Raw genomic sequence first — 57,537 nt, 5'->3', positions numbered from 1 at the left:
GGCCGAACGGGACGACCCGCGTTCGCTGCTGGCCTGGTACCGCATGCTGATCGGCTGGCGCCGCGCGCTGCCGGTGCTGCGCGACGGCGCGCTGCAGGTGCCGGCCCTGGCCAATCCACGCCTGGCAGCCTGGCAGTTGCGCGACGCCCACCACGACGCACTGGTCGTGCACAACCTGTCGGGCACGCTGCAGACGCTCGAGCTCGGCAGGAGCCGCCTGGGACGCTTCCAGCGCGTGCGCCTGAAGAGCCTGCCGGGGGCCCGGTTGGCCGACGGGCGGTTGCAGTTGCCCGCGTACGCCTCGGTGGTCCTCGAGTGAAAAACCCGGCGAAGCACCTACGGTCGAGTCCGCCTGTCCCTCCGGCCACGGGTGCCAACGGGCCGCTCCGCCATCGTGCACCGCACCATCGGAAAACCGCGCCATGACGCACATGAATACGTATGCAAACGGGTGTCGCCGCATGCCTCGCGGGCCCTACCATGGGCCCCGCCGTGGCCGGCTGCACGCCTTCTTCACGAAACTCAAGGGCGCGTCGACGAAGCCGATCACGTGGTTCGTCTTCGGAGTATCCCTGGTGTCCCCCTCTTCCGCCGCTTCCCTCTCCCAGGCCCGGGCGCACCTCGCGCCGGCCAGGCCCGCCGCGCTCGTTCCGGCCGGCCCCGGTTTCGACATCCCGCTCGGCGCCGACATGGTGCGCGTCGAGCTCAGCGCCGCCGATACCTTGCACGTGCAGTTCCGCCGCGCCGGCCACGCGCCGACGCCGACCCTGGTGGTCGACCCCGCGCCGCAACCGGCGCCGCGCGCGCAGGCCGAGCTGGTCGAGCAGGACGGTCTCGTGCGCCTGCATGGACCGCAACTGGAAGCCGTGTGGGACAAGCGGCAAGGCGTGCTGAGCATCGGCCGTCCCGGCCAGGCGCCGCTGCTGCGCCAGTTCGCGCTGCCCTCGCTGGCGCAGGGCCGGCTCAGCCTGATCCACGCCAAGGGCGAGCCGATGTACGGCATCGGCGGCTACGACGCCACCGAACCGGCCACCGCCGGCCTGCTGCGCGACGGCTACCGCCCGGTCACCGCCGGCGAGCAGGGCCACGCGGGGGCGCCGTTCGTGTGGACCACCGCCGGCTACGGCGTGCTGATCGACGGCGTCGGCGGGCAGATCGCGCTGGGCGACAGCCGCATCGACGCGCGCATGTTCGACGGCGGCCTGGACTACTACGTGTTCCTCGGCGATCCGCACGCGATCTTCGGCGCGCTGGCGCGCGTCAGCGGGCGCACGCCGCTGTTCCCGAAATGGGCGATGGGATTCACCAACAGCCAGTGGGGCATCGACCAGAAGGAACTGCTCGACATCGTGCACGGCTACCGCGAGCGGCACATCCCGCTGGACAACTTCACCCTCGATTTCGACTGGAAGGCCTGGGGCCAGGACGACTACGGCGAGTTCCGCTGGAACCCGGAGAAGTTCCCGGACGGCTCCGACGGCAAGCTGAAGGCCCGGCTCGATGCACTCGGCGTGCACCTGACCGGCATCATGAAGCCGCGCATCCACGTCGACACCATCGAGGGGCGCGAGGCGACCGAGCACGACTACTGGCTGGCGCAGAGCGATCCGGCGCCGGACTACTTTTCCGGCAAGACCGTGCGCGAGCTGGACTTCTCCAAGCCGCAGACGCGCGCCTGGTTCTTCAACGCGGCGCTGAAGCACTCGTTCGAGACCGGCATCGTCGGCTGGTGGAACGACGAGGCCGACGACGTGGCGGTCGACCTGCAGCACATGGACATGCAGCGGGCGCTCTACGACGGCCAGCGTGCGATCTCCGACCTGCGCGTGTGGTCGCTCAACCGCAACTTCTACCTGGGTGCGCAGCGCTACGCCTACGGCCTGTGGTCGGGCGACATCCCCACCGGTTTCGCCTCGATGGCGGGCCAGCGCCAGCGCATGCTGAGCGCGATCAACGTGGGCGCGATGCAGTGGGGCATGGACGGCGGCGGCTTCAAGGGCGGCACGCCGAGCCCGGAGAACTATGCACGCTGGATCCAGTTCGGTGCGTTCACACCGGTGTTCCGCGTGCACGGCGAGTTCAACCAGAAGCGCCAGCCCTGGGTATACGGCCCGGTGGCCGAGAAGGCCGCCGCCGCCGCGATCCGCCTGCGCCAGTCGTTGATCCCCTACATCTACAGCTACGAACACCAGCGCCGGGCCACCGGCGTCGGCCTGGTCCGCCCGCTGCTGTTCGACTGGCCGAACGACCCCAACGTGCGCAACGACGTCGACGCCTGGCTGTTCGGCGACAGCCTGCTGGTGTCGCCCGTGGTCGAGCAGGGGCAGACCCGCAAGTCGATCTACCTGCCGCAGGGCGAGTGGATCGACTGGTTCAGCGGCCGACGCCACGCCGGCGGGCGCACCGTCGAGCACGTCTGCGACGCCCAGGGCTGGACCGATATTCCGCTGTTCGTGCGCGAAGGTGCCATCATCCCGGTCCAGCCGCCGGAGGACTACGTGGGCCAGCACCCGCTGACCACGCTGGAGGTGGAACTGTTCCCCGCCGCGAGCGCCAGCCGCTTCGACTACTACGACGACGACGGCCGCACCTATGCCTACGAGCAGGGCCAGTATTTCCTGCAGGCGCTGTCCATGCAGGCGCACGGCGAGCGCGTGGAATTCGCGCTCGGCGCCCCGCAGGGCGGCTATCACCCGGCACTGCGTACCTGGCTGCTGAAGTTCCACGGCGCGCCCGCGCGCGCCGTGCGCAGCGGCGGCCGCGAGCTGGAGGCCTTCGGCAGCGAGGAGGCGCTGCGCACGGCCGACGGCGATGGCTGGGCCACCGGCCAGGATCGCTTCGGCCCGGTGACCTACGTGCGCGTCAGCGCAGGCCTGGCACAGAACATCACGCTGGAGCGGTAGGAAAACGGCAGCGGCGAGCCTGCTCGCGATCTTTTCCGCCCGGGCTGCCGGAGCAGGAGCATCGCGAGCGGGCGCGTTCCGCCCGAGGGGTTGCCGCCCGGCGCAGGTCTTCATGGGAGAGGGAGGTCTTATGCGCAAGCTCGAGCACGCGATGCACGGTGGCAGGATCGCCCGCGCGGTCCTGGCGGCACTGGCGTTCTGCGCCCTGCCCCTGGCCGCACAGGCGGCCAGCAACGACAACAACGTGGAGTGGAACGGCCTGTTCCACGACCAGGGCCCGCTGTTCGACAACCATGTCGAACCCACCGCGGCGCAGGCGGTGACGCTGACCCTGCGCACCTTCAAGGGCGACATCACCAGCGCCAACATCAAGTACTACGACAGCGCCGACGGCCAGTTCCACTGGATCGCGATGAGCTGGTCGGCCAACGACGCCACCGGCGCCTTCGACTACTGGAAGGGCACGGTGCCGGCCAGCGCCTCGGAGAAGTACTACCGCTTCCAGATCAATGACGGCAGCGCCACCGCCTGGCTGAACGCCGCCGGCATCAGCACGTCCGAGCCCTCCTCCGGCGATTTCTTCATCGTTCCCGGCTTCACCACGCCGGCGTGGATGAAGAACGGGGTGATCTACCAGGTCTTCCCCGACCGCTTCTACAACGGCGATCCGTCCAACGACGTCACCAACGGCCAGTACACGTACGCCGGCTGCGCCACCGAGAAGCACGCCTGGGGCGCGAGCGTGGTGTCCAACGTGGGCGGCTGCAACAGCGCCGTGTTCTTCGGCGGCGACCTGGCCGGCATCGACCAGAAGCTGGGCTACATCAAGAACACCGTCGGCGCGAACATCCTTTATCTGAATCCGATCTTCCTCTCGCCGACCAACCACAAGTACGACACCGAGGACTACATGCAGGTCGACCCGGCCTTCGGCAGCAACGCCTTGCTGCAGACGCTGATCGCCGACGTGCACGGCACCGCCAACGGCCCGCACGGCTACGTGATCCTCGACGGCGTGTTCAACCACACCGGCGACACCGCGGCCTGGTTCGACCGCTACCACTGGTCCAGCGTGACCGGGGCCTACGAGTCGCAGTCCAGCCCGTACTACAGCTGGTACACCTTCCAGTCGTGGCCGGACAGCTATTCGGGCTTCTTCGGCATCGCCAGCATGCCCAAGCTCAACTACGGCGCCAGCGGCTCGGCCGTGCGCAACACCATCTACGGCAGTTCCACCTCGGTGGTGAAGACCTACCTCAAGGCGCCGTATGCGATCGATGGCTGGCGCCTGGACGCGGCGCAGTACCTCGACGCCAACGGCGGCGACGGCTCCGATGCCACCAACCACCAGATCATGGCCGAACTGCGCTCGGCGGTGAAATCGGTCAACCCCAACGCCGAAATCCTGGGCGAATACTGGGGCAACGCCGGCCCCTGGACGGACAACGGCACGGAATGGGACGGCGCCATGAACTACGACGGCTTCATGCAGCCGGTGTCGGAGTGGATCACCGGGCGTGACTACGGCAACAACGCCGCGTCGATCTCCGTCAGCCAGTTCGACAGCTGGCTGCACGGCACCCGTGCGAACTACCCCACCAACGTCCAGCAGACCATGAGCAACGCGCTGGGCAGCCACGACACCACGCGCTTCGGCACCCGCGCCGGCGGCGACATCTGGAAGACCTACCTCGGGCTGTTCTTCCAGATGACCTACGTGGGCACGCCGACCATCTACTATGGCGACGAGTACGGCATGCAGGGCGGCGCCGATCCGGACAACCGCCGCACCTTCGACTGGACGGTGGGCAGCGCGACCAACAGCGCGGTGGCGCTGACGCAGAAGCTGATCGCCATCCGCAACGCCTACCCCGCGCTGCGCACCGGCTCGTTCATGACGCTGCTCACCGACGACACGGCCAGGCTCTACGCGTTCGGCCGCTTCGACGCCTCCAACCGCATCGCGGTGGTGCTCAACAACGATTCGGTGACGCATTCGGTGACCGTCCCGGTGTGGCAGCTCAGCGTGACCAACGGCAGCCGGCTGACCGACCAGATCACCGGTACCGCCTACACGGTGCAGAACGGCCAGGTCACCCTCAGCGTCAACGGCCACTACGGCGCCATCCTGGCGCAGTAGCGGCAGCCCGTACCCGCCGGAGCGAGCTCGTGCTCGCGGTGCTTTCGGCCCGCATGGCCTCCCATGGACGAGCATCGCGAGCAAGCTCGCTGCTACGCCGGCCGGCAACCGGCGAGGCAGGCTGATAACCTGCCCGGCGGCGCGCGCCGGCCTCATGAATACGTATGCAGGCGCTGGTTGCTGCACCGCGACGCTTCCTACCATCCGGTGATTCGTGCCAGCGCGACAGGAGAACGACCGATGACCTTCCCCACCCAGACGGTAGCCCCATGCTGAGCCTCCTGCTGAGCGCGGCGATGGCCGGCGGCGCGGCCGCTCCGGTGTGGCGCGACGGCCTGGACTGGCACGGCATGCACGCCAGCATGAGCCGCGACGCGCACGGCGCCTGGACCCTGGCGTGGCCATTCGGCCAGCGGGTGATCCAGCCCCAGCCGCTGCGGGTGGAGACCGCCAGCCCGCTGTTCGACGGCCTGTTCGCGATGGCGCAGGACGACCTGGCGCAGGATTCGGTCAGCGCCATCCGCGACGGCGCCTTCGACCACGGCCAGCCGATCCCCTGCCACTGCTTCGAGACCGGGTTGAAGTGGCCCTACGTGTGGACGCGCGACCTCGCCTACGCGGTGGACCTGGGGCTGTGGCGGTTCGATGCGGCGCGCTCGCGCAACGGCCTGAAGTTCAAGCTCTCCGACGTGCGCGTGCCGACCGCGCCGCAGGGGCTGTACGTGATGCAGGACACCGGCTCGGGCGGCAGCTGGCCGATCAGCACCGACCGCGTGGTGTGGTTCCTCGGCGCGAAGCACCTGCTGGACGATCCCGCCTTCGCCGGCGACGTCTACCGCGCGCTGGCCGACACCCTGGCGCAGGACCGGCAGTACGCCTACGACAGCCGCTTCGGCCTGTACCGCGGCGAGACCTCGTTCCTCGACTGGCGCGAGCAGACCTACCCGGCCTGGACCGCCAACGAGGTGGTGTCCATCGCGCAGTCCTACGCGCTGTCCACCAACGTGCTGCACTACCAGGCGCTGCAGCTGGCGGCCACCCTCGCCGAGCGGCACCACGACGCCGCGGCGGCCGGCCGCTGGCAGGGCCAGGCGCAGGCCCTGAAGCAGGCCATCAACGCCCACTTCTGGCGTGCCGACCGCGGGCTCTACATGAGCTACATCGGCGGCGACGGCGCGCCGTACGACACCTACGACCTGCTCGGCATCGCGCTGGCCGTCACCAGCGGCGTGGCCGAGGGCGACCGCGCGCGCCAGGCGCTGGCGAACTACCCCGCCTGGCCGTCCGGCAGCCCGGTGATTTGGCCCGAGCGCACCGACCAGGCGGTCTACCACAACCAGGCGATCTGGCCGTTCGTCAGCGCCTACGCGCTGCGCGCCGCCCGCCTCGCCGGTCAGCCCTCGCGCATCGCCCACGAGATCGCCTCGGTGATGCGCGGCGCCGCGCTGGCCGGCTCCAACATGGAGAACTACGAGCTGCTGACGCAGGGCATCCACCTCGATGCCGGCGACCTGAGCGGCCCGGTGGTCAACTCGCCGCGCCAGCTCTGGTCGGTGGCGGCGTACCTGGCCATGGTGACCGAGGGCGTGTTCGGACTGGAAGCCGACGGCAGGATCGAGCCCAAGCTGCCCGTGTCGCTGGTGCCCATGCTGTTCGGCGACCGCGACGCGATCACGCTCGACCTGCGCGACCGGCACGTCACCCTGCGCCTGCCGCGCCAGCGCCGCGGCAACCTGCTGGTCGCCGACCACGTGGAAACCCGCGGCGACACCACCACGGTGCAGCTCGAGGCCGTGCAGGTGGACGATGCGCCGCTGCGCCTCGACGCCCCGCTGCACGCCCCCGCCGCGCCCCCCGCACCGGTGCTGCAGGCCGACGGCGACGGCTGGCGGGTGCGGACCGAGGGCAAGGTGCAGCTGTACGTGAACGGCCGCCGCGCCGAGGCGATCGACGGCAGCGGCCGGCTCGCGCACGCGCCGAAGTACGTCTGCGTGAGCGCCACGCGGATCGATGCGACGGGACTGGAATCGCTGCACAGTCCGACCGCCTGCGCCGGCGAGCAGGCCCGCGTCGGCGGCGGCTGGCCGCGCGAATGGCAGGTGCCCGCCACCGGCCGCTACCGGGTGGCGCTCGACTACGCCAACCCGCACGGTCCGATCAACACCGGCATCACCGCCGCGGTGAAGATGCTCTCGATCGCGTGTGGCGACGGCACGGTGCAGCGCGTGCCGGTGGTGATGCCGCACAGCATGGGGCGCCAGCGGTCCACCTACGCCGAGTTCCAGGCGCGCGAGGGCCAGCGCTGCCGCTTCGCGCTCGAAGACGGCTTCAACATGAGCTATCTGCGTCACAACGCGCACTACACCGGCGGTACCGGCGGCAGCCGCGGTCCGCTCAACGAGGCGGACGTGGGCGACCTGCTGATCGCGCCGTGGTGACCCACCCTCCCTTGAACAACGCGCCCCTGGGACCGCCAACGGCGGTCGCGAGGGGTGCGTTCCCGCGCCGCCTCCGCAGGACCGCCCGATGACCCGCAAACCCACCCTGTCGTTCTGGCAGATCTGGAACATGTGCTTCGGCTTCCTGGGCATCCAGTTCGGCTTCGCCCTGCAGAACGCCAACGTCAGCCGCATCTTCCAGACACTCGGCGCCAACGTGGACCAGATCCCCGTGCTGTGGATCGCCGCCCCGTTCACCGGGCTGATCGTGCAGCCGATCGTCGGCTACCTGTCCGATCGCACCTGGAACCGGCTCGGACGGCGCCGGCCCTATTTCCTGGTCGGCGCCGTCCTCTCCACGCTCGCGCTGCTGTGGATGCCGAACGCGCCGGCGCTGTGGATGGCGGCCGGCCTGCTTTGGGTCCTGGACGCCTCGATCAACGTGTCGATGGAACCGTTCCGCGCCTTCGTCGGCGACCAGTGCCCGACCGGACAGCGGCCGCTGGGCTACGCCATGCAGAGCTTCTTCATCGGTGTCGGCGCGGTGGTGGCCTCCGCCCTGCCCTGGCTGCTGAGCCGGATGGGCGTGCCCAACGTGGCGCCCGCCGGCCACATCCCCGCCACCGTGACCTGGGCGTTCTACCTCGGCGGCGCGGTGCTGCTGGGAGCCGTGCTGTGGACGGTGGCGACCACGCGCGAGTACCCACCACTCGCGCTCGAGAGCTTCGACGATGCGCAGGCGCAACTGCCGCCGACCGACGCCTCGCGCGCCTGGCGCCCCGGTCTGCTGCTGCTTGCCGCCGGCACCCTGGTGCTGTTCGCCGTGCGCCACTATGCGCTGGAGAAGGAGCTCTACCTGCTTGCCGGCGGCCTGATCGTGTTCGGCGCCCTGTTCGCCTGGCTCAGCGTGGCTCGCGGCCAGGGCATGCTGCGCCAGGTGATGGGCGACCTGTACGGCATGCCCGGCCCGATGCGTCGGCTCGCCTGGGTGCAGTTCTTCTCGTGGTTCGCGCTGTTCGCAATGTGGATCTACACCACGCCGGGCGTGACCCAGAGTCTCTTCGGCAGCACCGACCCGTCGTCGGCGGCCTACAACGAAGGCGCGAACTGGGTGGGCGTGCTGTTCGCCGCCTACAACGGCTTTGCCGCGCTGGCCGCGATCGCCATCCCGCGCATGGTGCGCTGGTGGGGGCTGCGCGTGAGCCACCTGGTGAACCTGTGCCTGGGCGGTGCGGGCCTGCTGTCCTTCCTGGTCGTGCGCAATCCGGACTGGCTGCTCGCCTCGATGGTCGGCGTCGGCTTCGCCTGGGCCTCGATCCTGTCGCTGCCCTACGCCCTGCTGTCGGACAACCTGCCGGCGGCCAAGATGGGCGTGTACATGGGCATCTTCAACTTCTTCATCGTGATCCCGCAGCTGCTGGCCGCCAGCGTGCTGGGCCTGCTACTGAAGACCTTCTTCGGCAACCAGCCGATCTGGGCGCTGGCGCTGGGCGGCGCCAGCCTGGTCGTCGCCGGCCTGTGCACGCTGCGCGTGCACGAACCCGAAGCGGACCCCCTGCCGCAACCCCTGTAGGCCCCGATCGCAGCCATCGCCAAGGTGCCCATGAAACGCACGCTCGCCTTTGCCAGCCTCGCCCTCTCCGTCGGCCTCGCCCGCGCGGCCGCGACGCCACCCGCGTTCTACGGCACCGACGCCCCGTTCGCCTCCGACGCGATCTACTTCGTGCTGACCGATCGCTTCGTCAACGGCGATCCGTCCAACGATCATCGCGACCAGGGCGGCGCGCACCGCACCTTCGACGTGCCGGTGCCCGGCGCGCCCAAGGGCGAGAGCGCCAACATCGGCTACCTCGGCGGCGACTTCAAGGGCGTGCTCGACAACGCCGCCTACATCCGCCGCATGGGCTTCGGCGCGGTCTGGATCACGCCCATCGTGGACAACCCGGACCAGGCCTTCAGCGGCGGAGATCCGGTGCAATGGGGCTCCAAATTCACCGACCGCGGCAAGACCGGCTTCCACGGCTACTGGGGCGTGAACTTCTACAAGGTGGACGAACACCTGCCCAGCCGCGACCTGGATTTCGCGCAGTTCACCGCCGGCATGCACGCGGCCGGCCTGAAGGTGGTGCAGGACATCGTCCTCAACCACGGCTCGCCGGCGTTCACCATGCCCGTGCGCCAGCCGCAGTTCGGGCAGATCGTCGACGAGCAGGGTCGGCTCGTGGCCGACCAGCAGAACCTGCCGCCGTGGCGGCTCGATCCGCGCCACAACCCGCTGCACCGCTTCTACCATGCCTACGAGGACCTGGCACAGCTGTCCAACAACGACGACCAGAACCCCGCGGTGCTGGACTACTTCGTGGGTGCCTACCTGAAGTGGATCGGCCAGGGCGCGGACGCGTTCCGCATCGACACGCTCAACCACATGTCCACCGCGTTCTGGAGGCAGTTCGCCACGCGCATCCGCGCCCGGCATCCGGGCTTCTTCATGTACGGCGAGGCGTTCGACTACAGCCCCGACGACATCGGCCGGTACACCTGGCCGCGCAACGGCGGCATCAGCCTGCTGGACTTCCCGCAGCAGCGGGCGATCAAGGCGGTGTTCGAGCACCCGGGCAGCGACTACGGCCTGCTGCGGTCGAAGCTGTACCTGACCAACGGACCCTACGCCAATCCGTACGAGCTGGTCACCTTCTACGACAACCACGACATGGCGCGCCTGGACGCCAGCGACGCGGGGTTCATCGACGCCAACAACTGGCTGTTCACCGCACGCGGCATCCCGGCGCTCTACTACGGCTCGGAGACCGGCTTCGAGCGCGGCCGCGCCGAACACGAAGGCAACCGCAACTACTACGGCCAGGCGCGGATCGACGCGGCGGGAAAGAGCCCGATCTACCGCCACCTGAAACGCATCGCCACGCTGCGCGCCGGGACGCCTGCGCTGCAGCGCGGGCTGATGCTGGTCGAACGCATGGCCGGCGACCAGGCTGCGTTCTACCGCGTCTACCAGCAGGGCGAGACGCACCAGATCGCGCTGGTGCTGCTCAACAAGGGCGATGCACCGGCGCGCTTCCGCGTGACGCAATGGCTGCAGCCCGGGCACTGGCGCGCCGCGCTGGGCGGCGAGGCGGTCGAGGTCGCCGCCGGTGGCGCGCTGGAGGCCACCGTGGCCGCGCACGACGTGCAGGTCTACCTGCTCGATGCTCCCGCCACGCGCCCGGACCTGGTGTCCGAACTGACCCGGCTCATGCAGGACAAGAGCCACCCGGATGACTGAGCATCATCGTCCGCAACCGGGACCGGCAGGGCAGGCGTCCGCCCCGTCGCCGGACGGCTGCCGGCGATCCCGATCGCACCGCTGGGCGCCTCGGCTGGCGCAGCTGCTCGCAGCCTGCACCCTGCTCCCGTGGGCCGCCGCTCACGCGCAGGCACCCGTGCGGACATTCCACCTCGCCGCGCCGGCCTTCGCACCGGAGCGGCTCGAGGTCACCGTGTACCTGCCCCCCGGGTACGACCGGGACGACCATCGCCGCTACCCGGTGCTGTACGCCAACGACGGCCAGGACATGGCAGCCGTCGGCCTGCCATCGACCCTGGCCGGGCTCTACCGGGAGCACGCGATCGTCCCGCTGATCGTGGTCGCCATCGACATGCCACGCGACCGTGCCGGCGCCTACGGACTGTCCGACCGCCGCCGCGGCGCGAGCGTGGTGGGCGGCTCGGTGATCGGGCCGATCGGCCTGGAGGCCGCGGCGTACTCGGCCTGGGTGGCGACGGCGCTGGTGCCCTGGGTCGATGCGCACTACCGCACCCGGCGGCAGCCGGATGCGCGGGCCGTCATGGGCTGGTCGCTCGGCGCGCTCAACGCGTTCAACCTCGGCTGGCAGTACCCGGACGTGTTCGGTACGGTCGGCGCGATGTCACCCTCGTTCTGGCTGGCCGCCGACCGCAGCGACGCCACCGCCGTGCAGCGCAGCCGGCTGGCGCAGGCGATGGTCGACCGCGGTCCGCGACGGCCGGGCCTGCGCTTCTGGTTCGCCGCCGGCACGGCCGAGGAGACCAACGACCGCGACCACGACGGCATCATCGACGTGGTCGACGACCTGCGCGACCTGGTCGAGGGCTACCGGGGCTTCGGCGTACGACGCCGCGGCCTGCGCCAGCTGGGCTACACCATCGCCCCGGGCACCACCGGCGCCGCAGCCGGCGACGTCAGCGTATTCCTGCTCGAGGGCGGCCACCACCAGCAGGCCTCGTGGGCCAGGATGCTGCCGCGCTTCCTGCGCTGGGCATTCCCCACCGGGAACGCCCCGGGACCGGGGTAGGAGCGGGCGTGCCCGCAATGCTTTCGCTCTGGTGCCCGACCGGTGCAGGCCGGCCGGAGGCGCTCAGGCCAGGCGCTGGCTCGACTGGCGCAGCATCAGCTGCACCGGCAGCATGGTGCTCCGCACCGGTTCGCCGCGGATCATCCGCAGCAGGCTGTCCACCAGCACCTCGCCGGCGCGGCGGGTGTCCTGCAGCACGGTAGTGAGTGGCGGATGGGCGAAGCGCGCCATCGGGATGTCGTCGAAGCCGGCGACCGGGACATCGGCCGGCACCCTGTAGCCGCGCTCGGCCAGTGCGCGCATGGCGCCGATCGCGATCAGGTCGCTGGCGGCGAACACCGCGTCGAACGGAACGCCGCGCGCGATCAGCTCGGACATGGCCTGGTGCCCGCACAGCTGGGTGCTCTCGGCATCCACCTGCAGCGCCTCGTCGGCGGCCAGCCCGGCCTGCGCCAGCGCATCCACGTAGCCGCGGTAGCGCTCGAAGAACTCGGGGTAGTGGCTGGAGGCGTCGCCCAGGAAGGCGATGCGGCGGCAGCCCTGTTCGATGAAGTGCCGCGCGATGGCCTGCCCACCGCTGAAGTTGTCGCAGCCGACGGACACGCCCGGCTGGTCCTCCTGCACGGCGCCCCAGCGCACGAAGCGGGTGCCGATCGCGACCAGCTTCTCCAGCCGCGCGCGATAGGCGAGGTAGTCCCCGTAGCCCAGCAGGATGATGCCGTCGGCCTTCTTGCTGTCGGCGTAGTCCGCGTGCCAGTCGTTGGAGAACTGCTGGAAGGAGACCAGCAGGTCGTAGCCCTGCTGCGCGCAGGCGCGGGTGATCGACCCCAGCATCGAGAGGAAGAACGGGTTGATGTTCGAGCCGTCGGCGGTCGGATCCTCGAACAGCAGCAGCGCCAGCGTGCCCGAGTGCTGCAGGCGCAGGTTGGAGGCGTTCTTGTCCACCTTGTAGCGCAGCTGCTCGGCGGCGGCGAGGATGCGCTCGCGGGTTTCCTCGCTGACCAGCGGGCTGCCGCGCAACGCGCGCGATACCGTGGCCTGGGACACTCCCGCCAGGTGGGCGATGTCGATCGACGTCGCTTTGGCCTTGCTCACTTGTTGCGGACCTCTGGTACTGCCGGCATCCACAACATTACCATCGGCCGACCGCGGTTGGCCCATGCGGGATGCATACGTATTCACAGGGACGCCACCTGCGCCGTCGGCGAGACTCGTACACCTGTCCATAGGCTTCGGGGGAAGAGCGGATGAGCACGCGGGAAATGCCAGTCGACCTGGCGCTGGAACAACGGGCGACCGCCCGCATCGTGCTGATCGCGGCGGCGGCCGCGCTCGGCGGATTCCTGTTCGGCTTTGACACGGCGGTCATCAACGGCGCGGTGGAAGCCATCCGTGGCGGCTTCGGCCTGAACGCGGCGCGGATCGGCATCGCGGTTTCCTGCGCCCTGCTCGGTTCGGCGCTGGGCGCCTGGTACGCGGGGCCGCTGGCCGACCGCCTGGGCCGCGTGCGCACCATGCAGGTGGCCGCGCTGCTGCTGGCGATCAGCGCGCTGGGTTCGGGACTGGTCTCGGGCATGTGGGACCTGATCCTGTGGCGCGTGGTCGGCGGCACCGGCGTGGGCATGGCCTCCGTGATCGCACCGACCTACATCGCCGAGGTATCGCCGGCGCAGGTGCGCGGGCGGCTCGGTTCGCTGCAGCAGCTGGCGATCGTGCTGGGCATCTTCGCCGCACTGCTGAGCGATGCCTGGCTGGCGAGCACCGCGGGCGGCGCCTCGGCGCCGCTGTGGCTGGGCCTGGAGGCCTGGCGCTGGATGTTCCTGGTGGCGGTCGTGCCGGCGCTGATCTACGGCGCGCTGGTGCTGGGCGTACCCGAATCGCCACGCCACCTGGTCGCCAAGGCGCGGCTGGTGGAGGCGCGCGAGGTGCTGCGCGAGGTATTGGCGATGCGCAGCGACGCCGCGCTGGACTACAAGCTGGGCGAGATCGAGCGCAGCCTGAAGATGGAATACCGCCCCACCCTGCGCGACCTGCGCGGCCCGCGCCTGGGCCTGCTGCCGGTGGTCTGGGTCGGCATCCTGCTGTCGGTGTTCCAGCAGTTCGTCGGCATCAACGTGATCTTCTACTACTCCTCGGCGCTGTGGCACTCGGTGGGTTTCAGCGAGGCCGATTCGTTCTCGATCACCGTCGCCACCTCGGTGGTCAACGTGCTGGTGACCCTGGTCGCGATCGGCCTGGTCGACAAGGTCGGCCGCAAGCCGCTGCTGGTGGTCGGCTCGGCCGGCATGGCGATCACCCTGGCACTGATGGCCTGGTGCTTCAGCGAGGCGGTCGGCAGCGGCGCCAGCCTGACCCTGCCCGCCCCCTGGAACATCACTGCGCTGGTCGCGGCCAACGCCTACGTGGTGTTCTTCGGCATCAGCTGGGGACCGATGGTGTGGGTGCTGCTGGGCGAGATGTTCCCCAACCGCATCCGCGCGGTGGCGATGGCGGTGGCGGCGGCGGCGCAGTGGCTGGCGAACTTCGTCATCACCTCGAGTTTCCCTGCGCTGGCCGAGGTCGGGCTCAGTTTCGCCTACGGGCTGTATGCCGGGTTCGCCCTGCTGTCGCTGCTGTTCGTGGTGCTGGCGGTGCGCGAGACCAAGGGCATGGAGCTCGAGGACATGCCCGGCTGAGGCCGCCGGGCGGCGACGCAAGAAAAAGGCCGGCGACGTCGCCGGCCTTCTTGCATTGGTGCCCCCGAGACGATTCGAACGTCCGACCTGCCCCTTAGGAGGGGGCCGCTCTATCCAGCTGAGCTACGGGGGCAACCCGCGAATTCTGGCACGGATGGCCGGTCCGCGCGACGGCCGCACGAGGTTGCGCCCCGTCCGCGAAGCGGACGCTGCCGCTGCGCGACCGCAGGCTCGCGCCTGCCGGCCACGGCGCGGCGATCCCGTCCGCGTCCGCCCGGGTCCCTCCGGGCCGCCTGCTAGACTATGCGTTTCGCATAGCCCGGCGCCGCGCGCGCCGCACCCAAGGAGTCCGCATGTCCCACGAAATCCTCACGGCGCTCGGCCTGGGCGAGTCGCAGTCCGGCACCTACCTCGGCAACGGCGAGTGGTCCACGACCACCGACGCCGGCACGCTGCGCCCGGTCAACCCGGCCACGGGCGAGGTGATCGCCAGCGTGCACGCCTCGAGCAAGGCGGACTACGAGACCATCGTCGAGCGCGCGCAGGCGGCCTTCAAGATCTGGCGCACCACCCCGGCGCCCAGGCGCGGCGAGGCCATCCGCCTGTGCGGCGAGGCGCTGCGCAGGCACAAGGACGCGCTGGGCAGCCTGGTCGCGCTGGAGATGGGCAAGATCAAGCCCGAGGGCGACGGCGAAGTGCAGGAGATGATCGACATCGCCGACTTCGCGGTGGGTCAGAGCCGCATGCTCTACGGCTACACCATGCATTCCGAACGCCCCGGCCATCGCATGTACGAGCAGTGGCACCCGCTGGGCCTGGTGGGCATCATCAGCGCGTTCAACTTCCCGGTCGCGGTGTGGAGCTGGAACGCGTTCCTGGCCGCCGTGTGCGGCGACATCTGTATCTGGAAGCCCTCGCCCAAGACCCCCCTTTCCGCCGTGGCGACCATGCGCATCTGCAACGAGGCGCTGCGCGCGGGCGGCTTCCCCGACATCTTCTTCCTGTTCAACGACGCCGGCACCGAGCTCTCGCAGGCCTTCGTCGACGATACGCGCATTCCGCTGATCAGCTTCACCGGCTCGACCCGTGTCGGCCGTCTGGTCGGCGAGCGCGTGGCGCGCCGCATGGGCCGCTCGCTGCTGGAGCTCGGCGGCAACAACGCGATCATCGTCGACCAGTCGGCCGACCTGAAGCTCGCCATTCCGGCGATCGTGTTCGGCGCGGTCGGCACCGCCGGCCAGCGCTGCACCACCACGCGCCGCCTCATCGTGCACGAGTCGATCATCGACGAGGTGACCGACAGGCTGGTCGCCGCCTACAAGCAGGTGGAGACCAAGATCGGCGACCCCACCCTGCCGACCACGCTGATGGGCCCGCTCAACAGCCCCGAGGCGGTGCAGGGCTACCTGCAGGCGATCGAGAAGGCCAAGGCCGCCGGCGGCACCGTGCGCACCGGCGGCGCGGCGCTCACCGACCGCAAGGGCAACTTCGTGCTGCCGACCATCATCACCGGCTTGGAAAACTCCGATGAGGTCGTGCAGACCGAGACCTTCGCGCCGATCCTCTACGTGATGCCGTTCAAGACGCTGGACGAGGCGATCGAGCTGCAGAACGGCGTGCCGCAGGGCCTGTCCTCGGCGATCTTCACGCAGAACCTGAAGGCGGCCGAACAGTACCTGTCGGCGGCGGGGTCCGATTGCGGCATCGCCAACGTCAACATCGGCACCTCGGGTGCGGAAATCGGCGGCGCCTTCGGCGGCGAGAAGGAAACCGGTGGCGGCCGCGAATCCGGCTCGGATGCCTGGAAGGCCTACATGCGCCGCCAGACCAACACCATCAACTACTCCGATGCGCTGCCGCTGGCGCAGGGGATCAAGTTCACGGTGTAAAAAGGGCGCGACAACCCGCTCCCTCGCCCCCGCCATGCCGGGGGCGGGGACTCGAAGAAGGACGACGCCATGAACGCACCGCCTCCCGTCCGCCCCACCACCAGCGCCATGGCCGTGGCCAGCCTGGTCTCGGGCATCGCCGCCTGGTGCATGCTGCCGGTGCTGGGCGCCATCGTGGCCGTGGCCTGCGGCCACCTGGCGCGCAGCGAGATCCGCCGCGCGCAGGGCCGGCTGGAAGGCGACGGCCTCGCGGTCGCCGGCCTGGTGCTGGGCTACGTCCAGCTCGCCTTCGGCGTGGCCCTGTTGCTGCTGGTCATCGCCGCGCTCGTGCTGGGCCTGTCGATCGGCTTCGGCGCCTCGCTGTTCCACTGACATGCTCGGCGCCTTCGACTTCAGCGGCTATCGGGTGGTCGTCGCCGGCGGCAGCAAGGGTATCGGGCGCGCCATCGCCCGGGCCTTCGCCGAGACCGGCGCGGCGGTGTCGATCTGCGCGCGCGGCGCGGAGGCGCTGGAGGCGGCCCGCAAGGAGCTGCTCGCCTGCGGTCCGGCCGCGCACGCGGCGGTCTGCGACCTCGCCGACGCGGACGCGATCGCCCGCTACGTCGACGAAGCGGCGCACGCGCTCGACGGCATCGACGTGCTGGTGAACAACGCCAGCGGCTACGGCTTCAGCGACGACGATGCCGGCTGGCAGGCCGGCTTCGAGGTGGACCTGATGGCCGCCGTGCGCGCCTCGCGCGCGGCGCAGCCCCACCTCGCCGCCTCGCCGCACGCGAGCATCCTGCACACCAGCTCGATCGCCGCCTTCCACCCGCGCCGCCACGGCGCACCCTACGCGGCGGTGAAGGCGGCCCTGAGCCAGTACACCACCTCGCAGGCGCTGGCGCTGGCCGAGCAACGCATCCGCGTCAACGCGATCGCACCCGGTTCGATCGAGTTTCCCGACGGCCTGTGGGGCCGCCGCCGGCGCGAGGAGCCGTCGCTCTACCAGGCGACCCTCGCGAAGATCCCGTTCGGCCGTTACGGCACACCGGAGGACGTGGCGCACGCCGCGCTGTTCCTCGCCTCGCCCTACGCCGGCTGGGTCACCGGCCAGACCCTGTGCGTCGACGGTGGCCAGGGCCTGCTGGGCTGAGCGATGGCCGCCTCCGATCCCACCGCCCGTTTCAGCGACCGCGTCGGCGACTACGTGCGCCACCGGCCGGACTACCCGCCGGCGCTGCTGGACTGGCTGCAGCGCGAGCTCGGCATCACGCCGGACTGGGCCGTGGCCGACGTCGGCGCAGGCACCGGCATCTCCTCGAAGCTGTTCCTGGACGCCGGCTACCGCGTGACCGCGGTGGAGCCGAACGCGGTCATGCGTGCGGCCGCCGTCGAGTGGCTCGGGGACAATCCCCGCTTCCGGGCCGTCGACGGACGCGCCGACGCCACCGACCTACCCGACGCGGCGGTGGACCTGGTCGTGGTGGCCCAGGCCTTCCACTGGTTCGATCCGGACGCCGCGCGCCGCGAATTCCGCCGCATCCTGCGCGCCGGGGGTCTGGCTGCGATCTTCTGGAATTCCCGCAAGCCCGGCGGCAAGCCATTCCTGGACGGCTACGAGGCCCTGCTGCAACGCTACGGCACCGACTACGCCATGGTCGCCGAGCGCCATGCCAGCGACGAGGCCATGCGCGCCTGGTTCGGGCCGGGCCTGCGCGGCGAGGCGCACTTTTCCCACCGCCAGCGGCTGGACTTCGACGGCCTGCTCGGCCGGCTGCTGTCCTCCTCCTACGCGCCGCGCCCGGGACATCCGGACTACCTGCCGATGAAGCAGGCGCTGCGGACGCTGTTCGATACCTGGGCCGAGGACGGCCGGGTCAACCTGGACTACGACACCCGCGTCTTCGCGGGCGAGGTGCCCTGATGTACGACCTGTTGCGTCCGCTGCTGTTCGCGCTCGACGCCGAGACCGCCCACCGGCTCACCCTGTACGCGTTGGGCGTGGCCCACCGCAGCAACCTGGGGCGCTTCGTCGCCACGCCTCCCGACGAGCTGCCGGTGACCGCCTTCGGCATCCGCTTTCCCAACCCGGTGGGCCTGGCCGCCGGCCTGGACAAGAACGCCGCGCACCTGGACGAACTGGGCGCGCTGGGCTTCGGCTTCATCGAGGTGGGTACGGTCACGCCGCGCCCGCAGCCGGGCAACCCGAGACCGCGCATGTTCCGGCTGCCCGGGCACGAGGCGATCATCAACCGGCTCGGCTTCAACAACGAGGGCGTGGACGCGCTGGTGCGCAACGTGGAGGCCTCCAGCTACCGCGGGGTGCTGGGCATCAACATCGGCAGGAACAAGGACACGCCCAACGAGCGCGCGGTGGACGACTACCTGTTCTGCCTGGAGCGCGTGTACCGCCACGCCCACTACGTCACCGTCAACATCTCCTCGCCCAACACCCAGGGCCTGCGCGACCTGCAGGAAGAGGCCACGCTGCGCCGCTTCGTGGAGACCCTGCGCGAGGCGCAGGAGCGCCTCGGTTCGCAGGCGGGCGCGCGCAAGCCGATGCTGCTGAAGATCGCGCCCGACCTGTCGGAGGCCGAGCTGGACGGCATCGCCGAGGTGCTGCGCGCCTGCGGCATCGACGGCGTGATCTGCACCAACACCACCGTCGGGCGCGACGCGGTGGCCGGCGATCCGCACGCCAGGGAGGCGGGCGGTCTCTCCGGCCGGCCGCTGTTCGCCCGCTCGACCGCGGTGCTGCGCGGCATGCGCGCGCGGCTGGGCGCGGACGTGCCGATCGTCGGCGTCGGCGGGATCCTCGACGGCAGCGACGCCGCCGAGAAGCTCGAGGCCGGCGCGAACCTGGTGCAGCTCTATTCGGGCCTGATCTACCGCGGCCCGCGCCTGGTCACCGAGTGCGTCGACGAGATCCGCCGCCAGCGCGGAGCCGCGCATGGCGGTTGAGCGCGTCGACATGGGCGGCTACACGCTGATCGAGAACGCGCCGCTGGTCGCGCGCAACACGCTGCGCGTGGCCGCCCGCGCCCGGCTGCTGGCCGAGGTGCGCGACGCCGCCAAGCTGCCGGAGCTGCTGGACTTTCCCGCCGTGCGCCGCGGCCGGTTGCTGGTGCTGGGCGAAGGCAGCAACCTGCTGCTCACCGGCGATGTGGAAGGCACCGTGATCGCCATGGCCACCCGCGGCGTGCAGGTGGAGCACGAGGGCGACGTCACCCGCATCGCGGTGGCCGCCGGCGAGCGCTGGGACGACTTCGTGCGCTGGACGCTGGGCCAGGGCTTCGCCGGGCTGGAGAATTTGATCCTGATCCCGGGCACGGTCGGCGCCGCGCCGATCCAGAACATCGGCGCCTACGGAACCGAAGTGGCCGAGTTCATCGAGAGCGTGGAAGCCTGGGACCTCGCCGGGCACCGCGTGGTCTCGCTGGACAACGCCGCCTGCGCCTTCGCCTACCGCCATTCCCTCTTCAAGCGCGAGCCGGACCGCTACATCGTCACCGCGGTGCGCTTCGCCCTGCCCCGCACCCACGCGCTGCGCCTGGACTACGCCGGCATCCGCGAGGAGCTGGCGCGCATGGGCGTGGACAGGCCCGCGCCCTTCCACGTCGCCGAGGCGGTGGTGCACCTGCGCACGCGCAAGCTGCCCGACCCGGCGGTGATCGGCAACGCCGGCAGCTTCTTCAAGAACCCGATCGTCGAGGCGGCCACGGGCGAGTCGCTCAGGCGCGAGCATCCCGGACTCGTCGCCTGGCCCGGCAGCGACGGCCGCTGGAAGCTCTCGGCCGCCTGGCTGATCGAGGCCGCCGGCTTCAAGGGCCGGCGCGAGGGCGATGCCGGCATCTCCAACCGTCACGCCCTGGTGCTGGTCAACCACGGCCACGCCAGCGGCGCCGAGCTGTGGGCGCTGGCGCAGCAGGTGATCGCCGGCGTGGAGGCCCGGTTCGGCGTGCGCCTGGAACCGGAGCCGGTGGTGGTCTGACCCGTGCCGGCCCCGGCGCGCTAACGGCGCGCCTTCGACAGCAGCCGCAGGATTTCCATGTACAGCCACACCAGCGTCACCATCAGCGCGAACGCCCCATACCACTCCATGTACTTCGGTGCGCCGGCCCGGCTACCGCGCTCGATCAGGTCGAAATCCAGGGTCAGGTTGAGCGCCGCCAGCCCCACCATCAGCAGGCTGAAGCCGATGCCCAGCGCGCCGGACTCGTGGATGAAGGGGATCTGGATGCCGGTGAACGCGCGCAGGCCGAGGTCCACCAGGTACAGCAGCGCGACGGCACCGGTGGCGGCGACGACGCCGATCCGGAAACGGTTGGTAACCTCGATGGCGCGCGTGCGGTAGAGCACGAGCATCACCGCCAGCACCCCGGCGGTCAGCATCACCGCCTGCAGCACGATGCCGTGGTAGCGCAGCTCCATCACGGCCGAGACGCCGCCCAGCGCGAAGCCTTCGGCGATCGCGTACAGCGGTGCGGTGATGCCCGACCATTGGCGCAACAAGGCGCTGGCCAGAGCGAGCACCAGGCCGGCGAGCAGGCCGCCCCACATGAACGGTGCCGTGGCGGCGAAGGCGCCGGCCACGTCGCCGGCGGCGGCCAGCATGTCGAAGCGGTGCCAGGTCCAGCCGCCGGTGACCACCGCCAGCAGGAGCAGCAGGCCGGTCTTGCCCAGCGTACCGTTCAGCGTCATGCGATCGCCTTCGGCGAACAGGCCCTGGAAGGTGCTTTCGCGCAGTACCGGGTTGCTCGAGCGCATGGATCCTCTCCCTTGGATTCCGCGCGGGGCGCGCGGGCGCACCATGCTACCGCGCCCGGCTCGACCGCGCGCTCAGGTCCGGCGCGGCCGGTCCAGCTCCGGCAGGAACACGGTGGTCAGCCCCATCAGCGGCAGGAACGCGCACAGCCGGTAGACGTACTCGATGCCGTGCGCGTCGGCGATCTGCCCCAGCACCGCGGCGCCGATGCCGCCCATGCCGAAGGCGAAGCCGAAGAACAGCCCCGAGACCATGCCCACGCGCCCGGGCAGCAGCTCCTGCGCGTAGACCAGGATGGCGGAGAAGGCCGAGGAGAGGATCAGGCCGATCGCCACGCTCAGCACGCCGGTCCAGGCCAGGTTCGCGTGCGGCAGCAGCAGCGAGAACGGCGCCACCCCGAGGATCGAGATCCAGATGACCGACTTGCGCCCGATGCGGTCGCCCACCGGCCCGCCGATCAGCGAACCGGCCGCCACCGCGAACAGGAACACGAACAGGTGCGTCTGTGCGCTCTGCACCGACACGCCGAAGTGGTGGATCAGGTAGAAGGTGTAGTAGCTGGACAGGCTCGCCAGGTAGAAGTACTTGGAGAAGATCAGCAGCCCCAGCACCAGCAGCGAGCCGACGATGCGCCCGCGCGAGAGGGTCACCGCCGCATGGCGCCGCCGCGCGGCGCCGCGGACGGCGTGGTGGTCGCGGTACCAGCGGCCGACCTGCAGCAGCACCACGATCGCCAGCAGCGCCGCGAGCGAGAACCAGGCCACGCTGCCGCGCCCGTGCGGCACGATGATCCAGGCCGCCAGCAGCGGCCCCAGCGAGGCACCGGTGTTGCCGCCCACCTGGAACAGCGACTGCGCCAGGCCGTGCCGCCCGCCGGAGGCCATCCGCGCCACGCGCGAGGATTCCGGATGGAACACCGACGAGCCGGTGCCGACCAGCGCCGCCGCCAGCAGCAGCACCGGAAAGTTCGGCGCGGTGGCGAGCAGCAGCAGGCCGCACAGGCTGAAACCCATGCCCACCGGCAGCGAGTACGGCATCGGCCGCTTGTCCGTCGCCACGCCGACCAGCGGCTGCAGCAGCGAGGCGGTGAGCTGGTAGGTCAGCGTGATCAGGCCGACCTGGCCGAAGCTCAGCGCGAAGCCGCTCTTGAGGATCGGATAGATCGCCACGATCAGCGACTGGATCATGTCGTTGAGCAGATGCGAGAAGCTGATCGCGCCGAGTACGGCAAACGCGGTGCGCGGCGCCTGCCCGGAGGCGGCGGCTACGGCAACGGCCGGAGGAACACGGGTATCCATGGGGGCTCGGGGACGCGCGGCCTTGCCGGCCGCGGGGCGCCACTCTAGAGTGCCCGGCGGCGGCCCGCGTGCACCATCGGGTCATCTTCCGTCGAATTCGGGCCAGAACGGAGGCCCGCCATGCGCAACACCCGCGTCACCCATTACGAAGACACCCCGCGCGACGTCGTCGCCACCGGCAACGACTACCCGCCGCACTACGTGCTGCCCAGCCATGCGCACAAGCGCGGCCAGCTGCTGTACGCGGCCACCGGCGTGGTCACGGTCGTCACCGGCGCGGGCAGCTGGGTGGTGCCGCCGCGACGTGCGCTGTGGATTCCCCCCGGCGTGGCGCACGAGGTGCACATGAGCGGCGCCGTCTCCACCCGCAGCGCCTACGTGCGGCCGGAGGCCGCCACCGCCGCAGGCCTTCCCGGGCACTGCCGCGTGATCGCGGTCTCCACCCTGCTGCACGCGCTGCTGATGGAGGCGGTGGATCTGCCGGCGGAATACGCCCTGGACGGCCGCGATGGCCGGGTGATGGCGCTGCTGCTGGACGAGATCGCCACCGCGCCCGCCCTGCCGCTCAACACCCCGCTGCCGCGCGATCCGCGGCTGGCGCGGCTGTGCCGCCGGCTGATCGAGGCGCCGGCGCTGGACATCGACCTGGACACCATGGCGCACAAGGCCGGCATGAGCCGGCGCAGCTTCACCCGCCTGTTCCGCCAGCAGACCGGCATGAGCTTCGCGCTGTGGCGGCAGCAGGCCTGCCTGCTCACCGCCCTCACCCGGCTGGGCCGCGGCGAGCCGGTCACGCGGGTGGCCGCCGACCTCGGCTACGCCAGCAGCAGCGCCTTCACCGCGAGTTTCCGGCGCGTGCTCGGCAGTGCGCCGAGCCGCTACCTCGCGCCCCGTGACTGACCGTCAGCGACGCTCGCCGTAGCGCTCTTCGGCTGCCCGCCCGGCGCGCAGCCGGGCCATGCGGGTGGCGGCAGCCACACGTCCGCCGAGGCCGGCATGGCGCTTGGCCCGCTTGCCTTTGCGGGGAGCGGCTTCCCCACCGCGTCGTTTGCCCGCGGGCGTCGCGCCCGGAGCGCGGCAGGGGGCGCGCAACGTGGTGGCGGGACGTCGACGGCGCGCCTGCACCAGGCCGCCGGCGCTCGGGATGTCTGCCTTTCCGGACATGGGAGGGAGCCTCCGGGATACGGCAGGCCATCCTGCGCAGGGGGCCGTGAAACGATGGGCAACGCTTCGTTCGAGGCGCATTCGTACGGTAGCGCGACGTCCGCAGCGAACGGACGGCGCTTCGCGCGAGCGACCCTTGCGGCCTCCACTCCTGGCCGCACGGGCGGTTTCATGCATGCAGCCTGACTGGGATGGCCCAGGGCCCGCCGGCCCGCGTTGACCGTCCGCGGGGAGCGCCGGGATCATGACCGGATGCCGATCCTGCGCTTCCTCTTCCTCTGCCTGCTGCTCGCCGCCACGCCCCTGCTCCACGCACAGGATGCGGCGCGGGGCACCCCCGCTCTCCCCGCCGCCTCGCCCGATCAGACGCTCGACCACCTGCGCAGCCAGCTCGACCAGATCAAGGGCGCGCTCAAGGGCAAGCCCGACGATCGCACGCTGGCAGGCCTGCGCGACACCGCCCTGGCGGTGCAGGACCAGGCCGAGCAGCTCGCCACGGCGCTGGCGCCGCAGATGGCCAGCCTGGATGCGCGCCTGGCCGTGCTCGGTCCCGCTCCGGCCAAGGGCGCACCGCCGGAAGCGCCCGAGGTGGCGGCGCAGCGGCGCCAGCTGGACAAGGCCAAGGCCGGCCTCGACGCGCAGATCAAGCAGGCGCACCTGCTGGGCGAGGAGGGCCTGCAATTGGCCGCGCAGGTGGCGGACGTGCGCCGCGATCTGTTCCAGGCGCAGCTCACCTCGCGCACGGCCTCGCCGCTGGGCAGCGCCTTCTGGAAGGAACCGGCGCGCTCGCTGCCCAACGACCTGGCACGCCTCGGGCGCCTGGAAACCCGCCTCGCGAACGCCTGGCAGGATGCCTGGCAAGCGCCCAGCCGTGGGCCGTTGCTGCTTTGCCTCGCGCTCGCCGTGCTGCTGGTGGCCGGTCGGCCGCTGCTGGAGCGTGCCCTGCCCTTGCTGGCGTCGCGCAGCCTGCCCGAGGGCCACCTGCGCCGCAGCGCGTTGGCCGTTGCGCTGACGCTGGCCTCCGTGCTGGTGTACGGCCTGGCGGCGCAGCTCGTGCGCCTGGGGCTGGATTGGAACGAAACGCTCGATCCCGACCTGGACGAGCTCGCCCGGGCGCTGGTGCGGGTGGTGTGCTTCGCAGCCTTCGTCAGCGGCCTCGGCCGCGCCCTGCTGTCGGTGCGCAGGCCCTCCTGGCGGATGCCCGCGTTGTCCGACGCGGCGGCACGCAGACTGCGCGCCTTCCCCGGCCTGCTGGCCGCCGCCAGCCTGCTGCTATTCGTGATCGAGCGCGTGAACGGCGCGATCGGCGCCAGTCTGCCCGCCACGGTGGCCACCCGCGGCCTGGTCGCGCTGGTGGTGAGCGGATTGATCGGCGCCGCGCTGCTGCGCCTGGGCCAGGCGCGGCGCGCGCTGCTCGCTACCGGCAGCGCGCCGGTGCAACGTCCGCTGTGGGTGGGGCTGCTCGCCGGTGCCGCCGTGCTCGGTGCGGCCGTCAGCTGGATCGCGGTCGCGCTGGGCTTCATCGCGCTGGGGTTCTACCTCGCCACGCGCATGCTCTGGATCGGCATGCTGATCGGTGCGCTGTACCTGCTGACGCACCTGGTGCAGGACCTGATCTGTGCGTTGCTGCTTCCCGAAGGCCGCAGCGGGCGCCGGCTGCAGGCGGCGTTCGGGCTGGCGCCGCGCACGCTGGACCAGGCCTCGACGGTGCTCTCGGGCGTCAGCCGCGTGCTGCTCCTGCTGCTGGCGATCGGCCCGCTGCTGGCGCCGTTCGGTACCGACCCGCGAGAGCTCGGTACGCGCATGGGGCAGCTCTTCGGCAACCTCTCCCTGGGCGAGCTCACCATCGCCCCGGGCACCGTGTTCGAGGCCGGGCTGGTCTTCGCGCTGGGCCTGGTCGCCGTGCGCATGCTCAAGCGCTGGCTGGGCGAGCAGTTGCTGCCCAGGACCACGCTCGAGCCGGGCATGCAGCTCTCGATCGTCACCCTGCTCGGCTACGTGGGCGGCGTACTCGCGTTCGCGCTGGCGCTGGCCGTACTCAACGTGAGCCTGCAAGGCATCGCCTGGATCGCCAGCGCGCTCTCGGTCGGCATCGGCTTCGGCCTGCAGGCGATCGTGCAGAACTTCATCTCCGGCCTGATCCTGCTGGCCGAGCGGCCGGTGAAGGTGGGCGACTGGGTCAGCCTGTCGGGCGTCGAGGGCGACATCCGCCGGATCAACGTGCGCGCCACCGAGATCCAGCTGTGGGACCGCTCCACGGTGATCGTGCCGAACTCGCAGCTGATCACGCAGAACGTGCGCAACGTGACGCTGGCCAATGCGCAGGGCCGCGTGCAGGTCAAGCTGCCGATGCCGCTGGACACGGACGCCAGGCGCGCCCGCGGGATCCTGCTGCAGGCCTTCCTCGACCACCCCGCGGTGCTGGAAACGCCCGCGCCGAACGTGCAGCTGGAGCAGGTCGACACGCTGGGCATCCACTTCGTCGCCACCGGCTACGTGCACAGCCCGCGCGAAGTGGGCAACGTGCGCAGCGAACTGCTGCTGGCGATCCTGGAGCGGCTGCGCGCCGCGGGCCTGCCGCTGATCCGCCCGCAGGACATGCGCGTCTACCGGCTGCCCGACCCGCGCGAGACCGGCTGAGTCGATACGAGCCGGTAGGAGCGAGTTCGCCCGCGATGCCTTTGCTTTGTGGTGCCGGAGCACGGCAGGGGCATCGCGAGCAAGCTCGCTCCTGCATTGCCGCCAGGGCCTACGACCGCTGCCTCACGGTGCGGCGGCGCGCTTGAGCCGGGAGGCCGGGCGGGCGACCGCGTACATCTCCCATGCCATCTGCTTGAGCAGAGCCTGGCGATCCGTGCCCTGCACGTAGAGGTCCATGTGGGTGCGCCCCGGCAGGAAGCGGAAGTCCGACTTCGCGCCGAGCCCGTCGAGCACCGCCTTCAGCCTGTGCGCGGCACCGTCGAGATAGAAGGTGTCCGCCGTGCCGACGACCAGGTGGATCTTGCCGTCCAGGTCGGGCCGCAGCTGTGGCCAGTGCTCCTTCAGGCGACGGGCGATGTCGTAGTGCTCGCTCCAGTAGGCGACCACCGCCGGGTCCACCGTGCCGGTGTCGCGGTCGAACATCGGCTGCGGGCGCCCGTCCGCACCGCGCGGCGAGAACACCCACTCGAACGAGGCCATCTGGCCGCCGTAGGGGCCCAGCACGCGCTCCAGCCGCGCAAAGGTCTCGAAGCTGGCGAGCACCTTGCCCTTGTCGCGCACCAGCGGGTACGGCGCGCCGTCGGCGCGGCGGTAGACGTTGGCGTGCGGCGCGTACAGGTCCACGCCGGTGAAGTCGTGGAAGTCGCTCGGATCGGGCGAGGTCGACCAGGTGCCGCCGAAGATCTCCGGATAGCGCGTCTGCAGCCACAGCGTGGCCCAGCCGCCGGACGAATGCCCTGTGAGGAAGCGCCCCGACGGCCGCGCATCCATGCGATAGCGACCCTCCAGCATCGGGATCAGCTCGGTGGTGAGCGCCCGGCCCCACGGACCGTTGTTCACCGAATCGGCGAATTCGTGCGTGCCGGTGGGACCGGATTCGTCCAGCACCACCCAAATCATCGGCGGCATCTGCTTCTCCGCCATCGCGCCGAAGACCATCGCGGCGGTGCCCGCCTGGGTGACGAGGTCGCCGCCGAAGCCGTGCGTCTGGTACACGGTCGGATAGGTGGCATGGCCGGCTGGGTCGTAGCCGGGCGGCAGCACCACCCAGCCGCGCATGTGGATGGGGCGGCCCCAGAAGGCGCTCAGCGACGGGCTGACGAAGTCGACAGGCTGCACCTGCCGGCGCGCCTCGGCCAGGTGCTTGCGCGTGGTTTCGCTGAGGTAGCGCGCGGGGAGGTCCCATGCCGCCCGCGCGGGGACGGTCTCGGTGAGCTCCAGCGCGGGCGCGTCCGTGCTCGGCAGGTGCACCTGCACCACCTTGCTCACCAGGTCGCCGCCGTTGCGGCCGTGGTAGTTGTAGTCGTGCTGCGTATCCAGCACCGCCTGCACCAGGTAGTCGCCGGGCGGCAGCCTGGAGAAGGGGTCGGGAAAGACCTCGTCGTCGGCGTCCAGCAGCACCTGGCCGCCGGGCACGAGACGCTCCACCTCGCGTGCGGCCACGGCCGTCTGCTCGGGCGCGAACGGACTGCTGTCCACTTCGGTGACCTTGCCGTCCTTCGCCGCGGCACGGGCCGCCTGGGCCTCGGTGGCGAACAGCAGCAGCCGGCCGGACGCCGGCTGGGTGGCGGTGGCCGGCAGGCCTACCTGGAAGAACGGATGCGCGGCCGGCACCGCCTCGCGCGCGCAGGTGCCGGTGACGAGCAGTGCGAACACGAGTGCAAGCGCGCCGCGGATTGGTTTGAACATGGCTACATCCTCGCTGGGTCTGCTCTCCGCGCAGGAGCGCGCTTGCTCGCGATGCTCTTGGCGCTCATCCGGCACCAGAAACAAAGGCATCGCGAGCGCACCGGCTCCTGCACGATCCATCCGCCCCGGTCAGCGGGTCGACCGGCCCTTCTCGTCCTGTTTCACCGGCGCCAGGCGCAGGTCCTGGAAGTCGAAGCTGAAGTCGGTCAGCGGCGAGATCGGCTGCATCAGCGCCTCGCGCACGTGGCCGTCCTCGTCCAGCGCGAAGCTGATGAAGGCATCGGCGTTGAGGGTGCGGTCGTCCCAGCGCACGGTGAAGGTGTCGTGCTGCCAGGGCTGCATCGTGCCGACCAGCTGCGGCGTGCGGCTGAAGCGCAGGCGCAGCTTGCCGTGCTCCTGGCTCACCACGACATCGCCGTACCAGGGGTCGCGGTAGGTGCCCGCATAGCCGGCCAGCGGCAGCGAAGGCTTGCTGCCCTTGTCGCGCGCGGCCTCGTGCCTGGCGAAGCTGTCGTCGGCCTTGGCCTCGGCCTTCTTCACCGCCTTGTCGTACGCGGCCACCCAGTCGGTCTTGTGCTCCGGGTTGAGATAGGCGTCGAGCACGCGGTAGGTGATCGCGTTGAAGGCCGCGCCCGATTCCGCGTTGGTGAGCACCACCACGCCGAGCCTGAGCTCGGGTACCAGGGTCACCCGCGAGACCATGCCCGGCCAGCCGCCGGTGTGCCAGACCAGTTTCCTGCCGCGGTAGTCGGACAGGAACCAGCTTTCGCCGTAGCCGAAGAAGTTGGGCGTCAACGGCGCGAGCTCCGGCACCGGCGGCTTGTTGATGGTGATCGGCGTGAGCATCGACCACATCTCGTGCTGGCTCTTCTCGGAGAACAGCCGGCGCGGCTTGCCGTCGGCGCCGGTGCCCGGCAGCACGCCGCCGGCGAGCTGCACGTTCATCCACTTGGCCAGATCATGCACGCTGGCGTAGATGCCACCCGCGCCCGGGTCGTTGAGCCAGGCCATCGGCGGCACGGGCTTCAAGTCCTTGAAGTCGGCCTTGGCATGGCCGGTGGCCACGTCCATGCCGGGCTTGAGGTAGGTCTTGTCGATCAGCGACTCGTCCATGCCCACCGGCTCGAAGATGTGCTCGCGCACGTAGTCGGCGTAGCTCTGGCCGGAGGCCTGCTCGATCACCAGGGTGGCCACCGCGAAGAGGATGTTGTCGTAGGCGTAGCCGGCGCGGAAGCTGTTGCGGATCGGCACCTTGGCCAGACGCTCGACCACCTCGCGGGTGGTGTAGGTGGTGGGCGGCCAGTACAGCAGGTCGCCCGCGCCCAGCGACAGGCCGCTGCGGTGCGCGAGCAGGTCGCGGATGCGCATCTCGTGTGTCACGTACGGGTCGGACATGCGGAACCACGGCAGGTGCTCGATCACGCGGTCGTCCATGTCCAGCTTGCCCTGCTCGGCCAGCTGCTGCAGCGCCGCGGCGGTGAACGCCTTGGTGTTGGAGGCGATCGCGAACAGCGTGTGCGCATCGACCTTGTCGCTCTTGCCCAGCTCGCGCAGGCCGAAACCCTGCTCCATCACCACCCGGCCGTCCTTGACGATGGCCACGGCGATGCCGGGCACGTCGAAGGTCTTGCGCGCGCGCTCCACGTAGGCGCCGAAATCGGCCAGCTGCGCCGGCGGCATCGGACGGGCGGTGTCGCCGGTGGAGACCGGCGGCGGCGCCGGCCGCTGCGCAGGCACCTGCGCGAGCGCGCCGGTAGTGGCCAACAGCAGGGCGCAGGCCACCGCCAGGCGCGTGCGGGAAACGGGCTGGGTCATCGAAGCACTCCTTGGGTCCAGGCAACGGCCCACTATCGCCACAAAACGCGCCGCGCGCCAGCCGTCCGGCCTGCTTCAACCGCCGTGCCGGGCGTGCGCGTCCAGCCAGGGCGCCAGCGAAACCGACCACAGGTTATCCAGGCCATTGTCCCAGGCGGCCATGCGCGCGAGGTCCTGCCGGCCCTGCGCCCGGCTGCGCGGGTAGTGAACCGGCACCCCGCGCGCGCCGGAGAAATACAGGGTCCGGTGGTCCGGTCCCAGGTGGGAGCCCCCGGGTGCGCCGCGGTACACCTCGTCGCCCAGGTCGATCGGTGCGCCCCAGCGGCCGTGCTCGCGGAACGCGATGTAGAGGCGGTCGGGTCGGTCCTTGCCCGCGTAGTTGGCGTCGAACACGATGAACGATTCGTCCGGCGCCACTGCCGGGTCCAGCTTGTGCGCACCCGCCGCTCAGCGCGACCTCGACCGGAGCCTGGTAGGCGCCGTCACGGTACTGCGAACGGAACAGCCGGAAGTCGCCGTCCGCGCCCGGCCGCTGGAAATACACGCTGCCGTCGGCCGCCACGCTGGGCGCATAGGTGCGGGTGCTGGCGTTGACCACGTCGGGCAGCCGCACCGGCTTGCCCCAGCCGTCGCCCTTGCGGTCGACCCGCCAGAGGTGCCCGCCCGAACCCGGGGCGACCTTGCCGTCGGCCATCACCGCATCCAGCGGCTTGCCGCCCGGCCGGTCCGGCCGGTTGGAGCTGAACACCAGGAACGGGCCGCCGCCATCGCCGGATGGTGGTCCAGCCAGCGGCCGCAAAACGGCGCGATGACAGGCTCCGACCAGCCGCGCGCGGTCCTGAGGATGCCGCGTTGGGCCAGCTCACGCGGTCGAAGAACACGGTGCGGCCATCCGGCGCGAACGCGGCGGAGTCCTCGGCGGCCGGGCCCGAGACCACGCCGGGCGCGAACAGATGCGGCGGCGCGGCAGGCGCGGCCTCCAGCGAGAGCGAAACGACGCCGCACATGCATGCGGCGAGCAGGCGGCCGGTCGGTCGGGAATGCTCGATCCTTGCGTCGGGGAAGTGCAGCGGCAGGCACGGATACGCCTGCCGACGGCCGCGCACGCGTGCCACAAGTCACTCCAGCTCACATGCAGGTCCGCCCAGGGCGTGCCAGGATGCGCGCCTCCCCCGCTGGAGCACGGCCATGACGCTCTCCACCCCCACCGCAAACGACGTAGGCGTGCGCGTCGGCATCGGCGGCTGGACCTTCGCCCCCTGGCGCAACAACTTCTACCCGGCCGGGCTGGTGCAGCGCCGCGAGCTGGAGTACGCCAGCCGCCAGCTGCGCGCGATCGAGATCAACGGCACGTTCTACGGCGCGCAGAAGCCGGCGACCTACGCCAAGTGGGCAGCCGAGACGCCGGAGGGCTTCGTGTTCGCGCTGAAGGCCCCGCGCTACGTGGTGGAAAGCAAGCGCCTGGCCGCCGCCGGCAAGGGCATCGAGGCCTTCGTGCACGGCGGCCTGGCGGAGCTGGGCGACCGCCTGGGGCCGATCAACTGGCAGCTCGGCCCGGGCCGGCCGTTCGATGCGGACGACATCGCCGGCTTCCTCGACGCGCTCCCGCGCGAGCTCGACGGTCGCCCGCTGCGCCACGTGCTGGAGGTGCGCCACCGGAGTTTCGCGAGCGAACGCTACGTGGATCTGGCGCGCGCGCACGGCGTACCTACCGTGTTCACCGACGCCACCCAGTACCCGTCCTTCGCCGATCTCACCGGCGACTTCGTGTACGCGCGGCTGATGCGCAGCCAGGCCGACGAGCCGGCCGGCTATCCGGCCGATGCGCTGGACGCCTGGGCCACCCGCGCCCGCGCCTGGTCGCAGGGCAAGGACCTGGCGGAGCTCCCGCACGCAGGTGCGTTGCAGCCCGACGGACCGCCGCGCGAGGTGTTCGTGTTCTTCATCGGCAGCGCCAAGGAGCGCAACCCCGCCGCCGCCATGGCCTTGCAATCGCGCATCGACGGCGCCCACTGAGGCGATGTTTACGGGCGATTGCCCGGAGCGTCACGGGAGGTGAGGCAAGCTGGACGCCGTCGGAAAAACACCGACATTCCCTCTCCCATCACCGCCCAGGAGAAGCGCCATGAGCATCCAATCGACCGGTTACACCTCGACCCGACCCGCGGGCATCGGCAGCGGCCCGGTGCTGGCTTCGAGCACGCTCAATGGTGAAAACGTGCGCAACGCCCAGGGCGAGGATCTCGGCGAGATCAAGGACCTGATGATCAACACCACCGATGGCACCATCGAGTACGCGGTACTGTCCTTCGGTGGCTGGCTCGGCATGGGCGACAAGCTGTTCGCGGTGCCGTGGAACGCCATGCGGCTGGACACCGAGAACCACTGCCTGGTGCTGGACGTGCCGAAGGAGCGCCTGAAGGACGCGCCCGGCTTCGACAAGGACAACTGGCCGGACTTCGCCGACACCACGTTCACCAGCCGCATCAGCAACTACTACCACTGAGCCGCCGGCCGGCGGAGGGCGTCGCGCGGCGCCCCCCGGCTCCGCGCTGCGGATACACTGGCGCACCGTCAGCGCCCTGCTTCCGACCATGCGCCAGCTCGCCTTCCAGCTCGACCGCGACCACGTCGAACTCAACCAGCTGTTGAAACTGTGCGGGCTCTGCGACAGCGGGGGCGCGGGCAAGGCGCTGGTCGCCAGCGGCGCGGTGTTCGTCGATGGCCGGCGCGAGCTGCGCAAGACCTGCAAGATCCACGCGGGACAGACCGTGCGCCTGGGCGAGACCGAGATCCGCGTGGCCTGACCGCGCGCAACGCCGCCGGGATGTAACCGGACCGCCGCCGCCGGCGAATTCGCCTGCAGCACGAACGCTCGCGAGGTGATCCATGGCCCGTCGATGGTTTTTCCTGAGCCCGCTGGCCGGCCTGCTGCTGGCTGCCTGCAGCGCGTCCGGACCGGCGGTGGCCGATGGCGCGCGGCGATTGCCGCCTCCCCGCCTGGATCCCGCGCCCGCACAGCCGGGCGAACAGGTCGCGGTGTTCGCCGGCGGCTGCTTCTGGGGCGTGGAGGCGGTGTTCGACCACGTCGAGGGCGTGCGCGAGGCCTGGTCCGGCTACGCCGGCGGCAGCGCGGACACGGCCAGCTACGAGCGCGTCAGCGACGGCGACACCGGCCACGCCGAGTCGGTGAAGGTGGCCTACGACCCGCGCAAGGTCAGCTACGGCAAGCTGCTCGAGGTGTTCTTCTCGGTGGCACACGATCCGACCCAGCTCGACCGCCAGGGGCCGGACGTCGGCAACCAGTACCGCTCGGTGATCTTCTACACGACCCCGCAGCAGGCGCAGGTGGCGCGCGCCTACATCGCGCAGCTCGCCGCAGCCCGTGTGTTCGACGCGCCGATCGTGACCCAGGTGGTTCCGCTGCGGGGCTTCTACATGGCCGAAGCCTACCACCAGGACTTCGCCGCGCAGCACCCGGGCAACCCCTACATCGCCTACAACGACGCGCCGAAGGTGGCGCACCTGAAGCAGTGGCTGCCGGCGCTGTACCGTCCGCAGACGCAGATCGTCCCGGTGCAGCTGCACTGACGCTGCCACGCGTCGCGCCGACGTCTTGGACGCCTCGCGCCTACCGCGCCGGCGGCACCAGCCGCAGGCGCACCGAGCCGGCCCGCTGGCTGGGGCGCAGCATGCGCTCGATCTCCGGCACCTCCAGCGCCCTCGCGTAGAGGTAACCCTGTCCCTCGGTGCAGCCGGCGCGCAGCAGGAAGTCATGCTGCGCCTCGGTCTCGATGCCCTCGGCGATGGCGCACAACCCCAGTCGCTTCGACAGCGCCAGCATCGCCTCGACGATGGCGGCGTCGTGCGCGCTGCCCGGAAGGCCGGCGACGAAGCTCTGGTCGATCTTCAGGAAGGCGATCGCCGGCAGCTTGAGGTAGGCCATCGATGAATAGCCGGTGCCGAAGTCGTCGATGGCCACGCCCACGCCCAGCGCGTGCAGCGCGTTCATCGTGCGCTCCATTTCGTCGCCCAGCCGCAGGATCGCGCCCTCGGTGATCTCCAGCAGCAGCCGCTGCGGCGAGATCCGCTCGGCGACCAGCCAGCGGCGCACGTCCTCGACGAAGTGCGGCGCGCCGTAGGAGCCGGCGGAGATGTTGACCGCCACGCGGATCGGCGGCATGCCGGCCTCGTCCCACTGGCGCATTTGCCGCGCCACCGCCTGCAGCACCCACTCGTCGACGTGGCGGATCAGGCCGAGCTTCTCGGCCAACGGGATGAACTCCGCGGGCGAGATCTCCCCGCGTGCCGGATGGCGCCAGCGCAGCAGCGCCTCCACCGCCACCACCTTGCCGTTGCGCAGGTCCACGCTGGGCTGGTAGACCAGCCGGAATTCGCCGCGCGTGAGCGCCTGGCGCAGTTCCGCCGCGAGCGCCAGGCGCTTGCGCGCATCGGCCTGCATCATCGGCGAGTAGAAGCGATAGGTGTTGCGCTCCTGGCTCTTGGCCGCGTACATGGCCGCGTCCGCGTTCGCGATCAGCGTGACCGGATCGCTGCCGTCCAGCGGGTAGCCGGCGATGCCGATGCTGGCACTTAGCGCCACCTCGTAATCGCCCACCGTCATCGGCTCGCCCAGCGCCACGAGCAGGCGCTGTGCCATCGCGCTGGCCTGCTCGCGCGAGACCAGCCGGCCGATCAGCACCGTGAACTCGTCGCCGCCGATGCGCCCGGCCAGATCGTGCTCGCCCAATTGCCGCTCGATCCGCTCGGCCACGTGCACCAGCAGGCGGTCGCCGATCGCGTGGCTGTAGCTGTCGTTGATGACCTTGAAGGCGTCCAGGTCGATGAACAGCACCGCCATCGCGCCGTGCAGGCGGTCGGCTTCGGCGATCGCCCGCGCGCAGCAGCGCTCGAATTCCGCGCGGTTGGCCAGCCCGGTCAGCGGGTCGTGCGTGGCCATGTGTTCGAGCCGCCGCTGGTTCGCCTTGGTGGTGCTGATGTTGGTGAACACCGCCACGTAGTGCTGCACGCGGTCCTCGGCGTCGCGGATCGCGCTGATGCTGAGCAGTTCGGGATACAGGCTGCCGTCCTGGCGCTGGCTCTGCACCTCGCCCAGCCAGTTGCCGCCGGTTTCCAGCGTGTCCCAGATCGACTGCGGCAGCGGCGAGCCGTCGGGCAGCCGACGGGTCTCGTCGAACCGGCGCCCCTGCACGTCGTGCAGCGACAGGCCGGTGATCGCCACGTGCGCCGCGTTGATCGAGACCACGCGCCGCGACGCGTCGGCGATGATCACCCCCTCGGCGATGCTGGCCAGCGCCTCGGCGGCGATGCGCCGCTCCTGTTCCAGGTTCAGTCGCTCGGAGATGTCGCGCACGATCGCCTGGCGCACCGCGCGCTGGCCCCAGGTGACCAGGCTGCTCTGCGTCTCCACCGGGCGCTCGCGCCCGCCGCGGCCGCGCAACATGCCCTGGACGATGCCCTCGCCCTGCGGCACGCCGCGTTCGAACAACCGCGCGAAGGGCGTGCCGATCAACTCGCGCGGGCCCTGCCCGGTCCATTCGGCCGCCTTGCGGTTGATGTCCAGGATGCTGCCGCTGTTCTCGTCCACCATCACGATGGCGTCGGCGGCGCGGTCGAACAGCAGGCGGTACCGCTCCTCGGTGCCGCGGATGCCCGCGAGCACACGCCGGGCGATCCACAGCCACAGCAGCGAAGCCAGGCAGGTGGCGCCGAAGATCGTGCCGTACAGCACGCGCCCCATCCACACCGCACCCTTGGCGATGTCGTGCGAGAACCGCTTTGCGTGGGGCTCGATGATGTCGTTCAACGCGCGGATGCGCGCCTGTTGCCTGGCCACTTCGCCCGCCGGCAGCGGGCCGCGCGCACGGGCGGCCTCCAGCTCGCGGGCGGTGGCATCCATGGCGGCGACCGGCGGGTCGACCAGGCGCCATTCGGCCAGGGCATCCTTCATGTAGGGGGCCGAGGCGAAGTGATCGAGCATGAAGATCACGCCCGGCACCGCCTCCTGCATGGTATTGACCTTGAGCAGCGCGGCCTCGACCGCGGCGCGGTTGTAGACGCCGCTGGTCACCACGTCGCGTGCCCACTGGTCGATGCGCAGGATGTCGTAGTTGCGCCGGTAGGCGGCCAGATCTGCCGGATTGCCGCTGGCGGCGTAGTTGCGCAGGTCGATCACCGCCTGCTTCTGCGCCTTGGACCAGATGCTCTCGCCGTTGAGAAAACCGGCGAGAGCGACCTGGATCTGCAAGGCGCCCCAGGTGAACGCGAGGATCAGCCCGATGACGGCCGCAAGCCCCCAGGCCAACGGCAGGAGGCGCCGTGGCAATGATTGCAAGCTGGGCACGGCAGCAGGCATCGCCTCCCCTATCCTGTGGCTGACCCGCGCGATTGTCTGGGTCCCATATTGCCTCGTTTATGCCATATCAAGCCGCCGCCTCGTTCACGGTTCCGTAAACACGTCCGGCGCCCATGCTGCGGTCGGCCAGAATGCGCATGCCAATGTAGCTGCGTTTCACGCATTCGGTGAGATGGTCGACTTCATCGGCAGCGGGCGCCATTCCCTTGAGCGTGCAGACGATTTCCAGGGCCTCCCACGGGTGGGTATCGTCGTAGGCCGCATGCAGCTGCAGCCAGCGAAGGGTCTGCGCGCGCCTGCCCGCGGGCAGGCTGCGGGCATAGTCCTCGCTGCCGTAGAGAAGTTGCGACCATTCGCCGGTGGCCCCCTCCACCGCATAGTTGGTGGCGATGATGCCGGCCGCAAGGGTGTCGTTCCGGCTGACGTCCTCGCACCACTCGGCAAGATCCTGCGAGCCCGCCGGGCGTTCGCCGTGCAGCACCTCCTCGCGCGCCACGCCCGCTCCTTCGGCCCAGTTGAGCCAGTACTCGGCGTGGTTCTGTTCCACCCGGATGTTGCGGACCAGCCAGCGCCGGGCCATGTCGTCCCCGGGGCTGCGGCCGTACTGGGTCTTGAGCAGGTTGCGCGCCATGTAGGCCGGAAAGCGCTCGATCACCGGCCAGATGCCGACCATGAAGTTGCGCGTGCCTTCCCGGCCCAGACGCACTTCGCGCATCAGGTCCCACAGCTCGTGGCGGATCACGCTCTGCCGGGTCGCCTCGCAGGCGTCGACCATGCCCTGCGCCCACTGGGGATAGCTGGCCAGCTCGGTGAGCGGGCCGGTGCGTTCGAATCGACGGTTCATTACGGATTCTCCTCGTTGTTCGCTGCGCGAGATCGGCCTGGCGGCACCCTGCAGCCGACCGTTTTCCGGCCGCAGCACGCCGGAAAAGTGCATGGTTTCAAGGGGCTGTCTCATGGCTGGCGAACGCGCAGGCGACGGCTCGGGGCGCCGCCCGGAGGAGTTCGTGGACACAGACGGGCATCTTCGCGCCGATGCGGCTCCCACGCACGGGTGCCCGGCGCCCTGATGACGCGCCCGGCGGTACGTGTGTCAGCTCGCGCGCCCGCTCCGGCTGCGTCGCTCGGCCGCCTGTGCCGAAGCCGTGTCGCGGGCATAGGTCCGGCGGGTGCGCACGAGCAGCAACAGGCCGGCGATGACCAGCGCCGCGAGCATCACGACGAAGGTGCGGCCCAGCGCGGCTGTGCCGGCCAGGGACGACGTCGCGGCGCGCTCGGCCATGCGCGTGGAGAGCCAGCCGAACAGCGGCGGCGCGGCCGCCTCCAGCGCGAACCGGAAGGTCGCCCGCACTCCCTCGGCGCGTCCCCACAACGCCGACGGCATTACGTCCAGTCGTGCCGCGTCGATCACCGGGTTGGCGCCGCCGAGACCTGCCGCGGCGAAAAAGAAACACGGCCCGGCGAGCCACAGCGTGCCGCTCAGCAATCCGGGCAGGAAGGCGGCGGCGGCGAGCAGCAGCGCCCCCGCGCCGACCAGCACGCGTCCGGTCAGGCGGCCACGGGCGAGCAGGCGGTCGCCCAGGCGCCCGGCCAGCAGCACGCCCGCCACCGCCCCCAGGCCGATCGCCACCGACAGGCCGGTGGCCTGCGCCTGGTCGAGGCCGAAGCGGCCGCGCATGAAGACGATGGCGAAGGTGCGCAGCCCGGCGAAGTAGAAGTAGCCCAGCACCGAGGCGGCCACCAGCGTGCGGTAGCTGGGTACGGCCAGGACGTAGCGCACCGCGCTCCACAGGGAGGCCGTGTCCGGATTCAGGCTCATCAGCGCGTGGCGGGGACGCACACCGCGCCAACGGATCACCCGGCGCAGCGCGCTGCTGGCCTCGCCCCCCTGCGCGGCCCCGTCCGGGTCGTCCGCAGGCGGCCGCTTCGCGGAGGGAACCTCGGACGCGCCACGGGGAATCCGGCTGCGCCCGCCGCGCAGGGGCTCGGGCAGGCGGCGCCACAGAACCGCCGCCAGTGCAACTCCGCACGCCGCCAGCACGCCCAGGGAGGCGCGCCAGGACAGCCACGCGGCCACGTTGCCGCAGATCAGGAAGCCGAACGCCACGCCCAGCAGCTCGCCCGCCAGCACGTAGCCGTAGATCCGCCCACGCTCGCCCGGATGAAAGAAGTCACCGATCAGCGAGGTGACGACCGGCAGCGCTACCGCAGCGGCGGCGCCCAGCACCAGACGGCTCGCCAGCAGCAGCGGGTACGACAGCGCGAGACCGCCGGCCAGCATCGCCGCCGACCACACCAGCAGGGCGAGGGCGAGCAGCCGTACGCGGTGGACGCGGTCCGCAAGCGCGCCGAACGGCAGGGTGACGCACACGCCCACGGCAGTGGACGCGGTCACCAGCCAGCCGATCTGCAGGTGGCCCACCCTCAGCGCCGTCTCGATCTGCACGGCCGCCGCGCCCAGCGTGGCCTTGTCCGCCGCATCCATCGACAGCACCAGCGCCAGCAGCGCGATCACCTTCAGCCGTGCGCGGCCGCCGGCCAGCTCCTCCAGCGGCCGCTCGATGTCGTGGTGGAACCAGCCGCGCGGCCGTGCCGCGCGTTCGGCGCTCGCGGGTCGAGCCATGGGTATCGGTCCTGTTCGCGGCGGGGGCAGGCTCCTCGCAGCCCTGTCCGGAGCGGACGGCACACGCACCGGAAGGACCGGCACGGGCCGCCGCGTGTTCTGTCCGGCCGATTCCTGCACCCGCGCCGACAACGAGGCGTCAAGGACGGACCGGCCGGGCCCGCTCGCAGGGGCGCGCGGCGGATGCTGCATCGGTGGTCTGATCCGCTCTCCACGGACAGAGGGCTCCCTGATGATCACCCTGGGTATCGAAGAAGAAGTGCAGGTCGTCGACGGGCGCGGCCAGCTCGTCGCGCACGACCTGGCCGCCGGTCTTGCCGAGCACGCCACGCCCGAGGGCATGCTCGACCGGGAGATCCACCGCTGCGTGATCGAGCTGAAGACGCGCGTCTGCGGCAGCGTCGACGAGCTGCTGGCCGCGCTGCGCACGGTGCGCGCAGCGGCACGGCGAAAGGCGGGGGCGCAGGGCCAGCGCATCCTGATCGCGGGCCTGCACCCGACCGCGTACTGGCAAGAGCAGCCGCTGCACGAGGGGCCGGACTGGCCGCACTACGCGCGACTGGTCGCGGAGTACCAGGACGTCGCGCGCGCGGCCTTCAGCTTCGGCATGCACCTGCACCTGGGCTTCGCCGATGGCACCCCGCGCATGCCGATCATGAACCGCCTGCGCCACGTGCTGCCGGAGGTGCTCGCCCTGTCGGCCAGTTCGCCATTCTTCGAGGGCCGCGATACCGGCCTGCATTCCTGGCGCCACGGCCTGCTCGACCGCTACCCGCGCATGGGCACGCCCGACATCTGGAGCAGCGAGCGTCATTACGCCTCCCACGTCGAACGCCTGCGCCGCGTCGGCTGCATCCATGCGGACCAGGCCCTGTGGCAGGACATCCGCCTGCACCACCGCTACGGCACGCTGGAGGTGCGCATCATGGACGCGCACCCGGATCTCGAGCGGATCGGCCTGATCGCCACCCTGCTCAAGTGGGAGGCGGAGACGCTGGAGGAGGAACTGCGCGACGGCCGCCAGGGCCTGGTGTGGGAACGCGCCTGCATCGAGGAGAACAAGTGGCGCGCCCGCCGCTACGGCCTGGGCGCGCAATGGATCGACTGGGACCGCGACGAGGCCAGCAGCACCGGCGTGCATTTCGAGCGCTGGTGGCGGCGCCTGGCGCCGCGCGCCGCCGGCCACGCCGAACGCGCGTACTGGGAACGCCGGCTGGCCGACGCGCTGACCGCGGGCACGTTCGCCGACGAGCTGCGCGCCCGGGTCGCGTGCGACGCGGACTGGGCCGCCACCTTGCGCTGGATGGCCGACCGTGCCGAGGAGCCCGCGCCCGCCCTCGCCAGCGTGGGGGGCTGGGCATGAGCGCGCCCGCGATCCGCCTGCACGCGCTGGGCGAGGACCGGCTCGCGCTCGCGCTGGCCGAGGTGGGTGCGCCGCACCTGCCCCGGCGCGTGCTGTCCGACCACTACGCGGTGGGCAATGCCGCGCTGCGGCGGCGGCTGGGCGACAAGATCGGCCGGCTCGTGCACGCGCTCACGCCACACCTGGACCCGGCACGGGTACGCTGGCCAGGGGCGCGTGCCGACGTGCTGGCGCTGGACCTGGCCTTCGTCGAGCACCCGCAGCGTCCATTCGAACTGGCCTGGGTGGAGATCCAGGCGTTCACCTCGATGCTGCCCACCTTCCATGCCGTGCACCTGGCACACCGGCGCCTGCACGCGACCGCCCCGGACTGCCTGCCGCACGACCCGCTGCCGCCGGGCGCGGACTGGGTGACGCACGTGCGTGGCTGGGTCGCCCCGCATCCCGACACGGTGCTGATCGAGGACCGGCCCCGCCAGCGCGCAACCTGGCCGGACCTCGCCGGCGCGCGCCACTGGTGGCGGGTCGACGTGCACGACTGGCGCGATCTGGTGCCCCGGCACGGCCACCTGGCCTGCCCGGTCAGCGGGCGGCGCTACGCGCACGTGTGGAACCGGCTGATCCTCGCCGACCTCGATCCGCCGGAGCGGCGGCGGGCGGACGCCGTGCTCGGCGCGGCCGACCGCGTGGGCTGGCACAGCCACCCGGCGTGGTACGAGGGCATCCACAAGGGCACGCTGGCCGAGCTGCCCTGGATGCGCACGAAGCCTGCCACTGGGTCGAGCACAGCCCGTCGCGCGCGTGCGGACACGCCGACGCCGGCCGGTGGGTCGCCAAGCCGGTGGACGGCCATTCCGGCCACGGGCTGCTGCTCGCTCCCACGGCGGCGCAGCTCGCCGTCCTGCCCGGCCCGCGCCAGTGGATCCTGCAACGGCGCTTCCGCCAGGTGCCCATCGGACGGCACGCGACGGGCGGCCAACCGCTGTTCGGCGAGGTGCGCTGCATGCTCGGCCTGCGCGACGGCCAACCGCCCTGGGTGATGGCCTGGATCCTGCGCCTGTCCACCGACGGCATCGCGACCATGACCGGCCGCGATACCCGACCCGGCGAAGGCATGTCGCTGCTGTACTTCGAGCCGGAGTGATGCGGCCCGGGCGCTCAGCCCTGCGCCCCGGCCACCACCATCCACGCCACGCCGAAGCGGTCGGTGACCATGCCGAAGCTGGTGGCGAAGAAGCTCGGCCCCAGCGGCTGCTGCACCTGGCCGCCGTCGGCGAGCGCGTCGAACAGGCGCCGCGCCTGGGCGTCGTCATCGGCGGCGATGGACAGCGACACGCCCTTGAATTCCGGGTGACCGGCGGCGAAACCGTCCGACGCCATCACCTGCGTCTGGCCGATCTGCAGGGACGCGTGCATCACCTTGTCGGCCGGCGGCAGCGCGCCGTCCGGGCAGCCGGCGTCGCCCGGCGGGGCATCGCTGTAGTGCAGCAGCATGAGCACCTGGGCGCCGAGCGCATCGCGGTAGAACGCCACGGCCTCTTCGCAGCGGCCGTCGAAGAACAGATAGGGCTGGACCTGCATGGGACGTCTCCTTGGAGGTGAGGATCAGGGGCCCGGGCGGGCCTCCATTGCCCCGACGCGCGACGGGGCCGCGAATCGACATGCCGCGAGCCGGGTCCGCGCCCGGCGCCGGAGCTCAGCCCCGCCCGGGGGCGTCGGCGCCGGCAGCGCCTGCACCGCCGCGAGCAGCAGGCAGTACAGCAGCGCGGCGTCCTCCACGCCGTCGCCCGCCCGGAATGCCCCTTCGCGCCGGGTAGGACGCCGCCTCCTCGACCTCGCCCGGCACCGCGCGGCCGGCCGCGGCCGGCTTCACGAACAGCTCATCGTCGCACACCGGCGCGACCACCCGGCCGTCCTGGTACAACGCGTACTCGCCGAACATCCTGCGGTACGCGAGCGCGTCCCCCAGGCCGCCTGCTCGCCCACGTAGGCGAGGTAGCGCTCGCCCGAGGCCATGCGGTCTCCCGTGCAAGGCGCGATGCCGCGCGATCAGCGGGTCGCAGGCTGCGCCACGGGAGGCGGGCCGGCCGGCGGCGTGCCGGTGAGCTGGCAGGCCAGCGCGTACAGCACGCGCAGATCCTGCGGGTCCAGCGTGTCGCCCTCCATGCCGCGGAAGTGGTGGTGGAACGAGCGTACCGCCGCGGCACGGTCGTCCAGCGGGTAGCCGATCAAAGCCAGCGCCATCCAGGGGTCGAAGCCGGGCGGCGGATCCACCAGCGGCCCGCGTGGCCACAGACCGTAGCCGGCGTCTGCCAGCCGCTGCCAGGGGAACAGCGGACCGGGGTCGGTCTTGCGCCCCGGCGCCAGGTCTTCGTGGCCGATCACCTGGGTGGGCGGGATGTGCAGGCGCGTGGTCAGGTCTGCCAGCAGGCGCAGCAGGCTTTCGATCTGCGCCTCGGCGAATGGCGACTGGCCGTCGTTGTCCAGTTCGATCCCGATCGAGGCGGAATTGAGGTCGGAGATGGTGCCCCAGCGTCCCGGGCCGGCCTGCCAGGCCCGCTCGCTGTCGGCCACCAGCTGGTAGATCGTGCCGTCGCTGCCGACCAGGTAGTGCGCGCTCACCGGCCCGCCGCTGTTGGCGGTGCGCAAGGTGTGCAGGCTCTCCTGCACGGAGTGCTCGTCGGTGAAATGCACCACGATCAGCACGGGCCGGCGCTGGTCGTAGTTGGGCGAAGGCACCCAGTGCGCCATGGGGTTGCGCACCGGTCCGCAGGCGGCCAGCGCCAACAGCATCAGGACCGGCAGCAGGAGACGGCTCGCGCGGGACGGGGGCGCGCACCCGGGAAGCGGCAGGGACACGGTCGGCGTTTCGTTGGTTGCGGAGCCCCCGAACCTGCCGCAGGCCCGTGGCGGGCGTCAAGGGCGAGACCGCCCTGCCGTGACGCGCGGCCGCCACCGGCCCGCCCCGCGCCTGCCTGTTATGGTGGGCGGGATGCCTGCGGCCGGCGCCCCTGCGATGCCGCCGCATTCGACCACGAAGGGGAACCGCCCATGTCCGCCACTGCACTGCCTGCCACCCTCCGCCCGGCGCTGCGCCGGCTGTCCGTCGCCACCTTGCTCGCGCTCGGCCTCGCCGGCACCGCCCAGGCGAGCCCCCCGTCCGAGCAGGCGCGCTGGCAGCGGGAAGCCCGGGCTGTGACGATCACCCGCGACGACTGGGGCATCGCCCACGTGCACGGCAAGACGGACGCGGACGCCGTCTTCGGCATGGTCTACGCGCAGGCCGAGGACGACTTCAACCGGGTCGAGACCAATTACCTCAACTCGCTCGGCCGCCTCGCCGAGGCCGAGGGCGAAAAGGCGATATGGTCGGACCTGCGCCAGAAGCTGTTCATCGACCCGGTGGAGCTGAAGAAGCTGTATGCGCAGAGCCCGGCCTGGCTGAAGTCGCTGATGGACGCCTGGGCCGACGGCCTCAACTACTACCTGGCCACGCACCCGGACGTGCACCCGCGCGTGATCACCCACTACGAGCCGTGGATGGCGCTCAGCTTCACCGAGGGCAGCATCGGCGGCGACATCGAACGGGTGTCGCTCGAGCAGTTGGAAGCCTTCTACGGCACGCCGCAGGACGTGCCGGTGCCGGTCGCGATGGCGCAGGCGCACCCGAGTTGGGTCGAGCCGACCGGCTCCAACGGCATCGCCATCGCGCCGAAGCTCACCGCCGACGGCCATGCGCTGCTGCTGATCAACCCGCACACTTCGTTCTTCTTCCGCTCCGAGCTGCAGATGAGCTCCGACGCGGGGCTGGATGCCTACGGCGCAGTGACCTGGGGCCAGTTCTTCGTGTACCAGGGCTTCAACAAGCACATCGGCTGGATGCACACTTCCACGGGCGCCGACGTGGTGGACGAGTTCGCCGAGACCATCGTGCGCAAGGACGGCAAGCTCCACTACCGCTATGGCAAGGAACTGCGCCCGGTCACCCAGCGCGAGATCGTCGTGCCCTATCGAACGAAGGACGGCTCGATGGCGCAGCGCCGCTTCACCGCCTACTTCACCCACCACGGCCCCATCGTGCGCGCGGCCGATGACGGCAAGGGTGATCGCAAGTGGATCGCGATGGCGCTGATGAACAAGCCGATCCCGGCGCTGGAGCAGAGCTGGCTGCGCACCAGGGCCAGCGACTACGCCAGCTACATGCAGGTGGCCGAGCTCAAGGCCAATTCGTCCAACAACACGCTGTTCGCCGACGACAAGGGCGAGATCGCCTACCTGCACCCGCAGTTCATCCCCAAGCGCGACGACCGCTTCGACTACACCAGGCCGGTGGACGGCTCCGATCCGGCCACCGACTGGCACGGCCTCACGCCGCTGGACCAGGCGCCGCACGTGGTGAACCCGGCCAACGGCTGGGTCTACAACACCAACAACTGGCCCTACTCCGCCGCCGGCAAGGACAGCCCGAGAAAGGAGGATTACCCGCGCTACATGGACAGCTTCGGCGAGAACCCGCGCGGCCTGCACGCCATCCGCGTGCTGACCGGGCAGAAGGACTTCACCCGCGCCTCGCTGATCACCGCCGCGTTCGACTCCTACCTGCCCGCGTTCGCGCGGCAGATCCCGATCCTCGTGCACGACTACGACACGCTGCCGGCCGCCGACCCGCTGAAGAAGAAGCTCGCCGGCCCGATCGCCCTACTGCGCCACTGGGACTACCGCTGGGGCATCGCCTCGATGCCGACCTCGCTCGCGGTGTTCTGGGGCGACACGTTGTGGGATGAAGTCAGCAAGGCCGACACCGCCGAGGGCCTGTCGATCTACGACGCGATGGCCGAGAAGGCCGGCCCGGCCATGCGCCTGCATGCGTTGGCCGAAGCCGTCGACCGGCTGCAGCGGGACTTCGGCCACTGGGGCGTGCCCTGGGGCGAGATCAACCGCTTCCAGCGCATCAACGGCGCCCTGGTGCAGCCGTTCGACGACGCCAAGCCGAGCATCCCGGTACCGTTCACCTCCTCGCGCTGGGGCTCGCTGGCCTCCTTCGGCGCGCACCGCTGGCCGGGCACCCGCCGCTACTACGGCACCAGCGGCAACAGCTTCGTGGCGGTGGTGGAATTCGGCCCCAGGGTGAGCGCCCGCGCGATCACCGCCGGCGGCGAAAGCGGCCATCCGGATTCGCCGCACTTCAACGACGAGGCCGAGCGCTACACCACCGGCAACCTGCGCGAGGTGTACTTCTGGCCCGAGCAGCTGAAGGGCCATGTCGAGGCGGTCTACCACCCCGGCGAAGCCCCCCGCTCGCCCTGAGCGAGGCGCGTGCAGGAGCGAGCTTGCCCGCGCTGCCTCTGCTCTGGTGGCACGTGGCGCGAAAGGCATCGCGGGCAGGCTCCTACCTGGGTTGGCAATTGAGATGCGCGGGATCGGCTCCATGTGGAGGGCACACGAAACCCCGGAGTTCCCCATGGCCACGCCTGCCCCGCTGCGCATCGATTTCGTCTCGGACGTCTCCTGCCCCTGGTGCGCGGTCGGGCTGGCCTCGCTGCAACAGGCGCTGGAACGGCTCGAGGGCACCGTGCAGGCGCGGATCCACCTGCAACCCTTCGAGCTCAACCCGGGGCTGCCCGCGGAAGGCGAGGACGCGACCGGGCACCTGATGCGCAAGTACGGTATCGGCGAGGCGCAGGTGGAAGCGAACCGCGCCGTGATCCGCGAGCGCGCCGCGGCGGTGGGCGTCACCTTCAACCTGCGCCGCGGCAGCCGCGTCTACAACACCTTCGATGCGCACCGCCTGCTGCACTGGGCCGAACTGCACGGCCGGCACCTGCCATTGAAGCGGGCGCTGCTGCGCGCCTACTTCACCGACGACGAGGACGTGTCCGCGCACGACACGCTGGTGCGGCTGGCCGGCGAGGCCGGGCTCGACCGCGACGAGGCCCGGCGCGTGCTCGACAGCGGCGCCTATGCCCAGGAGGTGCGGGCGCAGGAGCGCTGGTTCCAGGAACGCGGCATCCACTCGGTGCCCGCCACCATCGTCAACGGCAAGCACCTGATTCCCGGCGGGCAGCCGCCGGAGGTGTTCGAGCGTGCGCTGCGCGAGATTGCCGGTGCGTTGACCGCCTGAGGCGCCACCATGCGGGCTCCGGCCCCCACGGAGTCCCCGCCATGCGCCTGTCCCGCCCGTCCCGCCCGTCCCGCCTGCTCCGCCCGCTGATCGCCCTGCTGCTCGCCGCCTGCAGTGCCGGCGGCGACGTCACCCGCCCGGTTCCCACCCTGTTCGTGCCCGCGGCGCAGCCGGCGCACCGACTGGTCGTGATGCTGCCGGGGCGTGGCGACAGCCTGGACTCGCTGGCGCGCACGGGCGTGGCGCAGATGATCCAGCAGCAGTGGCCCGATGCCGACGTGCTGCTGACCGGGCTCACCCTGCCGTTCTACCGCCAGGGCCTGGCTACCGAACGGCTGCGCGGGGAGGTGCTGGTTCCGGCGCGTGCCGGGCGCTATCGCCAGGTCTGGCTGGCCGGCATCTCGCTCGGTGGACTCGGCGCGCTGATGTACGACCGCGCCCATCCCGGCGAGATCGACGGCATGCTGCTGATCTCGCCCTACCTCGGCGACGAGCCGCTCTACCGCGAGATCCACGCCGCCGGTGGCCTGGCGCACTGGCAGCCGGGGCCGGTGCAACCGCTCGCCCCGGAGACCTACCAGCGCGAGCTGTGGCGCTTCATCCAGCACTGGTCCGACGATCCTGCGCGGGCGCGCTCGGTGTGGGTGGCCTACGGCGACCGCGAGCGCTTCCGCGACCGCATCGAACTGCTCGCCACGCAGTTGCCGCCCGGGCACGTCTTCGAGCTGCCCGGTCACCACAACTGGACGCTGTGGCGACCGGCGATGCGGACGCTGCTTGAACACGCCTCGCCGGACGAAGGCAGGCGCCCTTGATGACTCTTCTCGCGCGCCGCGCTACTGCCCGCGGCCCGGAATCTGCAGCCCGCGCTGTACTGCCGGGCGTTCCAGCCCGCGTTCGAGCCAGGCCGGCACGTTGATCAGTTCGTCGAAATGCACCAGGTCGCGCGCCTCGTAGTAGTCGACCAGGTTGCGCACCCAGCCGAGCGTGGCGATGTCGGCGACGCTGTAGTCCTCGCCCATCAGCCACGGCCGCCCGTCCAGCCGCGCCTCCAGTACGCCGAGCAGGCGGCGCGATTCGGCCACGTAGCGCTGGAGCGGCCGCTTGTCTTCGTACTCGCGCCCGGCGAATTTGTGGAAGAAGCCGACCTGCCCGAACATCGGCCCGATCGCCGCCATCTGGAAGAACACCCACTGGATGGTTTCCCAGCGCAGCGCCGGATCGGGCGAGAGGAACTGGCCGGTCTTGTCCGCCAGGTAGAGCAGGATCGCGCCGGATTCGAACAGTCCGATCGGCTCGCCGCCGGGGCCGTCCGGATCGATGATCGCGGGGATGCGGCCATTGGGGTTGAGCGACAGGAACTCCGGCGTGGTGTTCTCGTCGCGCATGATGTCGACCAGGTGCGGCTCGTACGCCAGCCCGGTCTCTTCCAGCATGATCGAGACCTTCACGCCGTTGGGCGTGTTGAGCGAATAGAGCTGGATCCGCTCCGGATGGCGTGCCGGCCAGCGTGCGGTGATCGGAAAGGCGGACAGGTCAGGCACGTGGGGCTCCTGCGAGGGATGGGGTCCACCAGCCTGACAGACATGCGCCCATGGGCAAAGTGGCGCGCTCAGGAGGCGTCCACCTGCTGCCGGGCCTTCCGCGGCGCGGCCACCTGCCCGGCCTCCAGCGCGGCCATGGCGCGTGCCTTCCGGCGCAGGGCCTCCCAGCGGATCCACCCGGCCGCCACCGCCATGCCGCCGAAGGTCAGCGGCCCACCGGGCCACGAGTGCGCCTTGAACACGTTGAGGCCGAAGCTGGCGGCGGCGAGCAGCAGCACCGGCGCCCAGCCGTGGCCGGCGCGCTTGAGCGAGACCGCTCCGGCGACCGCCCCGAACGAGAGCGCGACCCGCCCGATCAGGCCCAGCAGCGGTGCATCGGTGAAGCCCTTGCCACCCAGCACGGGGTCGAACCACAGCGCGTCGATCATGTCGCGCCACGCCTCCGGCTGGCCCGACGCCAGCGCCCCCTTCACCAGCAGCCCGATGACCAGCCCGGCCGCCGTGTCGAACGAGGTGAACGCCACCGCGAACACGAACATCCCCGCCTTGCACAGCCACGCCGCCCAGTCCGTCCGGTCGCGGACCAGCATCGCCACCGACAGGGCCGACAGCGGAAACAGCGGGATCTGCGCGTAGTGCACGAACATCCAGGTGTCCACGTCCAGCGCGAACAGGTCGTCCGGATGCGGATGGAAAATCTCGATGATGGCCAGGACGAACGGCGCGGCGGTGACCAGGGCGACCGCAGCCCATGGCCGGTCGGCGGAAAAGCTCATACGTATCCTTGGGGGCGGGAGACGTTCACGCGACGTGCGCGCGAGCGTGAACCTACAACCGCCCGGGTCTACGTCGCGTGGGCAAGGGCCGAAAACCTCGCGGACACCCACGGCGGCCGACGCCCGGCATGCCTTGCGACGACCCGCCCGCGGTGCCGTACACTCGGTCCGCGCACGGGAGTTGCGCTCCAAGGGGGAAATCCGTGAACGAACTCGTCTATCGCAACGAGAACGCGTTGCGCGCGATCGCGCTCGTGCTGTCGATCGTCATCTGGGCCGCGCTGTTGCTTGGCACCGTCGGCATGCTGCTGGTCTGGCTGCTTGTGTTCGCATTGGTGGCGCATTCGGCCTTGATCGCCCATCTGCGCGGCAACGCCATCCGCATCAACGCCAGGCAGATGCCGGATCTCTACCAACGGCTCCATGCCTGCGCCCGCAAGCTGGGCATGCACCAGGTGCCAGAAGCCTATCTGGTCAACGGCAACGGCGTGCTCAATGCCTTCGCCACGCGCTTCCTCGGGCGCAACTTCGTGGTGCTGCTCTCCGACGTCGTCGACAGCATGGAGGACCGCCCAGGCGCGCTGGATTTCTACATCGGCCACGAGCTGGGCCATCTGCGGCGCAATCACCAGACCTGGTCCAAGGTATTGGCGCCCGCGTTGTTCCTGCCGCTGCTCGGCGCAGCCTACTCGCGCGCCCGCGAATACACCTGCGACCGCCACGGCCTGGCCGTGTGCGACAACCCGGAAGACGCCCAGTACGGGCTGGTGGCGCTGGCCGCCGGCAAGCGCCGCTGGCGTACGGTCGACCTGGCCGAGTACAGCAGCGGCGCGGCGACGAGGCCGGGCTTCTGGATGTCGCTGCACGAACTGGTGGGTGACTACCCCTGGCTCAACAAGCGACATGCCTGGCTGCGCGCGCTTGCCGAACAGCGCAGGCCCAGGCTCGGCGGCCGCAATCCGCTGGCGTACGTCATCAGCCTGCTGTTGCCACGCGTTCCCGGCCTCGGCATCGGTGGGGGCCTGGTGGTGGTGGCGTATGTGGCGATCCTGGCCGCGATCGCCATCCCGGCCTACCAGGACTATGTGGGCCGGGTTTCCGTGAGCACGGCGATGACCGACGCAGCACCCTACCGGGCCGCGGTCGAGCAGTTCGCCGTGCAGCATCAGGCATGGCCGCAATCGGTCGGACAACTCGGACTTGCCCCATTTGCCGGCGATGCCAACGTGGCAGGCATCACCCTGGGGGCGGAAGGCACGCTCCAGCTGACCTTCGCCAAGGCACCGGCACGCGGGCATGTTCTGCTGCTGACGCCCTACGTGCGGGACCACGCCATCCACTGGGCCTGCAGCGGCGACCTGCCGGCCAAACTGCTGCCGGCCGAGTGCCGGACGGAACAATGAAACCGGGGCGGGCAGGTCCGTCGGACCTGCCCGCGGCTCAGCCGACGGGCGACACCGGCGCGCCGCGCACGCGTGCCCGGCTCTGTCGCCAGTAGTCCTCCCAGGCCTGGAACATCAGCACGTTCCACAGATGGGTGTGCCACTTCCGCTCGCCCTGGGCGAAGCGTCGCCACAGCGCGCCGATCGCGTGGGCGTCGAGCAGGCCGTCGGCGGCCAGGCGTTCGGGCGACAGCAGGTCGTCGGCCCACTCGCGCAGGTCACCCCTGAGCCAGGCGGTCACCGGCGCACCGAAGCCACGCTTGCCCCGGTACACCATCGCGGCCGGCAGGTAGCGCAGCAGCACCTTCTTGAGCAGGTACTTGCTCTCGCCCCCGCGCAGCTTCATGTGCAACGGCAGCGACCAGGCGAACTCGGCCACGCGCCAGTCCAGCAGCGGCGCGCGCGCCTCCAGACTGACCGCCATGCTGGTGCGGTCGACCTTGCACAGCAGGTCGTCCGGCAGGTAGGTCACGAAGTCGGCCAGCATCATCGCGTCGGCCGGCGTGCCGGTGCCGTCCAGCGGATCGGCCTGGCCGTAGAACGAATCGATCGCCCTCGCGCCCGGCACCACCGCCACCGGGTCGCGCCAGCGCGTGACCCGGTTGCGGTAGACGTCGCCGATGCCGCGCGCCCCCATCTCGGCCAGCAGCGCCGGCAGGCCGCCGCCGCGCGAGGCCTCGCCCTGCCCCCGGGCGATGCGTGCGAGCGATCGGCGCAGTGCGGCCGGCACCCGCGACAACATCCGCCAGTTGCGCAGCGCCCGGCGGTAGCGGCTGTAGCCGAAGAACAACTCGTCGCCGCCGTCGCCGGAGAGCGCCACGGTGACGCCACCGCGCGCCAGCTTCGCGACCAGCGCGGTCGGCACTTGCGAGGCGTCGGCGAACGGCTCGTCGAACATTGCCGGCAGCCGGGGCACTACGGCGAGGGCATCGGCGCCGCTGACGTACAGCTCGGTATGGTCGGTATGCAGGTGCTCGGCGACTTCACGCGCCAGCGGCGCCTCGTCGTGATGCGAGCCCTCGAAGCCGATGCTGAAGCTGTGCACCGGCCGCCCGCTCTGCGCCTGCATCATCGAGGTGACGATCGAGGAGTCGGTGCCGCCGGACAGGAACACGCCGACCGGCACGTCGGCCACCATGCGCAGGGCGACCGCGTCGCGCAGCAGGGCATCGAGCCGTTGTTCCGCCTCGGCATCGCTCCCCTCGAACGGCGCGGCCAGCGCGGCACGCATGCGCTCGCGCGCGTCCCAGAACGGCCGCTGCGCCTGCGCCGGCCGGTGCGCCGAGGCACCGGCCAGCACCGCCGCGGCGTCCATGCGCAGCACGTGCCCCGGCATCAGCTTGAAGCTGCGCTCGTGGATGCAGTGTGGCGCGGGAATGTAGTCCAGCCGCAGCAGCAACGTGAGCGCGTCGCGGTCGATCCCGTTGTCGAACTCCGGGTGCTGCCACAGCGCCTTCAGCTCGGAACCGAACACCAGCGCGTCACCCGCCCAGCCGTAGTACAGCGGCTTCTTGCCGACGCGGTCGCGCGCCAGCCACAGGCAACGCTCGTGCCGGTCCCACAGCGCCAGCGCGAACATGCCGTTGCAGCGGCGCAGGCTCTCCTCCACGCCCCAGGCGACGACGGCCGCCAGCAGTACCTCGGTATCCGAGTGGCCGCGAAAGCCGGCCCCACGCGCCTCCAGTTCCGCGCGCAGCTCCGCGAAGTTGTAGATCTCGCCGTTGTAGGCGAGCACGTAGCGTCCGTCCGCCGAGGCCATCGGCTGGTGGCCCAGCGGCGACAGGTCGAGGATGCTCAGCCGCCGGTGTGCCAGCGCGATGCCCGCCTGCGCATCGACCCAAACGCCCCGGTCGTCCGGCCCGCGGTGCGCGAGCGCGTCGCCCATCGCGCCCGCCAGTGCCGCCAGCTCGTCACCGTGCCGCTGCGGCGAGGGCAGCAGCAGTCCCGCCAATCCACACATGAGTCATCCCGATGCCGCGGGCTCGCCCGCTACCTTGCGCCGCCATCGGCGCGCCGAACCACCGGCCGTTATACCGCACACCGGCGCGCCGCGTCGTCGACCGCGGCGGCGCACCCGAGCCCCTGCGGGCCCCACGAAACGCGCCCATCGCCCGCCGCAGGCCTGACCGGCGCGGCAGCGAGTGCTAAAAAGAGCGGACGATCATCCATCGAGGGGATTCCGATGTCGACGCAGACCTCCCGTTGCGGCCTGGCCGCCTTGTTCGGCGCGCTGCTCGCCGCGGCCGTGGTTCCGGCCGCCGCCGGCGTCGGCAAACCCGCCGCCCACCCCTGGCTGCTCAAGGCCGACCGCGTCTTCGACGCTCGCAGCGAGCAGGCGCACGCGGGCTGGGTGGTGCTGGTCGAGGGCGACAAGATCGCCGCTGTCGGCCCTGCCGGCCAGGTGCAGGCCCCGCCCGGTACGCAGACCATCGATCTGCCGGGCACCACCCTGCTGCCCGGCCTGATCGACGCGCACTCGCACATCTTCCTGCATCCGTACAACGAGACCCTCTGGAACGACCAGGTACTCAAGGAAACCCTGCCCTACCGCACCATCGAGGCGGTACAGCACGCGCACGCCACGCTGATGGCCGGCTTCACCGCCCTGCGCGACCTGGGCACCGAAGGCGCCGGCTACGCCGACGTGGACGTGCAGCGCGCCATCGACCAGGGCCTGATTCCCGGCCCGCACCTGTTCGTCGCCACCCGCGCCACCATCGCCAGCCACTGCTACGGCCCCGGCCCGATGGGCTTTCGCAGCGACCTCGACCTGCCGCAGGGCGGCATCCCGGTCAGCGGCGTGCCGCAGATGATCGACGCGGTGCGCGACCAGGCCGGCCACGGCGCCGATTGGATCAAGATCTACGCTGACTACCACTGCGGCAAGAGCCACGGTTCGATGCCCACCTTCAGCGAGGAGGAGCTGAAGGCCGGCGTGGAGACCGCGCACTCGCTCGGCCTGCCGGTCTCGGTGCACTCGACCACGCCTGAAGGCATGCGCCGCGCCGTGCTCGCCGGCGTCGACACCATCGAGCACGGCTACGGCGGCACCCGCGAGGTGTTCCAGCTGATGAAGCAGCACGGCGTCGCCTACCTGCCCACGCTGGAAGCCGAGGCCGCCTACGCGCAGTACTTCCGCGGCTGGAAGCCCGGCCAGCCGCTCGATGCCGACATGCAGCAGTCCGCCCACGCCTTCCAGCTCGCGCTGGACGCCGGCGTCACCATCGGCAACGGCAGCGACGTGGGCGTGTTCACCCACGGCGACAACTACAAGGAAATGGAGTGGATGGTCCGCGACGGCATGCGCCCCGCCCAGGCCCTGCTCGCCGCCACCGCCGTCGACGCGAAGATCCTGCGCCAGCAGGACCGCTTCGGACAGATCAAGCCCGGCCTGGAGGCGGACATCATCGCCGTCCAGGGCGACCCCACCGCCGACATCAGCGCGCTGAGGAACGTGCCGTTCGTGATGAAGGATGGGGTGGTTTACAAGCAACCGTGAGCGCCTTCGTGCAAGTCGGCCGCCTGGCTGGCGGACCCAGCCATACGGTTTATTTCCCCGCTTTCACGCGAATAACGGATAGCGCCCCGGAAACGACGATATGCACGACGGGCAGGCTGACCGCTCGCGAGTACTCAACCAAAACAAGCGGTTGATATGTCGACAGAATCGACTGACTTGACCCAAGCCAAGATACGAACCACGATCGGTGCATATGCCCCTATTCGGGGTCTACTAAGCGTTAGGCTGCAGATGCACAAATTGCTTCGTAAGCCACAGGCCATCTACACCACCACGACAGTCCTGTGGTTCATTTGCGCGTTGGCTCACTGCGTATGGCGCACCCACGCAGCCCTGTCTGGGCCACCCAGCCCCGACCTTTACTCAAACCACGTATCCTTCCAACTCGTTACGTTCCTTGTGTTCTGGGTGCCCGCGTGGCTCATTGGGTTGCTCGTAATACTCGTCGGTGAATTTGCGGTCTTCGGGCGCAAGCCTAACCACTCGTCCAAGCGGACGCGCTGACGCGCGCCGCTTAACTCCAGCGTTAGAACTCACCATGCTTCGACGGCTCGCAGAAAAAATTCCGGCGCACCTCCCAAAGGCGTTCGTCATTGGGCTGGCTTGCTGGGGCGTGGCTGCAATACTCATGGGCGCTGCCTTTGCGTGTGTAAAACTTGGCTGGCACGCCGCTTACACGATGGTCTTCGCAGCTGTCTTCATCTGCATTCTTGGCTTCATGGGGAGCGTCGCTTGGTTCTTGGTGGAGCAAACCTCAGGTCGCGTAACCAAGTGGCGCGGCTAAGTTCTAACAACTCGTTCAAGGCGGACGGCTTCGCCGCCGCTTAACTCAAGCGTTAGGCCCTTGCTTGGTTGTTCTGTCGCAGCGTGCGCTTCGTCCAAGCCTTCGCCAGCTTGCAGCCCTCCGCACTTGGTCGCTGCCCTTGCAGCGCTGCGGCAAGCTCCAGACACCCAAAGCTGCTAGCGTTGCGTTCGGTGGGGTTTGCGGTTGCGCCGGTACAGTCGCCCAAGCATGGCGCAGCGCAAGCCCCTAACTCTTCATTCAAGCGGACGGCTTCGCCGCCGCTTAATTCGGGCGTTAGGCCTCGTGTACCCATGCAAGACGAAATCACCAACAGCGCTGTTGCCGTCGTCAAGTTCATCGCGTACTACATCATCTGGTCATTCGTTCTGTTCAACCTGGGTCGCATGTCGCTGCTTGTTGTCACGCTTGGGCAGTATCCACGAGGCCTTGATGCTCAACGTCACGTCAACCAAATTTCGCTCGTTGGCATTCTTGTGCTCGTCTTGGCTTGGTCGGCTATTGCCGTTTACAACAACACTCTTGGCGCTCATGCCTAACATTTCGTTCAAGGCGGACGGCTTCGCCGCCGCTTAACTCCAGCGTTAGGGCTCATTGTGACTACATCGTTCTTGTGCGGAACATGCGGAGAACTCCACGAAGGTCTGCCGACCGATTGGGCATGGAAGCTGCCTGACGAGGTGTGGGCGCTGTCCACGGACGAGAGAGATGCGCGAGCCAAGTGGACAGATGACTTGTGCCAGTTAGACGAGCGCTACTTCATCCGTTGCATCCTCAAGGTGCCGTTCCAAGAGCTTGAGGGTTATTACGGCTGGGGTGTGTGGGCCGAAGTGGCAGAGAAAGATTTCCGCCGCTACCTGGAGCTGTACTCGGAAGATGCCTCGGGGGAGCCGCCTGTGCCGGGCACTCTTGCAAACGCAATTTCCCAGTACGAGGCCGCTCTCGGCCTGCCTGTTTCCGTTCAGTTCGGCGACGCCACCTCCCGACCCAGCGTCCACGTGCCGCTGTCCACAGGTCATATGCTCGCGGTGGTGCAGGCCGCTGGCATGTCCAATGCCAGCTATCACGACGTCCTCGTGTCTACGGGCGCCCTAGGTGGGCCCTAACAATTCGTTCAAGGCGGACGCGCGGAAAACCGCGCGCCGCTTAACTCCAGCGTTAGGCCGCAAACCATGTCTCTCTCGCTGCTCCGCAAGCTCCAGGAATCGATCGGATCGCGCAGGTTCCGTAAGCAGGCGTGGCTTGGGCAGGACCAACCAGACGCCGACGGGGTCACGCCATTTCAACGCGCCGCCGTTGCAGCCTTGCAGGACGAATTTGCAGGCGTGTCTTTTTCTTCCGCTGGCAGCAAGGAGCTCTACCTGCGCGGCGAGCTACCGAGCGCAAATGCAACATTCTTCGTTTACAAGGACGGCGCTCAACTTCAGGCGCACACAGCCGATTTTCGGGCTGAGCGCTGGGACTACGAGAGTCCATCTGCCTTAATCAAAGAGCTTCTCAACCACGGCCGTGCGGCACTGCGGTCTAACTAATCGTCCAAGCGGACGCGCGTACCGCGCGCCGCTTAACTCCAGCGTTAGACTTCCAAGAACACGTCCATGCGAGCTTTGCCGACACTCATTCTGTTCACTTTGCTCGCTAGCTCACTTTCTGGCGCTGCGCTTGCAAGCGAGCCCGTTCATCCTAAATCTGATCCTTGTTTTGCCGACCACGCAGTGACGCTACTCGGCGTATTGACAACTCACCAAGAATACGGCCCACCGGGTTGGGGCGAATATCCTACGCACGATAGGCGGTGGACCATGGTGGTTCTCAATGTGTCCCACGCCACCGCAAAAAAGATAGCTGGCTTGCTGAAGGATTGCTTCGACGACACGGCCAGCTTTACCCAGGTGCAGCTTTGGTCGCAGCAGGGTCCGGGGGCGCTGTCAAAGTATCAAGGCAAAGAGGTTCGAGTGATGGGTTCGCTAAGGGCCGCCAGTGGCGCACCCGCTGAGCTTCACGATGCGCAAGTGTGGGTTAGCAATATATCTATGATCCAATAGAGCCTAACCAGTCATCCAAGCGGACGGCTCCGCCGCCGCTTAACTCCAGCGTTAGGCCCCATATGAAAGTTCTCGCAACTGCTTTTCTCATCCTTCTTTCCTTCCCGGCATGTGCCGCGATCGAGAAGATTGCGACTCCGACGGAGTCTGGTATCAATTTCATGTGGTGGCCAAAGGTTGATCCGCCAAAGGGCTGGCACTTTGATCAAGGGTCCTCGTATCACTTTTCGTTCAACGCCATCGCTCCGGACGGATCCACCTTTTCAAAGGCTGAAACAGTCATGTATGCCCGGGCAGACTACAAGCCTCGCATTCCGCAGACACGGAGCCTTGAGTCCTACATCGCCAAAGACATAGCCGACTTCAAAAAGTCCGACTCGAGCTTGTCCGTTGCTCGAGGACAGTCAATTTCCGGAGACAGGATTGAGTTTCAGGTAGTCTGCTACTCGCCAGGCAAAGGTAGCTCCAGTAACTGGGAGTGCGTCGCTTACGGTGACGATGGAGACTACTACCTTACTTTCGTTGTCAGCTCTCGTACAAAGGCCGGGCTCGCTGGTGCAATCCCTGCATTCAATTCGTTCGTTGCAGGCTACCGGTCTGGGCCCTAACAATTCATTCAAGCCGAAGCCGCTTCGCGGCTCGGCTTAATTCAGGCGTTAGGCCTCAAATGAGATCGCGCGAAGACTTCGATGCCGCATTTGAGATTGTTGGCAGCGTGGTGCGCGCGTGGGACCCGTACCGTCTTATCAGCAGCGGCGCGCCAGCCAGCGAGTTCGATGCACAAATTGGCAGGCTTGTCGCGCGCATCCCTCGCATCACGAGCTCCTCTGCCGCAGCTGTCGCTATCTCCGAGGTCTTCTCCGCAGCGTACGAGCCAGGGCTGTTCTCTCCCGCCCAGTGCTCCGCTCCTGCGGAGGAACTCTTTGCTAGGCTGTCGGCAGCCGGGCTTGCACCGCAGGGGTAATCCCCCCGCCGATTAGCTGACCCCAGAAGTGGAATTTTCTCGTAGTCTTTCCCGAGGAGGTTCCATGAAGAAGTCTCGCTTCACCGACAGCCAGATCATCGCCGTGCTCAAGCAGGCGGAGACCGGCACGCCCGTACCGGAGCTTTGCCGCGAGCACGGCATCAGCTCGGCGACG

At 70.1% G+C, this 57,537-nt stretch carries 48 protein-coding genes and 1 tRNA gene (1 of these 49 only partly in view); 33 read left to right on the top strand and 16 right to left on the bottom strand.

Going from position 1 to position 57,537, the window contains the following annotated elements:
• From WAT24_RS14480 to WAT24_RS14450, 7 genes are all read left to right on the top strand, one after another.
• Positions 1-319, top strand: the end of a protein-coding gene (locus tag WAT24_RS14480; RefSeq protein WP_336808613.1) for an alpha-amylase family glycosyl hydrolase. Its footprint begins 1,244 nt before the window's first position; only the last 319 of its 1,563 coding nucleotides appear in the window; the start codon falls outside the window, past its left edge; its stop codon occupies positions 317-319.
• A gap of 256 nt (positions 320-575) precedes the next feature.
• Positions 576-2,903: a glycoside hydrolase family 31 protein gene (locus tag WAT24_RS14475; RefSeq protein ID WP_336808612.1), complete on the top strand. Its 2,328-nt coding sequence runs from the start codon at positions 576-578 to the stop codon at positions 2,901-2,903.
• Between the two features lie 130 nt (positions 2,904-3,033).
• A complete protein-coding gene (locus tag WAT24_RS14470; RefSeq protein WP_336808611.1) occupies positions 3,034-5,043 on the top strand; it encodes a glycoside hydrolase family 13 protein in 2,010 nt (669 codons plus the stop codon).
• 269 nt (positions 5,044-5,312) lie between these two features.
• Entirely contained in the window at positions 5,313-7,481 is a 2,169-nt protein-coding gene (locus WAT24_RS14465) for an alpha-L-rhamnosidase-related protein (RefSeq protein ID WP_336808610.1), read from the top strand.
• Positions 7,482-7,569: 88 nt separating this feature from the next.
• Positions 7,570-9,054 (top strand): MFS transporter, encoded by a 1,485-nt coding sequence (locus tag WAT24_RS14460; RefSeq protein WP_336808609.1) that lies wholly within the window; start codon positions 7,570-7,572, stop codon positions 9,052-9,054.
• A gap of 30 nt (positions 9,055-9,084) precedes the next feature.
• Positions 9,085-10,761: an alpha-amylase family glycosyl hydrolase gene (locus WAT24_RS14455; RefSeq protein WP_336808608.1), complete on the top strand. Its 1,677-nt coding sequence runs from the start codon at positions 9,085-9,087 to the stop codon at positions 10,759-10,761.
• Positions 10,762-10,918: 157 nt separating this feature from the next.
• Entirely contained in the window at positions 10,919-11,809 is an 891-nt protein-coding gene (locus tag WAT24_RS14450) for an alpha/beta hydrolase (protein WP_336808607.1), read from the top strand.
• A gap of 63 nt (positions 11,810-11,872) precedes the next feature.
• Here the strand turns inward: WAT24_RS14450 and WAT24_RS14445 are convergent, their stop codons facing one another.
• Positions 11,873-12,904: a LacI family DNA-binding transcriptional regulator gene (locus tag WAT24_RS14445; protein WP_336808606.1), complete on the bottom strand. Its 1,032-nt coding sequence runs from the start codon at positions 12,902-12,904 to the stop codon at positions 11,873-11,875.
• A 152-nt stretch (positions 12,905-13,056) separates the two neighbouring features.
• Between WAT24_RS14445 and WAT24_RS14440 the strand changes: the two genes are divergently transcribed.
• Positions 13,057-14,484 (top strand): sugar porter family MFS transporter, encoded by a 1,428-nt coding sequence (locus tag WAT24_RS14440; RefSeq protein ID WP_336808605.1) that lies wholly within the window; start codon positions 13,057-13,059, stop codon positions 14,482-14,484.
• 56 nt (positions 14,485-14,540) lie between these two features.
• On the opposite strand, the gene WAT24_RS14435 is transcribed toward WAT24_RS14440, so the two are convergent.
• Positions 14,541-14,617, bottom strand: a tRNA-Arg gene (locus tag WAT24_RS14435).
• Between the two features lie 220 nt (positions 14,618-14,837).
• Between WAT24_RS14435 and amaB the strand changes: the two genes are divergently transcribed.
• The 6 genes from amaB (at position 14,838) to murB (ending at position 20,346) form a co-directional block, all read left to right on the top strand.
• Complete coding sequence (amaB, locus tag WAT24_RS14430) at positions 14,838-16,373, top strand: L-piperidine-6-carboxylate dehydrogenase (RefSeq protein ID WP_336808604.1); 1,536 nt, start codon at positions 14,838-14,840, stop codon at positions 16,371-16,373.
• A 69-nt stretch (positions 16,374-16,442) separates the two neighbouring features.
• Positions 16,443-16,745: a DUF4190 domain-containing protein gene (locus WAT24_RS14425; protein WP_336808603.1), complete on the top strand. Its 303-nt coding sequence runs from the start codon at positions 16,443-16,445 to the stop codon at positions 16,743-16,745.
• Between the two features lies 1 nt (position 16,746).
• Positions 16,747-17,508, top strand: coding sequence for an SDR family NAD(P)-dependent oxidoreductase (locus tag WAT24_RS14420; protein WP_336808602.1), 762 nt, complete (start codon positions 16,747-16,749; stop codon positions 17,506-17,508).
• Between the two features lie 3 nt (positions 17,509-17,511).
• Entirely contained in the window at positions 17,512-18,279 is a 768-nt protein-coding gene (locus tag WAT24_RS14415) for a class I SAM-dependent methyltransferase (protein WP_336808601.1), read from the top strand.
• Entirely contained in the window at positions 18,279-19,316 is a 1,038-nt protein-coding gene (locus tag WAT24_RS14410; RefSeq protein ID WP_336808600.1) for a quinone-dependent dihydroorotate dehydrogenase, read from the top strand. Before WAT24_RS14415 ends, WAT24_RS14410 begins: the two co-directional genes overlap by 1 nt.
• A 10-nt stretch (positions 19,317-19,326) precedes the next feature.
• Positions 19,327-20,346, top strand: coding sequence for a UDP-N-acetylmuramate dehydrogenase (gene murB, locus WAT24_RS14405; RefSeq protein ID WP_336808657.1), 1,020 nt, complete (start codon positions 19,327-19,329; stop codon positions 20,344-20,346).
• Between the two features lie 20 nt (positions 20,347-20,366).
• On the opposite strand, the gene WAT24_RS14400 is transcribed toward murB, so the two are convergent.
• Positions 20,367-21,122, bottom strand: a complete 756-nt coding sequence (locus WAT24_RS14400) for a Bax inhibitor-1/YccA family protein (RefSeq protein WP_336808599.1) — start codon at positions 21,120-21,122, stop codon at positions 20,367-20,369.
• A gap of 72 nt (positions 21,123-21,194) precedes the next feature.
• A complete protein-coding gene (locus WAT24_RS14395; protein ID WP_336808598.1) occupies positions 21,195-22,418 on the bottom strand; it encodes an MFS transporter in 1,224 nt (407 codons plus the stop codon).
• Between the two features lie 120 nt (positions 22,419-22,538).
• Between WAT24_RS14395 and WAT24_RS14390 the strand changes: the two genes are divergently transcribed.
• Positions 22,539-23,318: an AraC family transcriptional regulator gene (locus tag WAT24_RS14390; RefSeq protein ID WP_336808597.1), complete on the top strand. Its 780-nt coding sequence runs from the start codon at positions 22,539-22,541 to the stop codon at positions 23,316-23,318.
• A 516-nt stretch (positions 23,319-23,834) separates the two neighbouring features.
• Positions 23,835-26,222, top strand: coding sequence for a DUF3772 domain-containing protein (locus WAT24_RS14385; protein WP_336808596.1), 2,388 nt, complete (start codon positions 23,835-23,837; stop codon positions 26,220-26,222).
• 123 nt (positions 26,223-26,345) lie between these two features.
• Here WAT24_RS14385 and WAT24_RS14380 read toward each other — a convergent pair whose 3' ends face one another.
• The 3 genes from WAT24_RS14380 to WAT24_RS14370 form a co-directional block, all read right to left on the bottom strand.
• Complete coding sequence (locus WAT24_RS14380) at positions 26,346-27,971, bottom strand: alpha/beta hydrolase (RefSeq protein WP_336808595.1); 1,626 nt, start codon at positions 27,969-27,971, stop codon at positions 26,346-26,348.
• Positions 27,972-28,100: 129 nt separating this feature from the next.
• Positions 28,101-29,786 carry a serine hydrolase gene (locus tag WAT24_RS14375; RefSeq protein WP_336808594.1) on the bottom strand — a complete coding sequence of 562 codons (1,686 nt, stop codon included), beginning with the start codon at positions 29,784-29,786 and terminating at the stop codon, positions 28,101-28,103.
• A gap of 75 nt (positions 29,787-29,861) precedes the next feature.
• Entirely contained in the window at positions 29,862-30,203 is a 342-nt protein-coding gene (locus tag WAT24_RS14370) for a hypothetical protein (RefSeq protein WP_336808593.1), read from the bottom strand.
• A 771-nt stretch (positions 30,204-30,974) separates the two neighbouring features.
• On the opposite strand from WAT24_RS14370, the gene WAT24_RS14365 reads away from it, so the two are divergent.
• From WAT24_RS14365 to msrA, 4 genes are all read left to right on the top strand, one after another.
• Positions 30,975-31,802 carry a DUF72 domain-containing protein gene (locus WAT24_RS14365; RefSeq protein WP_336808592.1) on the top strand — a complete coding sequence of 276 codons (828 nt, stop codon included), beginning with the start codon at positions 30,975-30,977 and terminating at the stop codon, positions 31,800-31,802.
• 109 nt (positions 31,803-31,911) lie between these two features.
• A complete protein-coding gene (locus tag WAT24_RS14360; RefSeq protein WP_336808591.1) occupies positions 31,912-32,292 on the top strand; it encodes a PRC-barrel domain-containing protein in 381 nt (126 codons plus the stop codon).
• 88 nt (positions 32,293-32,380) lie between these two features.
• Positions 32,381-32,593, top strand: coding sequence for an RNA-binding S4 domain-containing protein (locus WAT24_RS14355; protein ID WP_336808590.1), 213 nt, complete (start codon positions 32,381-32,383; stop codon positions 32,591-32,593).
• 82 nt (positions 32,594-32,675) lie between these two features.
• A complete protein-coding gene (msrA, locus tag WAT24_RS14350) occupies positions 32,676-33,377 on the top strand; it encodes a peptide-methionine (S)-S-oxide reductase MsrA (RefSeq protein WP_336808589.1) in 702 nt (233 codons plus the stop codon).
• A 40-nt stretch (positions 33,378-33,417) separates the two neighbouring features.
• Here msrA and WAT24_RS14345 read toward each other — a convergent pair whose 3' ends face one another.
• The 3 genes from WAT24_RS14345 to WAT24_RS14335 form a co-directional block, all read right to left on the bottom strand.
• Positions 33,418-36,132 carry a putative bifunctional diguanylate cyclase/phosphodiesterase gene (locus WAT24_RS14345; protein ID WP_336808588.1) on the bottom strand — a complete coding sequence of 905 codons (2,715 nt, stop codon included), beginning with the start codon at positions 36,130-36,132 and terminating at the stop codon, positions 33,418-33,420.
• 97 nt (positions 36,133-36,229) lie between these two features.
• On the bottom strand, positions 36,230-37,006 hold the full coding sequence (locus tag WAT24_RS14340; protein WP_336808587.1) for an iron-containing redox enzyme family protein: 777 nt from the start codon (positions 37,004-37,006) through the stop codon (positions 36,230-36,232).
• A 249-nt stretch (positions 37,007-37,255) separates the two neighbouring features.
• Positions 37,256-38,785, bottom strand: coding sequence for an MFS transporter (locus tag WAT24_RS14335; protein WP_336808586.1), 1,530 nt, complete (start codon positions 38,783-38,785; stop codon positions 37,256-37,258).
• Between the two features lie 232 nt (positions 38,786-39,017).
• On the opposite strand from WAT24_RS14335, the gene WAT24_RS14330 reads away from it, so the two are divergent.
• The 3 genes from WAT24_RS14330 to WAT24_RS14320 are packed head-to-tail and all read left to right on the top strand — an operon-like array spanning position 39,018 to position 41,292.
• Positions 39,018-40,148, top strand: coding sequence for a carboxylate-amine ligase (locus tag WAT24_RS14330; protein WP_336808585.1), 1,131 nt, complete (start codon positions 39,018-39,020; stop codon positions 40,146-40,148).
• On the top strand, positions 40,145-41,188 hold the full coding sequence (locus WAT24_RS14325) for a hypothetical protein (RefSeq protein ID WP_336808584.1): 1,044 nt from the start codon (positions 40,145-40,147) through the stop codon (positions 41,186-41,188). Before WAT24_RS14330 ends, WAT24_RS14325 begins: the two co-directional genes overlap by 4 nt.
• Entirely contained in the window at positions 41,152-41,292 is a 141-nt protein-coding gene (locus tag WAT24_RS14320) for a hypothetical protein (RefSeq protein ID WP_336808583.1), read from the top strand. The genes WAT24_RS14325 and WAT24_RS14320 overlap by 37 nt, the downstream gene beginning before the upstream one ends.
• A 14-nt stretch (positions 41,293-41,306) precedes the next feature.
• On the opposite strand, the gene WAT24_RS14315 is transcribed toward WAT24_RS14320, so the two are convergent.
• The 3 genes from WAT24_RS14315 to WAT24_RS14305 all read right to left on the bottom strand — a co-directional run bounded on the left by WAT24_RS14315 (position 41,307) and on the right by WAT24_RS14305 (position 42,941).
• On the bottom strand, positions 41,307-41,729 hold the full coding sequence (locus WAT24_RS14315) for a VOC family protein (protein ID WP_336808582.1): 423 nt from the start codon (positions 41,727-41,729) through the stop codon (positions 41,307-41,309).
• 115 nt (positions 41,730-41,844) lie between these two features.
• Positions 41,845-42,090: a hypothetical protein gene (locus WAT24_RS14310; RefSeq protein WP_336808581.1), complete on the bottom strand. Its 246-nt coding sequence runs from the start codon at positions 42,088-42,090 to the stop codon at positions 41,845-41,847.
• Between the two features lie 107 nt (positions 42,091-42,197).
• A complete protein-coding gene (locus WAT24_RS14305; protein WP_336808656.1) occupies positions 42,198-42,941 on the bottom strand; it encodes an N-acetylmuramoyl-L-alanine amidase in 744 nt (247 codons plus the stop codon).
• A gap of 258 nt (positions 42,942-43,199) precedes the next feature.
• Between WAT24_RS14305 and WAT24_RS14300 the strand changes: the two genes are divergently transcribed.
• From WAT24_RS14300 to WAT24_RS14290, 3 genes are all read left to right on the top strand, one after another.
• Positions 43,200-45,455, top strand: a complete 2,256-nt coding sequence (locus WAT24_RS14300; RefSeq protein ID WP_336808580.1) for a penicillin acylase family protein — start codon at positions 43,200-43,202, stop codon at positions 45,453-45,455.
• A 154-nt stretch (positions 45,456-45,609) separates the two neighbouring features.
• The gene (locus WAT24_RS14295) at positions 45,610-46,269 is read left to right on the top strand and encodes a DsbA family oxidoreductase (protein WP_336808579.1); all 660 of its coding nucleotides are present in this window, start codon (positions 45,610-45,612) and stop codon (positions 46,267-46,269) included.
• 41 nt (positions 46,270-46,310) lie between these two features.
• Positions 46,311-47,084, top strand: coding sequence for an alpha/beta hydrolase-fold protein (locus WAT24_RS14290; RefSeq protein WP_336808578.1), 774 nt, complete (start codon positions 46,311-46,313; stop codon positions 47,082-47,084).
• A gap of 21 nt (positions 47,085-47,105) precedes the next feature.
• Here WAT24_RS14290 and WAT24_RS14285 read toward each other — a convergent pair whose 3' ends face one another.
• Together WAT24_RS14285 and WAT24_RS14280 are read right to left on the bottom strand one after the other, a co-directional pair.
• On the bottom strand, positions 47,106-47,813 hold the full coding sequence (locus WAT24_RS14285; RefSeq protein WP_336808577.1) for a glutathione S-transferase N-terminal domain-containing protein: 708 nt from the start codon (positions 47,811-47,813) through the stop codon (positions 47,106-47,108).
• 68 nt (positions 47,814-47,881) lie between these two features.
• On the bottom strand, positions 47,882-48,589 hold the full coding sequence (locus WAT24_RS14280) for a hypothetical protein (RefSeq protein ID WP_336808576.1): 708 nt from the start codon (positions 48,587-48,589) through the stop codon (positions 47,882-47,884).
• Positions 48,590-48,792: 203 nt separating this feature from the next.
• Here WAT24_RS14280 and WAT24_RS14275 point away from each other — a divergent pair, with 203 nt between their 5' ends.
• Positions 48,793-49,992, top strand: coding sequence for a M48 family metalloprotease (locus WAT24_RS14275; protein WP_336808575.1), 1,200 nt, complete (start codon positions 48,793-48,795; stop codon positions 49,990-49,992).
• Between the two features lie 37 nt (positions 49,993-50,029).
• On the opposite strand, the gene asnB is transcribed toward WAT24_RS14275, so the two are convergent.
• The gene (asnB, locus tag WAT24_RS14270; protein WP_336808574.1) at positions 50,030-51,991 is read right to left on the bottom strand and encodes an asparagine synthase (glutamine-hydrolyzing); all 1,962 of its coding nucleotides are present in this window, start codon (positions 51,989-51,991) and stop codon (positions 50,030-50,032) included.
• A gap of 222 nt (positions 51,992-52,213) precedes the next feature.
• Between asnB and WAT24_RS14265 the strand changes: the two genes are divergently transcribed.
• From WAT24_RS14265 to WAT24_RS14245, 6 genes are all read left to right on the top strand, one after another.
• Positions 52,214-53,530: an amidohydrolase family protein gene (locus WAT24_RS14265; protein WP_336808573.1), complete on the top strand. Its 1,317-nt coding sequence runs from the start codon at positions 52,214-52,216 to the stop codon at positions 53,528-53,530.
• Positions 53,531-54,646: 1,116 nt separating this feature from the next.
• Positions 54,647-54,892 (top strand): hypothetical protein, encoded by a 246-nt coding sequence (locus WAT24_RS14260; protein ID WP_336808572.1) that lies wholly within the window; start codon positions 54,647-54,649, stop codon positions 54,890-54,892.
• A 57-nt stretch (positions 54,893-54,949) separates the two neighbouring features.
• A complete protein-coding gene (locus WAT24_RS14255) occupies positions 54,950-55,459 on the top strand; it encodes a DUF2199 domain-containing protein (protein ID WP_336808571.1) in 510 nt (169 codons plus the stop codon).
• Between the two features lie 66 nt (positions 55,460-55,525).
• On the top strand, positions 55,526-55,885 hold the full coding sequence (locus WAT24_RS14250; protein WP_336808570.1) for a hypothetical protein: 360 nt from the start codon (positions 55,526-55,528) through the stop codon (positions 55,883-55,885).
• Positions 55,886-55,951: 66 nt separating this feature from the next.
• Positions 55,952-56,398: a DUF4431 domain-containing protein gene (locus tag WAT24_RS16560; protein ID WP_425605310.1), complete on the top strand. Its 447-nt coding sequence runs from the start codon at positions 55,952-55,954 to the stop codon at positions 56,396-56,398.
• Positions 56,399-57,426: 1,028 nt separating this feature from the next.
• Positions 57,427-57,537, top strand: a 111-nt coding sequence (locus tag WAT24_RS14245; protein ID WP_336808655.1) for a transposase, incomplete at its 3' end; no start/stop codon positions are given.

It is taken from the genome of Fulvimonas yonginensis (genome assembly GCF_037137055.1).
Lineage (GTDB): Bacteria > Pseudomonadota > Gammaproteobacteria > Xanthomonadales > Rhodanobacteraceae > Frateuria_A > Frateuria_A yonginensis.
The sequence above is the reverse complement of the archived record's forward strand: the minus strand, read 5'-3'. Positions and strand labels throughout refer to the sequence as shown.

Excerpts from the sequence above, each read along its gene's own strand:
- WAT24_RS14470 (WP_336808611.1), top strand. The coding sequence starts at position 3,034 with ATGCGCAAGCTCGAGCACGCGATGCACGGTGGCAGGATCGCCCGCGCG.
- WAT24_RS14465 (WP_336808610.1), top strand. The coding sequence starts at position 5,313 with ATGCTGAGCCTCCTGCTGAGCGCGGCGATGGCCGGCGGCGCGGCCGCT.
- WAT24_RS14460 (WP_336808609.1), top strand. The coding sequence starts at position 7,570 with ATGACCCGCAAACCCACCCTGTCGTTCTGGCAGATCTGGAACATGTGC.
- WAT24_RS14455 (WP_336808608.1), top strand. The coding sequence starts at position 9,085 with ATGAAACGCACGCTCGCCTTTGCCAGCCTCGCCCTCTCCGTCGGCCTC.
- WAT24_RS14440 (WP_336808605.1), top strand. The coding sequence starts at position 13,057 with ATGAGCACGCGGGAAATGCCAGTCGACCTGGCGCTGGAACAACGGGCG.
- amaB (WP_336808604.1), top strand. The coding sequence starts at position 14,838 with ATGTCCCACGAAATCCTCACGGCGCTCGGCCTGGGCGAGTCGCAGTCC.
- WAT24_RS14425 (WP_336808603.1), top strand. The coding sequence starts at position 16,443 with ATGAACGCACCGCCTCCCGTCCGCCCCACCACCAGCGCCATGGCCGTG.
- WAT24_RS14420 (WP_336808602.1), top strand. The coding sequence starts at position 16,747 with ATGCTCGGCGCCTTCGACTTCAGCGGCTATCGGGTGGTCGTCGCCGGC.
- WAT24_RS14415 (WP_336808601.1), top strand. The coding sequence starts at position 17,512 with ATGGCCGCCTCCGATCCCACCGCCCGTTTCAGCGACCGCGTCGGCGAC.
- WAT24_RS14410 (WP_336808600.1), top strand. The coding sequence starts at position 18,279 with ATGTACGACCTGTTGCGTCCGCTGCTGTTCGCGCTCGACGCCGAGACC.
- murB (WP_336808657.1), top strand. The coding sequence starts at position 19,327 with ATGGGCGGCTACACGCTGATCGAGAACGCGCCGCTGGTCGCGCGCAAC.
- WAT24_RS14400 (WP_336808599.1), bottom strand. The coding sequence starts at position 21,122 with ATGCGCTCGAGCAACCCGGTACTGCGCGAAAGCACCTTCCAGGGCCTG.
- WAT24_RS14395 (WP_336808598.1), bottom strand. The coding sequence starts at position 22,418 with ATGGATACCCGTGTTCCTCCGGCCGTTGCCGTAGCCGCCGCCTCCGGG.
- WAT24_RS14390 (WP_336808597.1), top strand. The coding sequence starts at position 22,539 with ATGCGCAACACCCGCGTCACCCATTACGAAGACACCCCGCGCGACGTC.
- WAT24_RS14385 (WP_336808596.1), top strand. The coding sequence starts at position 23,835 with ATGCCGATCCTGCGCTTCCTCTTCCTCTGCCTGCTGCTCGCCGCCACG.
- WAT24_RS14380 (WP_336808595.1), bottom strand. The coding sequence starts at position 27,971 with ATGTTCAAACCAATCCGCGGCGCGCTTGCACTCGTGTTCGCACTGCTC.
- WAT24_RS14375 (WP_336808594.1), bottom strand. The coding sequence starts at position 29,786 with ATGACCCAGCCCGTTTCCCGCACGCGCCTGGCGGTGGCCTGCGCCCTG.
- WAT24_RS14365 (WP_336808592.1), top strand. The coding sequence starts at position 30,975 with ATGACGCTCTCCACCCCCACCGCAAACGACGTAGGCGTGCGCGTCGGC.
- WAT24_RS14360 (WP_336808591.1), top strand. The coding sequence starts at position 31,912 with ATGAGCATCCAATCGACCGGTTACACCTCGACCCGACCCGCGGGCATC.
- WAT24_RS14355 (WP_336808590.1), top strand. The coding sequence starts at position 32,381 with ATGCGCCAGCTCGCCTTCCAGCTCGACCGCGACCACGTCGAACTCAAC.
- msrA (WP_336808589.1), top strand. The coding sequence starts at position 32,676 with ATGGCCCGTCGATGGTTTTTCCTGAGCCCGCTGGCCGGCCTGCTGCTG.
- WAT24_RS14340 (WP_336808587.1), bottom strand. The coding sequence starts at position 37,006 with ATGAACCGTCGATTCGAACGCACCGGCCCGCTCACCGAGCTGGCCAGC.
- WAT24_RS14335 (WP_336808586.1), bottom strand. The coding sequence starts at position 38,785 with ATGGCTCGACCCGCGAGCGCCGAACGCGCGGCACGGCCGCGCGGCTGG.
- WAT24_RS14330 (WP_336808585.1), top strand. The coding sequence starts at position 39,018 with ATGATCACCCTGGGTATCGAAGAAGAAGTGCAGGTCGTCGACGGGCGC.
- WAT24_RS14325 (WP_336808584.1), top strand. The coding sequence starts at position 40,145 with ATGAGCGCGCCCGCGATCCGCCTGCACGCGCTGGGCGAGGACCGGCTC.
- WAT24_RS14320 (WP_336808583.1), top strand. The coding sequence starts at position 41,152 with ATGCTCGGCCTGCGCGACGGCCAACCGCCCTGGGTGATGGCCTGGATC.
- WAT24_RS14315 (WP_336808582.1), bottom strand. The coding sequence starts at position 41,729 with ATGCAGGTCCAGCCCTATCTGTTCTTCGACGGCCGCTGCGAAGAGGCC.
- WAT24_RS14310 (WP_336808581.1), bottom strand. The coding sequence starts at position 42,090 with ATGTTCGGCGAGTACGCGTTGTACCAGGACGGCCGGGTGGTCGCGCCG.
- WAT24_RS14305 (WP_336808656.1), bottom strand. The coding sequence starts at position 42,941 with ATGCTGTTGGCGCTGGCCGCCTGCGGACCGGTGCGCAACCCCATGGCG.
- WAT24_RS14300 (WP_336808580.1), top strand. The coding sequence starts at position 43,200 with ATGTCCGCCACTGCACTGCCTGCCACCCTCCGCCCGGCGCTGCGCCGG.
- WAT24_RS14295 (WP_336808579.1), top strand. The coding sequence starts at position 45,610 with ATGGCCACGCCTGCCCCGCTGCGCATCGATTTCGTCTCGGACGTCTCC.
- WAT24_RS14290 (WP_336808578.1), top strand. The coding sequence starts at position 46,311 with ATGCGCCTGTCCCGCCCGTCCCGCCCGTCCCGCCTGCTCCGCCCGCTG.
- WAT24_RS14280 (WP_336808576.1), bottom strand. The coding sequence starts at position 48,589 with ATGAGCTTTTCCGCCGACCGGCCATGGGCTGCGGTCGCCCTGGTCACC.
- asnB (WP_336808574.1), bottom strand. The coding sequence starts at position 51,991 with ATGTGTGGATTGGCGGGACTGCTGCTGCCCTCGCCGCAGCGGCACGGT.
- WAT24_RS14265 (WP_336808573.1), top strand. The coding sequence starts at position 52,214 with ATGTCGACGCAGACCTCCCGTTGCGGCCTGGCCGCCTTGTTCGGCGCG.
- WAT24_RS14260 (WP_336808572.1), top strand. The coding sequence starts at position 54,647 with ATGCAAGACGAAATCACCAACAGCGCTGTTGCCGTCGTCAAGTTCATC.
- WAT24_RS14250 (WP_336808570.1), top strand. The coding sequence starts at position 55,526 with ATGTCTCTCTCGCTGCTCCGCAAGCTCCAGGAATCGATCGGATCGCGC.
- WAT24_RS16560 (WP_425605310.1), top strand. The coding sequence starts at position 55,952 with ATGCGAGCTTTGCCGACACTCATTCTGTTCACTTTGCTCGCTAGCTCA.